Source organism: Acinetobacter thutiue (genome assembly GCF_030385805.1).
Lineage (GTDB): Bacteria > Pseudomonadota > Gammaproteobacteria > Pseudomonadales > Moraxellaceae > Acinetobacter > Acinetobacter corruptisaponis.
The window spans coordinates 238,256-295,926 of sequence record NZ_JAUDZE010000001.1 but is presented as its reverse complement, the minus strand read 5'-3'; the positions used below and the strand labels follow the sequence as shown (position 1 = coordinate 295,926).

The following is a 57,671-nucleotide window of genomic DNA, read 5'->3' as shown; positions in this document are numbered from 1 at the left end:
GTTTTTGCGGCTGATGATTGGCCAAAGGTTTTAAACAACGTGCCGATAAACTCGGGGTTAAAACAAGAGAGACAAATACAGAGAACACAATCACAAAGACCAAGGTCAGCGAAAACTCTCTAAACAGACGTTCAATCACGCCACCCATAAACAAAACAGAAAGGAAAATCACCATCAACGCCAAGTTCATGGCGATCAAGGTAAAGCCAACTTCCTGAATACCTTTTACAGCCGCTTGGAGTGGAGCACATCCCTGTTCGATATATCGCTCAATATTTTCTAACACCACAATGGCATCATCCACGACCAAGCCAATGGCGACAATCATCGCCATAATCGAAAGATTATTGAGAGAAAAACCAGCCAGATAAATCAGACTACAAACACCAACCAAGGTGACCAGCAATGCCATCGCTGGAATCACGGCACTTTGCAATCGCCCCAGCATCAATACCACCACGATCACAACCAACAGCATGGAGAAAATCAAGGTATCCCGTGCTTCACTCAAACTGGCACGTACAATATTCGAGCCATCCATCACCACAGTTAATTTTGCATCACTTGGGATTAATCGACTTAGAGCAGGCAATCTGGCCTGAATCTGATCAATCGTGGCAATGGTATTGGCATTTGGCTGACGGCTGATTTTTAAAATAACCGCAGGCTGACCATTATGAAAACCACTGACATAACGGTTTTCAACTGAGTCCGTCACCTCCGCAATATCTTTTAAACGTACCATGCCAGCATCAGTTTGCTTAATCACCAGATTGGCAAAATCCTGCGCTGTTTTTAACTGGGTTGAGAGCGCCACTTGCCAACGCAATTGTTGTTGCTCAACCACACCCAATGCTTGCACCACATTACTGTTCGCAACTGCCTGTCGCACCTGTTCTAATGAAACGCCCATAGAAATCAGTGCATTTGGATTAATGGTTATGCGCACGGCGGGCATGGATGCACCATCAATCTCCACTTCACCAACACCACTGATTTGTGCCAGATTGGGCTGTAATTGATTGGATGCAATCTCATACAGCTTGCCTGCTGAAAGCTGTGGTGAACTCAGCGCCAAATAGAAAATGGGGCTTTGGCTGGGATTAATCTTGAAATATTCGGGTGGGCTTGGCATACCTGAGGGTAACTGTGACATTGCCACATTAATCGCAGCCTGAACCTCACGTGCCGCTTCATTGATATCGGTATTTAAATCAAAATGCAAAACCACCTGTGTCGAACTTTGATTACTGGATGAATTAATCGCCTTTACCCCAGACACGCCCATCATGGCGCGTTCCAAGGGGGTCGCCACCGTTGCGGACATACTTTCAGGGCTGGCACCAGGTAAATTAGCACGTACCACAATGGTTGGAATATCTGCCTGTGGCAGTGCCGCCACAGGCAAACGCCAGTAAGCCAATACCCCAAGCAGGACAATGGCAGTTGCAAGCAAAATACTGGCTACAGGACGATGAATAAAAATAGACAGCAGGTTCATTCGCATGTCCCTGCCTGATTTGATACGACAGATTTATCTTGATCCTGCTTTAGTCCATCAAAGAACAGGTACACCACAGGCGTGGTAAATAAGGTTAGAACCTGACTCACCAATAAACCGCCTACCATCACAATCCCTAAAGGCTGGCGTAACTCAGCGCCTGAACCTGAAGCGAGCATCAGTGGAATTGCACCAACCAATGCGGCTAGTGTAGTCATCAAGATGGGGCGAAAGCGTAATAATGCAGCCTGATAAATGGCCTGTTCAGCAGATAAACCCTGATTGCGCTGGGCAGCCAAGGCAAAATCAACCATCATAATGCCGTTCTTCTTGACCAGACCAATCAATAAAATAATCCCAATCAGGGCGATCATATCCAGTGGTTGATTGACCATAAACAGTGCCAACAAGGCACCAATCGCAGCGGAGGGCAAAGTAGAAAGAATGGTAATCGGATGAATAAAACTCTCGTAAAGCATCCCCAAAACAATGTACATAGTCACAATGGCGGCAATCACTAACCACAAGGTATGTTGCTGAGAATTTTTAAACGCTGCTGCCGCGCCTTGTAATTGCAAATCTAGCTCAGGAGGCAAATCAAGACTTTGCTGAACCTGATCAATCGCTTCAATTGCCTCGCCTAAGGAGACATCCTTGGCCAAATTAAACGAAATTCCAACCGTAGGAAATTGAGACTGGTGCTGTAAAATAATCGGTGCATGTTGTTGCGCAATCGTTGCAACAGAGCTTAATAAAATCGCTTGCCCACTGCTGTTATGAATATAGGTTTGATTAAGCGCTTCGATGCCTTGAGTTAATTTAGGGTCGAGTTCCAATACAATTCGATATTGATTTGACTGAGTATATAAAGTCGCTATTTGGCGTTGCGCAAATAAATTTTGCAAAGCCAAACTAATATCTTCAACGCTTAGACCTAGACGTGCTGCTGCATCACGATTGACCTCAATATAGGCTTGTAAACCTTGACCTGAATCCTCACTGGTGACCTCTACAAATGCAGCATGTTGTGCCAATGCCTGTACCAATTTAGGTGTCCACTGCTCTAATAGCTGGGCTTTCGGTGCAGTCAAACTCAGTTGATATTGGGTACGGCTAATTTTGTCTTCAATACTTAACTCTTGTACAGGTTGCATCCAACCTTTGATTCCCTGAACTTGGGCAAAGTCTTCACGTAACCGAGCAATCACTTCAGCAGCTTGATCACGTTCAGCATGCGGTTTTAAATTGATCAGAATACGTCCATTACTTAACTTTGGATTATTGGCATCTATACCAATAAAGGAGGACAAACTGGCCACCGCAGGATCTTTTAGAATGACGTTTGCCAACGCATGTTGACGTTCACTCATCGCCTGAAAAGAAATCTGATCTGGTGCTTCAGTTACGACTTGAATCACACCATTGTCCTGAACAGGGAAAAAGCCTTTAGGGATAAACCAATATAGAAGTCCTGCCAAAACCACCGTTGCAAACATCACCATTAGGGTCAAGGTTTGATGTCGCAGCACCCATTGTAGTAATTTGGCATAGTGCCCAATCACACAATCAAGATTCCATCGACTCGTTTTCTCTGTATGCTTTGCCGAGTCTTTGAGTAGATAGGCACACATCATTGGAGTTAGTGTCAGCGATACTAGCAGTGAAATTGCAATCGCAGCAGCCAATGTCACCGCAAATTCATGGAATAAACGTCCAACCACATCCCCCATAAACAGCAAAGGAATCAAAACTGCGATCAGGGAAACCGTGAGTGAAATCAGGGTAAAACCAATTTCCTTGGAGCCTTTTAAAGCCGCCTGTAACATACTTTCCCCAGACTCCCGATGCCGTGCAATGTTCTCTAGCATCACAATGGCATCATCCACCACAAAACCCGTGGCAATGGTCAGCGCCATTAAAGTCAAATTATTGACCGAGAAACCAAGGAAATACATCAATACAAAGGTACCAATAATCGACAGTGGCACAGCAACACTTGGAATCAGGGTTGCGGCAAAATTGCGCAAGAATAAGAATGTAACCAGCACTACCAAACAAACGGCGAAAACCAATTCTTTTTGTACATCTTTAATTGAGCTACGAATGCTTTCAGTGCGGTCAGTCAGCACACGGATATGCACGTTATCTGGGAGGTTTTGTTGCAGCTCTGGTAGTATTTTTTTAATTTGATCTGCCACTTCGATCACATTGGCATTCGGCTGGCGCTGTATATTGACTAAAATCGCAGATTGGCTATCTGCCCATGCTGCCATATAACGATCTTCACTGCCCTCAATAACTTGCGCAACATCTTTTAAGCGAATTGGTGCGCCATTATTCCAACGTAAAATTAAATTCTCATAGTCTGCAACGGAACGCATCTGATCATTGGCATCAAGCATGGTAGAACGATACGGCCCATCAAAACTACCTTTGGGTTGATTGGCATTGGCTGCCGAAATCGCAGTGCGGACATCTTCTGTACTCAACTTAAACGCGGCCAATGCACTCGGATTCATCTGTACCCGAATCGCTGGACGCTGCCCGCCAGCCAAACTGACCATGCCCACACCTGAAAGTTGTGACAGCTTTTGCGCCACTCGGGTATCAACCATGTCGTAGACTGTGGTTAATGGCAATGTATCTGAACTAATCGCCAATGTAATGACAGGCACATCGGCAGGATTGACCTTACGATAAATCGGCGGTGTCGGTAAATCATTTGGCAATTTGCTGCTGGCGGTACTTAAAGCCGACTGCACTTCTTGCTCAACGATCCCCAGTTCAGCACTCAGTTCAAATTGTAGGGTAATCACCGATGCACCGACTGAACTACTGGATGACATTTGTTTTAAGCCAGCAATCTTGCCCATTTCCCGTTCTAAAGGCGAAGTGATGGTGCGCTGGACAGTGTCTGGATTTGCCCCAGGTTGAAAGGTATAAATCTGAATAATGGGATAATCGACCTGCGGCAAGGCAGACACAGGTAATAAACGCCAGACCAGTAAGCCACTGAAAAACAGTGCCAACATCAATAATGTGGTTGCTACGGGTCGCAGGATAAAGAATCTTGAGATATTCATTTCATTATCCAGCCACAGTTTTTGCTTGCGCTGGATTTGCATGATCATCCTGAACCACCTGAACTTCCTGCCCCTCTGAAAGACGGTCAATGCCTTCTAAAACGACACGCTCATTGCCTTGTAAACCTTCAACAATTTCCGTTTGCCCTTGTGAAACCATACCCAGTTTAAGCATCCGAACTTCGGCTTTATTTTCTTTATTGATAATATAGACATAGGTTCCTTTTGCCCCATGCTGAATAGCATCACTTGGCAAATGCACAGCATTATGCAGTGTCTTGGCATTTAAACGGACATTGACGAATTGATTAGGAAATAAAGCATCATCAGTATTGGCAAAGGCAGCTTTAACTTTAAGCGTCCCTGTATTGAGATCAATTTGATTATCCAGTGCTTGTACCGAACCTGTCGCCAGTTGTTTTTGTTCGGTACGATCCCAAGCACTCACACGGATACTTTGTTTATTTTTAGACGCTTCACGAACAATATCCAGATAGTTTTCAGCCACTGAGAACTGGACATAGATGGGATGAACCTGAGTAATACTCAACAGACCTGTTGCTTCATTGGCCTGTATCAAATTGCCAGCATCTTTCAGGCGAAACCCGACCCGACCATCAATCGGCGCATAAATTTTGGTATAAGACAGTTGCAGTTTGGCTGCATCAACTTGTGCCTGATTGGCCTGTATTTGTCCCTTAAGCTGATTCACCAATGCTTGTTGTTGATCAACCTGTTGCTTGGCAATCGAGTCCTGTCTATACAGCAATTGATAACGTACCAATTCGCTCTGTGCATTGTGTAACTGAGCCAAGTTTTGTTGCTGTGTACCTTGAGCCTGGGCCAATGTGACCTGAAATGGCGTAGGGTCAATCTGTGCCAGTAACTGCCCTTTCTGAATGTATTGTCCCTCTTGAAAATAGATTTTTTGCAATACACCTGAAACCTGACTTTGTACATTGACCAAATTAGCAGGAACGACTGTACCAATCGCTTTAATCTCAAGTTGCAAGTCGCCTCGCTGCGCCCCCACCACACGCACAGAAACGGGTTTGCTCCATTGGCTAAACGAGTCCTGTTTTTCAGCCTGAGATTTTTTCCAGTAATTCCAGCCCCATAATATTAGGAACATTAAAAGGATAATTCCTATCAGCCATTTGATTTTATTCTGCTGAGAATGTGGGTGTGTTGTTAAATCAAGAGGTTGCTTACTCATTACATTCTCTACTTGGTCAAACTAAAAAGCATTCATCAGGTGGAAGATCAGGGAAACAAAAAGTCCCTCTATTGGATTAGTCGAATAACACGCCAAACCAGATCATTTCTTTATGTAAAATTTTGTATACAATTCTATTGATATTAAGAACAATTATCATTATTATTTAAAAACATTTTTAAATTCTCCTTTAATTGCACATCTTCCAGCCAATTTGTGGACTCCCTGCTATGAACCTGAATGTAGAAAAACAGTTATGGTTTAGTGAAATTTATCGGTCTCAACAAACCACCTTGCTGTCATGGTTTAAACATAAGCTCCAGCATCACCATCAATCAGAAGACCTGAGTCAGGAAGTTTTTTATCGTGCCTTAAAAAGTGAATATTGCTTTGAAAAAATTAAGGAACCTCAGGCATGGCTGATGGGGATCGCCAAGCATGTGATTATTGATCATTGGCGACGCCAGCATGTGGAATATCTTTATCTGGATGCCCTGGCACAACTGCCCGAAGAATACTCTCCATCGGCTGAACATGAGGTGTGTATCAGGGAAACCTTGTATCAGGTTCATTTAATGCTGGAAAAACTTCCAACCCGTACAGCCCAGGTTTTTTTAATGTCGCAACTGGATGGAATGACCTATCGAGCCATTAGCGAAAAAATGAATATTTCCGAAGCAACTGTAAAAAGAGATATGAAACAGGCTTTTCTGGCCTGCATAAGCCTTTATAATCAGGCAAGTTAAACGCATAAATTATTGACGCTATGTCTCATTTCTCTAAAATTCCACCTCATGTCTTGGACGCAGCCGCAGACTGGCTGGTGCTATTACATTCTGGGGAAATGACAGAAATCCAGCAGCAACAATTTGAACAATGGAAAGCAGAAAAAAAACAACATGCTTTAGCAATTCAACAGATTGAAAAATTCACGCAAGGCTTAACAGGACTTGCAAATAACTTTCCCTCTGAATCTTTAGTGCAGTCCAATCAAAAATTTAACCAGACGACAAAACGGAATATGCTGTTCAGCCTTTCAGGACTATTTGTACTGGGTTTAGCGATGTATTTGATGCCTTGGGCAAAATGGCAATCTGATTATCATACTGAAATTGGTGAAATTAAAACCATTCCCTTAAAAGATGGTTCACAGTTAATTTTGGCAAGTGATAGTTATATTCAGGTGAATTTTTCCCAGCAGATTCGGCAGATTAAACTGATTGAAGGTGAAATTTATATTCAGACTGCGAAAGACCCTCAACATCGTCCATTTATGGTTGAAACCCAGAATGGCTCTGTCGAAGCACTGGGTACCCAGTTTACAGTTCGTCAGGAACATCGCGAACAAACAAAAGTGAAAGTGTATCAACATGCCGTTGCCATCCAGCCGCAGGCCTCTTCCCAACGTCAGATTCTGCAACAGGGTCAGCGCGCTTTTTTCGATAGCAGTCATATTTCAAAACCAATTGCCCTTGAAAATGACAAACCCTATTGGACACAGCATCTTTTAGTGGTAGAACAATGGCCATTGCAAAAAGTTCTTGATGAACTTTATCGTTATAAGAAAGGTACTTACTTCATTGATCCTGAGCTAAAAGATATCCATATTTCTGGAGTATTTTCACTGCAAAACACCCAGCAAAGCCTGGAAACACTGGCATATACCCATCAGCTTGAGCTGAGCTACTATAGCCCTTATCTATTAAAAATAAAAAAAAGATAAAAATTTGATCCTTTTTCTGGGCTGATCCGACTTATAGAGAAATATACTCCCAGTCGAGAAAACCACATGAAAGATGATCAGGCAAAAAGTAGATTGGCTTTGGCAATACGTGCAGTATTATGGGGTATACCCGTTATTGTCACCAGTATCAGCGCCAGTTCTGTGTATGCCGCAAATGTTTATAGTATTTCCATTGCCCAAACCACACTGGATCAGGCACTCAAGCAGTTGGCCATTCAGACAGGTACGACGATTAGTTACGACACCACTGCCCTTGCAAAGATCAAGAGTGTTTCACTGAAAGGAAATTACGCTGTAGATGAAGCTCTAGAACAATTGCTTAAATCATCTACATTTGAAGCAGTCAAACTAAATAATGGTGGATACACCATTCGTTCCATTGACATTAAACCTGAAAATTCGCCTAAAGTGGTTGTTTTGGAACCTATCCATACTCAGGCACAGCAAAGCAGAAATACAAGCACTATACACGAAAGTAATTCGACACAACTTCCAACGATTTCAATAAAAGCAGCTAATCAACAAAATGTAGCAAATATTGGAAAATCTGCTCAGGATATTAAAGAAATCCCACAGTCAGTGACGGTCATGTCTCGACAGCGTATTGATGAACAAGGTTTAAAAACACTTGATGATGTGCTACTACAAACAACAGGTGTAACACGTGAGCAGCTATGGCTAAATAATAATTATAGTGCGCGTGGCTTAAAGATCGAAAATATTCGTTATGACGGCGGCAGTACGGCAAGTTTACAGGATCGTAGTAACAGTGCAGATTTAGCCCAGTATGATTCTGTTGAAGTGCTACGGGGTGCAGATGGTTTATTCGGTGCAGGTGAAGCGGGTGGCGTTATTAATCTGACCTCAAAACGTCCAAAAGCAGAAACGGAGATTAATGGAACAGTTTCTGCGGGTAGCTGGAATAATTATCGTGGAGAATTGGATGCAACAGGTTCTTTGACACAGGACCAAAGCATTAAAGGCCGTTTAGTTACAGTTTTCCATGATCAAGACTTTTTCTACAAACCTGCCCATAACCGCCGTGAAATGGTTTATGGTGCTTTAAGCTTTGACCTATTGCCAGAAACAACATTATTTACAGGCGCAAGCTATCAGAAAGATAAGACAGATGCTTTTAACGCCAGTTTACCTCGCTGGGAAGATGGCGCAGATATGCATCTACCCCGCAGCACGACCATGGGAGCTCCGTGGGGATGGATCGAACGGGAAAACATTTCTGTATTTGCCAACCTACAACATCAAATTAATGACAACTGGAAAACACAACTGAATCTTCGCCACAATATTGGAAATGACAATATCAATGGCGCAGAGATGGAAGGAGCTGTAAGTTATTCCACACATGAAAATCAATGGTGGCGTTATCAGGATGATACTAACTTTAAAGAAACCACACTGGATTTAAACCTACAAGGTAGCTTTAATCTATTTGAACAAAAACATGACGTTATTTTAGGTATTGACCATACCAATAATCAAAAAGATTATAAACAGAACTGGACCTACTATGCTGATGGTAATGCAATTAATCGTGTTGCCCCACCAGAATGGGATTATCCACCTGCTGCATGGGAAACAGACAATACCAATGAAAGTCGCCAATCTGCACTTTATGGTTCTTTTAAATTACGTCCTATTGATGATTTAGCCCTTATTGTTGGTGGTCGATATACATTTAAAAATGAATTAGCCATAGAAAACCATAATACAAATATTCGTAATACCTATACAGAAGACAAAAAATTTGTTCCTTATTACGGTATTACTTATGATATTTTGCCCTCAACAACAGCCTACGCAAGTTTTGCAGAAATCTATAAAAACCAGCGTAATTATTTAGTCTCTGTCGATGGTCCTGGACTTGATCCATTAACAGGGAAAAATATTGAGTTTGGTTTTAAACATCAAATTAACTCCAGTCTACTTGCATCAATAGCCTACTTTAATATTAAAAAAGAAAAGGAAGCAGTCTATAACACACGGGCGAGTATTCCGAACAGTAATTCCTCATGCTGTTATATTGGTACTGGTACGATGGAGAGTAAAGGTGTTGATATTGAGTTAAATGGAAATATTACTCCAGACTGGAACTTTTCTATGGGATATACCTATAATAAAAATGAGAAGAAAGATAATACCAATAATCCATATAATACTTATACCCCTAAACATCTGTTAAAACTATGGACAACCTACCAACTTGATCAGATCATTGATGGTCTGGAAGTGGGTGGAGGCGTAACTGCACAAAGTAAAAACTATGCCAAGGGATCAGTGAGAGCTTTTAATCCAGTAACTCAGAAATTTGATGGTGCATGGAACGCTATTGAAATTGTCCAGCCCCAATATGCTATTTGGTCTGCTCGTATCGCTTATGATATTAATCCCAAATGGAATGTTGCACTTAATCTCAATAATATCTTTGATAAAACTTATTACAGCACAATTGGCTATCCTGGTTATGGTAATTTCTACGGTGAGCCACGTAGTTTTCTTTTAACATTAAAAGCCAATTATTAAGAACAAATGATTCAGTAGGAGTTTATCAATAATAAATACCTATTAACTTGAAAATATTATAGTCATCAATGCAATAAAAAATCCCTTGTAAAAACAAGGGGTTTTATTTTTAACAAAACTAGTGGCTGTCAAATTAATTCATGAATATTTTTAACCTAACTCTCTACTCTATAAAAATAAGCTTTCAATTTTAAAACTAAATCGTAAGTTGTTCCCGCTCCTGTTGCGGTGTTTTACCTGACCATTCCTTATAGGCTCGGGTAAAGGCGCTATGTTCTGAATACCCCAGTAACAATGCAATTTCCACAATCTGTAACCTCTGGTCTTTCAGGTAGGACTTTGCCAGTTCATAACGCACAAAATTCAGTTCCTTACGGAAGCTGGTGCCCGCTTCTGTCAAACGTCGCTGCAAGGTACGGCGGGAATAATGCAAATGATCCAAAAGTTGATCAATATCAGGTTCACCCTGATGCAGCAAATGGGCAATATGTTTGCGCACCTGCTCAATCATCTCATCCACATAAGGCAAGCTTGCAATCAACTGGTCAGCATGTTTATCCAATATGGCCACCAGTGTTGCATCAGGTGTTTTTAATGGCAGACTTAGCATTTCCAGACCAAAACGAATCAGTGGAACGGGCTGCTCAAAAAGCACGGGACAACCAAAATAATCTTCATAAGGTTTGATATCTTCTGGCTGTTCATGGATAAAATGCACCGCTCGTAAGCTATCTTTACCCCGAATCAGACTACGGCCAAACTGGACCATCACAGTACGCCCCGTTTCATCAACCAAACCACCCGCCTGATACTCTTCAATATCCCAAGTGAGTTCCACATAGTCATCAAGAATCTTGATATTTGCTGGCACCACATCAAAGATCAGCCGCTGATAACGTTCAAAACGCTGCATTGCTGTGAAAAAATTATCACATGCTGAAAGTACTGCTCCCAAAACCCCGAGATGACGGGCCGTAATGGTTTGGCCCACATGCAGACCAATCAGGGGATCATTTAAATAGCTTCTGACTGTTTCCAAAAGGCTTTGCCAATGCTCAACCGCAACGCCACCAAGGCCATTCAAATTTGGCGTGGGCCAGGCTTCACCCAGTACGCTTTCAGGGTCATGCCCCTGTGTTTCCAGATATTCAAACAGAAGCTGTACGTAGGTTTCTGGAATTATTCTCTGATGTAGAGGCTTGACCAATCCATTTATCTCTTTTGATTTTCTAATGGCGTAAAGTATCAAATACAAAATTTAAAACTGTCAAGTGAATAAAAAAGTATCAACTAAAAGTTTGATACCTTTAAACGAACAAAGCGTGCACTGCCTGATGAACGTTATACCAACCATTCATATCATTGATTTTTTCATCTATTTTTCAATGGTTGATATACCCTAAAACACCTACTCAGCTTTTCAAATGCTATATCCATTGATTCCATCCTTGAAAAAAAATCATTAGAGATTGAGAATAAATCGATTGAGCCAACTTGCACTCTTTTTTATCTTTTAGGCCTATCTATAAAATAATGAATGGAATTTAAAAATGATCAGTTGGAATTATTCTAATGCCAGGGCTCAGCTTTCAATGCTGATGGATCAAGAATCACGCGTAAAGGTAAAGAGACTATCTGCCATTAAAACCGCATGTGTGATTGCAGTCTTCCCCATCTCAATTTTGTTGATAGTGATGTGCGCCTCACTTATTAAAAGTTTACGCCAAGATCCTCAGCATGGGTAATGATGCCTGAGCATTTACGCCCTGATAAGTTCAAGACTGTAAAGGAATCAGTAGATAGCACCAAGCCACCTTGGTTGCCATGTTGTTATTTTAGGCTGAACGAATTCTGTTTTAGTGAAGCCTTTGCTGTATCGTTATTGCAGCTTTCCTGAGTGTGGAGATGTCCACGTTCATATAAGTGGATTGCCCAATAATTTGATAGCCCAAGCATTCATAAAAATGTTTAGGCCTTATCCTCATTTAATGACTTGTTGAAAATTCATTATTTATATAGGTTATTGATCTGTTCCAGACACCTACGATTGTCATGATCCCAAGGATGAAAATTAGGGCGAAAATAATCAATATAATTTATGAGCTGAATCCGTAACGCACCAATATCACCAAAGGTATAGCGGTAAAATTTACGCCAGCCTTTTAAATCAGTGAGTTTTCTTTCATCCTTGAGCATGATCAAAAAAGTGGGAATCACCAATCCCCAAAATAACACTGTTGCAATCACCAAGCCTAGACTACGCTCACCATATGCCACTAACCCCCGTCCTTTCACTGTATCCCAGACATCAAACGCAACCGCCTTGTGTTCGGTTTCCTCCAGGGCATGCCAACGCCAGATTGCCTCAAAATCAGGATCAGCCCCTTCAAAAAGACGTGGTTCTGTTAATAAACTATCCGCCAGTAAGGCAGTAAAATGCTCAAGGGCTATCGTGCCACTCAGCCACATATGGGGTGGCAGGTATTTTTTTAGCAGCACAAAAATATCACTGACCAGTTGTTCAAACTTGGGCGCAATCGGACTACAGGCAAACAATGCCGCATTGTAGGCTTCATGTTCGCGTCCATGCATGGCCTCCTGACCAATAAATGCGGTCACGGCCTTTTTTAGGTCAGGGTCGGTAATCATGTCGCGATGGGCCCGTACTGCATCAATAAAGAAACGTTCGCCAACGGGCAGTACAATCGAAAAGGTATTGAGCAAGGCTGTGAAGATATTCCCAGCATCCGTATGCCAATTCATGATTTTATCGGCTGGCAAGTTAAATTGAATGTCCCGCCGTGTCGGCAACAACACGGGATAGGCGTTTTTTTTCAACCATTTTTTATGCAATATTCCCATGACAATATCCTTATCTACAATGCGCAGCGTTTTATATCCCTTTCGATCCGAGATATAAAACGCCCTTACAACCTGTTAATCCCGACGATACATCGTCACCACACATGCTCCGCCCAAGCCCAGATTATGCTGCAAGGCAATTCGGGCATTCTCAACCTGACGTTTTTCGGCTGTACCACGCAATTGCCACACCAGTTCCGTACACTGTGCCAAACCCGTTGCACCAAGCGGATGTCCCTTGGACAGCAAACCACCTGATGGGTTGGTGACATATTTGCCACCATAGGTATTGTCACCATCCCAAATAAACTGTTCTGCCGTACCCTCGACACATAGGCCCAAACCCTCATAGGTCAACAATTCATTGGCAGTGAAACAGTCATGTAGCTCAATCACATCGACATCTTCTGCCCCAATCCCTGCCATTTCATAGACCTGCTGGGCGGCTTTTTTGGTCATGTCATAACCGACCATTTTAATCATGCTCTTTTCATCAAAACTGCTGGCATAATCGGTAGTCATGGCTTGGGCAGCAATATATACAGGATTGCTGATGCCATGTTTTCTGGCAAATTCATCTGAACAGAGAATCGCAGCGCCTGCGCCACAGGTCGGTGGACAACACTGAAAACGGGTGAGTGGGTCAAACACTTCGTCAGAAGCCATAATTTCTTCCAGTGACAACACCTGACCAAACAAGGCATAAGGATTATTACTGGCATGTTTACGGGCTTTTTCAGCGATTTTGCCGAAAGTTTCCTTTTTGGTGCCATGCAACCAGCGATATTCACGTCCTGCACCGCCAAACATTTGGGCGGCAGGCGGTGCGGAATTAAAGCCCTGTACATCAACCATCACTTGAGCATGTTGTGCCATCGGGGTTTCACGGTCGTTAAACTTTGCCCCTAATGCCCCTTTTTCCATTTTTTCAAAGCCAATGGCAATCACGCACTCTGCCAAACCACCCTCAATCGCCTGACGCGCCAGAAACAAGGCACTTGAACCAGTTGAACAGTTGTTATTGACATTAACCACAGGAATCCCTGTCAATCCCAATTCATACACGGCACGTTGCCCACAGGTTGAGTCACCATAGACATAGCCCGCAAAGGCCTGTTCGACTTCGTTATAGCTAATGCCTGCATCCTTTAGGGCAAGCTGTCCCGCTTCGCGCGCCATTTCATAATATTCTGGGTTTGAACCTGGCTTGGCGAATTTGGTCATCCCGACCCCGATTACATTTACACGGCGTTTCATGCGGTTATCCTCTTAAATTAAGCCAATCAGGTTTTGTAATTGCTGGGTGAGTGTAATGTCGCCATCGACACGTAGTTCGCCACGTTGATATAGGTCACGGCTGTTACGTTTGCCCTGTACAATTTCCAGTAAACTGCTATCACTCAGACTAAAAGTGACATCAGCCTGCTCAGCCTCACCTTGCGTTACAGCGGCCTGTGCAAAATCGACTGTCCATTGTGCTGCGGGTTCAGTGATATTAAATTGAATACGTCCTGTCTTGGCTGGAATCTGTTCAATTTGCTTTTGCAGGGCAGCAAAAATCAGTACAGCATTTGCATCCATCGATTTTTTAGGTTCTGGGCTATTCGCTGTTATTGCCTGAGAACCTGCGCCTGAAGCAATACGCTTATCCCGTGCTGCCTCAATACGCTGCTGTCCCATGTCCTGTAGCACGGTTAATTTATTTGATGCCATGACATTGCCTGCAATCTTGAGCTGACCGCCAAAGAACAGTTTTTGCACATCAGCCAGTGAGCCACCAAACACGGTTGGAATATGTTGCTCATCCATATCCAAAGTCACGTCAGGCTTGTCTATATCGCCTGCCCCTGCACTACCTTTGCCATTTTTCAGGTCAATAAACCAGTTTGAATCTGGGTTATGGATACGGAACTGGAATGTGGTTTTAGTTTTTTCTGCCAAATCACCTTTTCCATTCAGATAGTCATTCACGGCGCTAAAGATGTCCACCAATGTAATTTCAGTGTTTTGGGCAGTTTCAGCTTGTTCATTCGATGTTGTAGTACCTACACTGGCAAGTCGTTGCTGTTTCACTTCCTGATAACATGCTGTGTTGATGTCCTGTAGCACAGTCAGTTTATTGGAAGCCATGACATTACCGCCAATTTTTAACTGACCACCAAAAAACAGTTTTTGCACATCAGCCAATGAACTGGTGACCACAGTTTCCAGATGCTCCTCGTTCATTTCCAGTATCACGTCAGCTTTTTCGCTTTCACCTTTTTGGCATGCACCTTTTCCATTTTTCAGGTCCAGCGTCCACACGGATTCAGGGTTTTTCAGCTTAAACAGAAATACTGTTTTGGTTTTATCCACCAGTTCAGGATGTTGCGCCACATAATCTGCAACCACTTTAAACACATCACTGGCAATTAAACGGTCTGGTTCAGTGCTTTGGCTAACCACTTCGGTCTGTTGATTCACCACTTTTGGCTTCGCTGCCGCTTTTGGAATCTCTGAATATAGTTCAACCACAGCGTTTTTAATGACAACTTCATTACGCTCTTTGACACTGGTTTCAAAGATGATACGGTTGTCCGACTCTTTCCACATTTTGGTGACCAGCGTATCACCAGGAAATACACTCTTGGCAAAACGTACCTTGATGCTCTTGAAATAACGCTCATCGTTATTACAAAATGCCTTGATCACATGACGGCCACAATAGCCGAAAGTACACATGCCATGCAGGATCGGTTTTTCAAAACCAAAAGCCTTGGCAAAGTCAGGATCGGCATGCAACGGATTCCAGTCCCCTGACAGGCGATACAACAAGGTCTGGTTGGCATCGGTTTTTTCTTCAATGATCGCATCTGGTTCACGGTCTGGTGGCGTATTCACCTCACCTGATGGACCACGGTCACCGCCCCAGCCACCTGCACCTCGTACAAAGGATGTCATTTCGTTGTAGGCAATTTCCTCGCCAGATTCATCCTGAGTAGAAATCGCAAAAGTGACTACAGCATTTGGTGCTTTATCGAATGCTTCCTTAAACCTGAATACGTGGCGCAATTTGGCATGTGGAGGTAATGGACGCTTGATCTCCATATACTGCTCACCATGCAGCAGGCGATCAAAACCAAAGTTCATGCCAGGTAAACTAAAGGTTCCTGTTTTGGCAGCAGCCAGCATGGCATTCAGTTGCGGCATCGCACCATAGGTTGGAATGGCCGCAAACTCACCCAGTTCATACACATATTTCAACTCGGACTTGTCCAGTGGATCACGTGCTGCACCAATTCCCAGTGCATACAGGGACAGGTCCCTTTCATCGTAAGATGACTCCAGCACCAGTTCCGCCTTAGCTGCCTCATCCAAATCAATAAATTCATTACCGCCCAAACTTGGGTGGTTGATCCCATCTAAAATTGGGGTAAAAGATTCAGTGGTGCTGTCTGGATGGGTTGATTCATTAAAGTCAGTGATTTTATTCCAGCGTGCTGCAACGTCATCCACATTAAATTCACGATTATTGGGAAACGAATGACCAACCGTACGTTCCCAGCGTAACTTGGCGATAAAGCCTGCACCGACTTCAAACAATCCCTTGGTCTCTTTACAGTTTTCATGGCATAACCATGCCACCAGAGGACTGACCGCTTCGGGTTTCAGCAATGCCAGTAACTCAGGAGGCATCACCGTTTCAGTCAAACGTGATGCTGCCAAAGGCGCAATGGTATTGACGAAAATATTTTTACTGCGACCCTCTTCTGCCAGACAGTTGGCAAGGCCTAAAATTCCCAGTTTAGCTGCACAATAATTGGCTTGCCCAAAATTGCCGTAGATACCTGCCGCAGAGGTGGTCATGATAATTCGACCATAACCTTTTTCACGCATGATAGGCCAAGCGGCATGGGAAACACTTTTACTGCCGTTGAGATGTACCCGCATGACTAAATCCCAGTCCTGCTCAGTCATTTTGGCAAAACTGACATCACGCAGAATCCCCGCATTATTGATGACAATATCCACTGTACCAAAATGGTCGAGAGCGGTTTGTACGATTGCCTCACCATTTTCCACTGAATCGTAATTGGCAACCGCTTCACCGCCCATCGCACGGATTTCCTCCACCACCTTATCCGCAGCCGATGAGGAATGACCAGCTCCATGAGCGCTACCGCCCAAATCATTGACCACCACCTTACAGCCTCGTGCCGCCAGTGTCAGTGCATGTTGTCGCCCTAAACCACCACCCGCACCTGTGACAATTGCCACTCGTCCATCAAAACGTAATTCCGACATTGTTATTTTTCTTCCTATCTTTTTAAATTAATTCATGTTTTAAATGGTGCGTGAAATCAGCTCTTTCATGATTTCATTGGTGCCACCATAAATTCGGTTCGGACGAATATCCAGATAGGCACGGGCAATTGGATATTCCAGCATATAGCCGTAACCGCCATGCAACTGCACGCACTCATCCACAACCTTGCTGGCTAAATCAGATACCCAATACTTGGCCGCACAGGCAGCTTCTACCGATAATTCATTTTTTAAAATCTGTTCCATACAGCGATCTACAAATACACGGGCAATCTGTGTTTCTGAACGGAGTTCCGCTAGTTTGAAACGGGTGTTCTGGAAAGTCGCAACAGGTTTACCAAAGGCTTTACGAGATTTCACATATTCAACAGTCGTTGCCAGCGCACTCTCTGCACTTGCCGCACAGATAATGCCAATCATCATGCGTTCCCATGCCAACTCTTTCATCAGCATAAAGAAGCCCATGCCCTCCACACCTAGCAAATTGGACTTTGGTACACGCACATCATTAAAGAACAGTTCACAAGTATCCTGACCGTGCATACCCACCTTTTTAAGTGGCTTACCTTTACTAAATCCCTCACGGTCTGCCTCAATAATCATGAGAGAGACATTTTGCGCACCACTTTCGCTGGTTCCTGTTTTAACCGCGACTACAGCCATATCACACAGATAGCCATTGGTAATAAAGATTTTGGAACCATTGATAATATAATCATCACCGTCTTCGATTGCAGTCGTACGAATAGCCTGTAAATCTGATCCAGTTCCTGGTTCAGTCATGGCAATTGCTGTAACAACCTCTCCTGTTGCCATCTTCGGCAGCCAAGCCTGTTTTTGTTCTTCATTGCCAAAATTATTGATGTAGTTCGCAACAATGTCAGAATGTAGTGCAAAACCAGATGCAGAATCACCCACCCGTGCCTGTTCTTCAATCAAAATCATCGAATAAAGACGGTCAACCCCTGACCCACCATATTGTTCTGGCATGGTGCAGCACAATAAACCCAGTTCACCCGCCCGATTCCAGAGTTGTCGATCAATATGTTGCTGCTCTGCCCATTTTTCATGGAATGGCGCAATTTCGGTTTCAAAGAAACGGCGGGCTGTAGTGCGGAAAGCCTCATGCTCCGCACTAAATAAGGTACGGGGAATCATTGGGCTAAGCGGTTCAGGTACATGCACGGCATTCAACATGGTATTCATTTTTGTTCAGTTCCATAGATCATTTAAAAGAATAATGGTACGCCTTTCTTTTTATTTACAATACGGACGTACGGTATGTTTTTATCATGCTATATTAAAGTCGTCAAGCCAATATTGTCAGGCCATTTATTCATTTGTTATAGTCGAAAAAACCAATTGAAAATGTGTAACCCAGTGAAATCAGCCGCTCCCAGACTTACCCAGCATGAACGTAGTGAAGCCATGCGAGAACGCTTAATTGAGGCAACGCTAGAATGTTTGGTCAATGATGGCTATGCGGGCACCACAATTAGTAAAATCATTAGTACCGCTCAAGTTTCAAGAGGCGCACCTATTCACCATTTTCCCTCCAAAGCGGCATTGATGGAGGCAACTGCGGAACAGTTGATCAAAAAAATCTATATTTCTTTGGGTAAAATCATCAAAAAAATGGAGAACTCGGAAGACCGCCTTGAAAGTCTGATTATGGCTGGAGCAAGTTTGTTAAAAACTCCTGAAGCTTCTGCATTACTGGAATTATTGGTTGCCAGCAGACATGAACCTGAACTTGCTGCAAAACTACAGAATTTATGGATTATTTCCTACAAAACCACCAGAGATGCGGCAGAACATTACCTGGCCTCAAAATCTGACATAGATAATGTCGGAGACCTTATTATTTTAACGCAATGGGTTTTACGCGGCATGGTTGAAGATATGCACATTACCGCCCATACAGCCAAAACAACTGAGTTCTTTAACCGCTATATTAAGCTATGGAGCTCATTGTTATCCCATCATCTTTATACCAAATCTGATGTGACCACACCTCCGCCAAAACCTAAATACTGGGATTGAATAGGAAATATAAATATTATATTACCCCCTCAACCCAAATATCCTTACAAAATACTCTTGATCTTTATCTAATTTTAGCTATGATTGAGCAATCACTCATTTATGTTTTTATATTATGGCTCGCCCTCGCAGTAATGATAAACGTGATGCTATCTTAAATGCGGCTGTCGAAGTACTCGCTGAGATGGGCGAACGCGCTCCCACATCAAAGATCGCCAAGCTTGCAGGTGTTGCAGAGGGAACCTTATTTACCTATTTTAACAGTAAGGAAGAACTGCTGAATCAGCTCTATCTTTCTTTAAAAGCTGAGCTACGCCACGTCATGATGTTGGGTTACCCTACAGACACCAATCTTAAAGCACAAATGCATCATGTCTGGCAAAGCTATTTGAACTGGGGAATCAGTGCTCCCCAGAAACGTAAGGTTATGGCACAACTGTCAACATCTGAACAAATTACTGAACAAAGCAAACAAATTGGGATGCAATCGTTTTGTGACTTAACCCAATCAATCCAGAATCAAGTTGATAAGGGATGTTTACGTGACTATCCCCCGCTTTTTATCGGTTCAATATTCGGCGCAATGGCTGAAGTGAGTATAAATTTTATGGTGCAAGACCCAATGTCTGCTGAAAGCTATCGTGAGTCAGGTTTTGAAGCATTTTGGCATGCCGTAGCAGTAATGTAGTTATCTTTTTAAATAAAGACATATGTCTTTATTTTTAAAACCCAATTAATGAGTGATTAATTACTCATTTAATTAATACCTGATTTATCTCATCCTGTTTACTCTTTTGCCTACTGTGATGAGTTTTATAAATCAACCACCCCAATCCCGTTAAAGGTAAAATATGATGAATATGATCTATAAAAACATAGAGGGTATTAATAAACCTCCACTATCCTCTCAAAAACGTAATGGACGCTTCTGGAATCTAAGCCCCAACCTACATAAAACAACTTTGTGGAAGACCTTGCAGCTTATGTGGCGCTTTGCATTTAATAAACCTGCTGGCACTGTACCCAACAAGCCCATTCCTATAATAATCCTCACACAGCAGCAATTACTTGCCGCACCTGATCGCTCCCTGTTTCGGCTTGGACATTCAACTGTGTTATTAAAGTTGCGTGGTGAATTTTGGCTGACAGATCCCGTATTTTCCAAACGTGTCTCACCCTTTCAATGGATCGGGCCAAAACGCTTTCACCTACCACCAATCAGCATTGCCGAGCTACCACCCATCAAAGGGGTAATCTTGTCGCATAACCATTATGATCATCTTGACCATGATGCAATCATGCAACTGATGGATAAGGTGGAACACTTCATCACCCCGCTTGGTGTTGGAGATACCTTGATCAAATGGGGCGTACCTGCGGACAAAGTCCAGCAACTGGACTGGTGGCAAGACACCCATATTCACGGTCTACATTTGGTGGCGACACCTGCACACCATTTCTCAGGTCGTGGCATATCTGATAGCAATGCCACCTTGTGGGCATCATGGGTCATTATTGATAATGACCTGCGTATATTCTTTAGTGGAGACACAGGCTATTTTAATGGCTTTAAAGAAATTGGGGAACACTATGGTCCTTTTGATATGACGTTGATCGAAACAGGGGCTTACGGTCAGGATTGGCCTGATGTCCACATGCATCCTGAACAAACCCTACAAGCCCATCTGGACTTAAAAGGCAAAAATCTTTTGCCTATACATAATGGAACTTTTGATCTGGCACTGCATGTCTGGGATGATCCATTTGAACGCATTGTGGCATTGGCTGAGCATCAAGATGTGGTCGTGTGTACACCACAAATGGGCGAAATGCTAAATCTTGAAGCCCCACAGGCAAACACACGCTGGTGGCGGGAATAAATACGACGGTGAGTTTATTCATCGAACCTATCAAAAGTTATGAGAATATTTAGCCATAGCAAAGCACCCTTTAAATTAGATTTAAAGGGTGCAGATTACTGAGTGGACTTTTCATCAGCGGGAATCAAATAAATCTATCTCAATGTAATCCCTTAAAAATGAAGAAACACCCCACGATACATAACATGACGGCAAAACATTTTTTCAGCACTGCTGGTGATAAGGCATGTGCCGCTTTTGCACCCAGCTTTGCGGTAAAAAAACTCATGACACTAATGCCTAGAAAGGCATAAATATGGACATAACCAATACTATTCGGAACATGAATATGGTCTTTCATTCCAAAAAACATGAATCCCAAAGCGCCAGCGATGGCAATCGGTAAACCACATGCGGCTGATGTCCCCACTGCTTTCTGCATTACCACACCATAATGGTTGAGATAAGGTACAGTCAGGCTGCCTCCACCAATCCCAAAAATTGCAGAGGCAACACCAATTCCTGTCCCTGCAACAACTTGTTTAGGAGTGGATGGAAGCTGTTTAGTCTGATCTATGAGTTTTTTTGCCCCCATAAACATGGTATAGGCGACCCAGATCACAAAAACACCAATGATCAGTTGCAAATGTGCGCCAGACAATAATCCTGCAATCCCCGCTCCAAAAAATGAACCAACCGCCATGCCAGGCGTTAGATTTTTAAAGACTGACCAGATAACTGCTCCATTTTTATTGTGCGCCATCAATGAACTGATCGAGGTGACGATAATGGTCGCCAACGAGGTTCCCAAAGCCATATGCATGATCACTTCAGGGCCATAACCCATTTGGGTAAAGACCACATAAAGAATGGGGACAATGATGGTTCCACCGCCCACACCAAACAGCCCAGCGGCAAATCCAGCTAATGCGCCGATTGCAAAAAAAATGATTAATTCCACGATGATGATAAATTCCGAAATAAACTTGCTTAAAAATTGGAGGTTAAATACAGCGTTAGATTGAACGAGTTTTGCCTGACACATGATGCCCGACATGATAATAAGCACGATTAAAATGAACCAAGCCTTGTTCTTGCTGACTTTGTTGAATTGCAACAATACGGCAGATAAAAATACTATGTGTGCCCACTTCCTGAATTTGCTCAATCTCACAATCAAAGCTAACTAAAGCATCTGTTAAAATCGGTGAACCTGTTTCCAGTTCTGTCCAAATGGCTTGTTTAAAGCGCTCTTCTGGACTAATTTTAGAGGAAAATGCATTAGAAAGATGTTGCTGATGTTCAGCCAACACATTGACACTTAGGATTTTATTCTCAATAAAATGGATATGTGAACTCGCAGCTCTATTCATACAGACCAATAAAGTCGCAGGACTATCCGACACACCACACACCGCAGATGCAGTAAAACCATAACGACCTGATGTCCCTGCTGTGGTCACGACATTGACCGCACTGCTTAACAACGACATTGCATTTCTAAAGTCTATTGCTTCAATCATCATTTTATTCCCAATAAAAATGACCTGTTTAATCCTAAACACCCATTAAACAGGTCACTTTTACATCATGCTTTCAATTCTAAATTATTTGCCCAAGATTTCTTTTCGAACAATTTCCGCACCTGCACTCAACGCATGCAACTTGCCTCTGGCAACGTCACGAGATAATGGTGTCATACCACAGTTGGTTGATGGATAAAGGTTATCCGCATCCACAAATTGCAATGCCTTGCGTAGGGTATCTGCCACTTCTTCAGGCGTTTCAATACTGTTAGTTGCCACATCAATCGCACCGACCATGACTTTTTTACCACGAATCAGTTCAATCAAATCCATTGGCACACGAGAGTTATGACATTCCAGTGAAACAATGTCGATTTTAGACTGTTGTAGTTTTGGAAAAGCTTCTTCATATTGACGCCATTCTGAACCCAGCGTCTTTTTCCAGTCGGTATTGGCTTTGATGCCATAGCCGTAGCAAATGTGCACAGCCGTTTCGCATTTCAGCCCTTCAATGGCTCGTTCCAAAGTGGCTACGCCCCAGTCATTCACCTCATCAAAGAATACATTAAATGCAGGTTCATCAAACTGGATAATATCCACACCTGCCGCTTCCAGCTCTTTGGCTTCTTCATTGAGGATTTTAGCAAATTCCCACGCCAGTTTTTCACGGCTTTTATAATGCGCATCATACAGCGTATCAATCATGGTCATTGGACCTGGCAATGCCCATTTAATTGGTTGTGTGGTGTGCTGACGTAAAAACTTGGCATCTTCCACGAAAACTGGCTTTTGACGAGAAACCGCATCAAATACAGTCGGGACACTGGCATCATAACGATTGCGGATTCTGACCGTTTCACGTTTTTCAAAATCAACGCCATGCAGATGTTCAATAAAGGTGGTGACAAAGTGTTGGCGGGTCTGCTCACCATCACTGACAATATCAATGCCTGCATGGAGTTGTTCCTGCAAGGATACCAGCAACGCATCACGTTTGCCTTGAATCAGGTCATCGCCCTCTAATTTCCAAGGCGACCAAAGTTTCTCAGGTTCTGCAATCCAAGATGGTTTCGGCAAGCTACCCGCAGTTGAAGTCGGTAATAATATTTTCGTCATGATCAATCATCTTTTCTATAATTGGTGAATTTAAGCGGCTTCGGTTTTATCGGTGTAGCTCGCAGCCCATTGCTCAAGGATATTTTGGTATGGCTTGATAAAATGTTCTTCAGTCCATTTGCCTTGCTCAATCGCCAGTCGGCTACGTTCTTCACGGTCATAGACGATTTGAGTCAGTGAAAAATCCTGATAATTCAAACTTGGTTGATAGCTTTGTGCTGCCACCGAATTGGCATTGTAAATTTCAGGGCGATAAATCTTCTGGAAAGTTTCCATGGTACTAATCGTGCCAATCAATTCAAGGTCAGTGTAATCACTCAACAAATCACCATGATGATAAAATGCCAAAGGTGCAACACTATTTGGTGGCATGAAATAGCGAACCTTTAAGCCCATTTTTGCGAAATATTCATCAGTTAAGGAATAATCGTCCTGCTGATATTCCACACCAAGTACAGGATGTTGATTGCTTGTGCGCTGATAGGTCTTGGTGGTTGAAACACTGAGGCAAATCACAGGAGATTTGGCAAAATTAGACTTATAAACTTCTGAGTTTAAAAAAGACTTAAAGATTTTACCATGAAGCTCGCCATAGTTTTCTGGCAGGCTAAACTTGGCTTGATTCTTGTTATGCTCTGGCAGTAAGACACTAAAGTCATAATCGCGCACATAAGAGGAAAAATTGTTGCCAACAATGCCTTCAATACGTTTATTGGTTTTATGATCAACAATATTGGTTTTTAAGATTTCAATCGTAGGAAACGTCTCGCCCTTGCCTTCCACATCAATATCAACAGAAATGATGTCAAGTTCGACAGAATAACGATCTGCTTTAGGGTTATCCCAATGTGCCAAAGCATTAAAACGATTGTCAATCATCTTTAATGTATTGCGTAAGTTCTCTTGACGACGCTCACCTCTCGCCAAATTGGCAAAGTTGGTGGTGATACGTGTATTGTCTGATGGGCGATAATTTTCATCGAAACGAATACGCTTAATCGAAAATACAAACTCATTACTCATTATGATCCACCACTCTAATTTTTACGATAAAACTTGAATGATGTGATTTATACCGAAATCATGACATGAATAAAAACAAGTTAATTTCATAAAAAGATGAATTTAATTCATGTTTACGTATTCTGTAGCTTTCAGCCTTAGAGCATGAGCATTTTTCATCTTAACCTGAAAAAATATCAGGATATTCCTCCCTCTTTAACTCATCCAGATCTCTAAAATAGAATACAGAGATTAGATTGAAGCCTTATTCATATGTCAAACAAACTTGAACGCCAAAAATTGACGCTTCCCAAAGGGCATGACAAATTGCTGCTGCATTCCTGCTGTGCCCCTTGCTCAGGTGAAGTGATGGAGACTTTAATCGAATCTGGCATCGACTTTTCGATCTTTTTTTATAATCCCAACATTCATCCCGTAAAAGAATATCTAATCCGCAAAGAAGAAAATATTCGCTTTGCAGAAAAGCACAATATCCCATTTATTGACTGCGACTATGACACTGACAACTGGTTTGAACGTGCCAAAGGCATGGAAAATGAACCTGAAAAAGGTATTCGCTGTACCATGTGCTTTGATATGCGTTTTGAACGCACCGCATTGTATGCCGCAGAAAATGGCTTTAGCCTGATCAGTAGTTCTTTGGGCATTTCCCGTTGGAAGAATATGCAGCAGATTAATGACTGTGGTCATCGCTCTGCTTCGCATTATGAGGGAATTAGCTATTGGGACTATAACTGGCGCAAGCATGGTGGTGCTGTTCGTATGCTAGAAATCAGCAAAAAAGAAGAGTTCTATCAGCAAGAATATTGCGGTTGTGTCTACTCACTTAGAGATACAAATCGTTGGCGTATGAGCAATGGTCGTGACCGTATTCAGATTGGTGTGAAGTTCTATTCAAATGCAATGGATGATGAAGCTTAAGCCTCTGTCGCCAAATACCAGTTTTTCCATGAACTGCTTTGCCGAGTTGTAATCGCAACTGTTGGAATCAACTCGGTTTTGAGCAATTCTGTTTGCTGAACTGCTTTGGCAAGTCTGGCTTTGATCGAATGAATACATTCACGATCACCAAATTCACAACGGTCTAAACTTGTCCCACCACATGGTCCATTTGCTAGACCTTTGGGACAAGTCTCTGGACAGATATACAGGGTTTCACTCAAACGACACTGCCCACAGCTTTCACATCCGACAATACTCCGCTTACTCAGATGCTCAACCTTGAGTAAAAGATGACTGGCTTTCGGTTTGTTCCAGAATGATGCCTTAAATACAAATCGCCCCACACCCATTGCAGGGCGTGAATCAAAAAGAATATTGTGCATCCAGTGCATGGTTTTATATTTTAGTAATTGTTTGGTGCTGACTTTTTTGGCAAAGATTTTAACCTCTGGCTGAAATACTTTCTCTGTTTCAGCCTGCCATAATGCGTTCCACTCCATCTCACATTCTTTTAAAGAAAGTCCCTGATAATGTTGTAATGCCTGTTCCAATTGCTGCTGTTCATCCTGTTTATGACAGGCAGATAAATGCACACCTACATAACCTAAATGCTGACAAATTAAAATTTGTAAGGCACAACGGGCATAGACATTCTTTTCAGCCTGAATCGGGTCAGCTTGATATTCCTGTTCAAGAACATGGAGCAGATGTTTGGGAATAACAATTCCAGCCACCTGATGCCTAAGCATAAATTTTGCTCGCCTTAATGTGAGTGGCATGACACAAGCAATCAAGGGAAAGTGTGGATAATCTTCTATCAGACATTTTTTGGTTTGCTTGATTTTGTCCAAATCAAAACCCAGTTGAGTGATTAGAAAGTCCGCACCAGCCTTAATTTTTTTATGTAATTTTAAATACTGTGCATCGCGCTCAGCTTCAGTATATTTAAACGGATTAAAGGCAACACCAATATTAAATCCATTCCTTTTTTTCGCTGTCATGACTGCATTAACAGACTCTAAATAGCGTGTACGCTCATTGGTATTCTCTTTGCCAAACTGATGCTTTTTTAGCTTATCGCCTGTGAGTAGTAAAAGGTTACGTTCACCTAACTGTTCAGCCTGATCAAGAAATTCCTCAAACTCATTAATATCCCTGCCCTTGCCTGAAAAATGTATTAACTTTTCAATGGATTGAGGATAATGCTTAGCAACATCGATAGGCTCTGGATCTTCATCACTATGTACCCGATCTGCCAAAGTCATCATTGCTGGAAAGCCAGCAATGCTTTGTGTTACAGCTAAGGTATTTCCAGTTGAACATATATATTCGACTAGAATACAGAACTGCTTCTGATCTAAACACTGAGAAAATAAGGGCATAATAACAAAAAGAAAAAGAGATGAGGTTTGAGAAATATCTCTGATATTCATTATAGGTTATAAGCTTTGAAAGTGGAACTCAGAATAATTTTCTCTTTTATTCACCCTTTTTGGCTGGTCCAAATTGCTAAGATATAGAGATTAAATTTAAGCTTTATCGCCATATCAGATAAACTTAAGTGCCCAAAGCAGGTCTTTCCTAAAATAAAGTGTTTCTAATAGAAAAAGCTTGTCTGTACACTTGGTCGCTTTGAAAAGAAATCACTGCCCATAAGCATCGATGGCGTTGAATATCCTGATTTATTTGGGTTTTCCATACAATGTTGTGCAATTGCCAAACTCGTATCTACAGTCAATCTATACACATTCGGCCCTGACATCTGACATGTGACTTTCTCCCCTTTCGCATTTCTTGCTTCAGCCCAAAATTCTGTACATTCAGTCTCTAATGCCTCAGTCTGTGGACCATTTGCAAAGAATCTTTCAGCTAACTTGTTGAGCATATTAGATACAGCTTTATTGGCGAAGATCGGTTTTAAGAAACTGGTTAAGAAAAACAGCTAAATACAGTGGCATTGCTGCATAAACAATTCCATTTGGCGTATTGGTAGAAATTTCTGCGGTAAAAACATCTCCCCAAGGAAATGAAACACTCCATCGACTTCCATTTGGAAAGGATAATTTACGGATACGATACCCCTGTGGAACAGAGAGAAGTTGATTGTCTCTACGGATCAAACCACCTGTTGCAGCTCCCTCAATTGCCGTTTTAATCGTACCGATACTTGGTCGAGTACCAAAGTTAAATCCAATATCAATATGAGTTGCATCTGGCAATCGTTCTTTCAGACTAGCAGCTAGGCAGTCTGTTGGCACAATGTCAAATCCCGCGCCTGGGCATAAAACAATTCCAGCAACTTTGGCGCGTTGGTCTTGCTCATGACAATATTGAAAGACAGGAATTTCCCCTGTGATGTCAATATAATCAATCTTTTTTTGCAAACAAGCTTCAACAAAAGCAGGTGCTGTAGACACAAAAGGCCCTGCACAGTTTAAAACCACAGTAATATCATCAAGATACTCAACAATATTACTGGTATAAAAAGCTCTGCTTTCTAATTTGTATTGCTCTTCCAAAGATCTTAATTTCTCTTTTGAGCGACCTGCAATCACAGGTTTAATTCCTCGACGGATTGCCTCATGTACCATCAACTCACCAGTGTAGCCATAAGCACCATAGATCATTAGTTTGGTCATTGTTCATTATCCTTATTTCTAAAATGTACCCAGTACAGGTTGTTGATTAATCAATTACTGGCAGAGACAGAAAACGGGTAAAGTAATACCCGTTATTTCACTATGGTTTGATAAAAACTATCAATCGTCTCAACCATTTGAGATAACCCTGGTTGTTCTAGCGGATAATGCCCCGCATTTTCCAACATCACTGTTTTTACAGGAACTTTCTTGATACGGCTCAGGAATGGTGTACTTAAATCTAATGGTGTCCAGCGGTCTTTTGCAGGTTGGGTCAACAATACTGGGCAGACTTCAAAGTCTTCTGCTGTAACTTCTGGCCTATAATGAATATATGAGTCTAAAAAAGTCAGTGAGACTGAATTTCCTGCTGAGGTTTTATCTTTCATAAAAACTTTCAAAGCATCTTTATTGTTTACCAAGGTACTCATTTTACTTGCCCAGCTCATTGGAACACGCATGGATGCTAACGGTGTTTTAGCCGTCCAGTGTGTAATTGGCGTACCAACACGACTCATAAATAGGTTATTGGCAACCGTATCTTTAACCACCTGACTGCTGGTATCAAGAAATGTCATACCGACTATGGCCTTAACTTTTTTATTTTTTGCCGCTACGTGATAGGTCAGCATCCCACCTGCACTTAAACCATATAAAACAACTGGACAATTATCTTTTGCCAGTTCGACATCAATTAAGTCGCTTCCAGCCTGAACCCAATCGTCATAACGAATCACCTTGCCTTTGCCTACTTGGGTTACACCATAACCAGGCATGTCCACTGCAATGGTTTCATAACCACAATCAGCCAAAGGCTTGCCTAAAATCATCGACATCTGTCGACCATTGGTTCCAACACCATGAAATAGGATCACCTTAATCTTCGCCTTTGGATTTCGGTAAGTATCTAAATGTATGTTGTTACCATTCCAAGCCCACCATTCTTCTGTTGGTAATTGATCTTTAGGAATATGGAATTCTGATGGAAGAAATTGTTCGATTTGCTGCCATGCAACCTGATTTTGATAACCCATAGCCGAGTCTCCTATTTTTATTTCTTTAGCTGAAGAGGTAGTCATTACACATGCCATCAAGCTGGTTATACCTAATTTATGGATAAAATTACGTATAATACTTGTCGACTTAATTGGTTGAACTGAATTCATATCTAGTCCTACTCATTCATATCGGATAATTGAATGTTAGGCTTCCGCGTTAAAATCAGCCATGCTAGATTAGGACATAGGTTTTAGTATTTAGGCCAATCAATGTTAGAGTTTCAAGACTATCTCCGAGTCCCATCAAGTGTGCAATTATTATTAGAACTGGGTGAACAACTCAAAATACAAAAAGCTCAATTATTAACGGGTACTGGGCTAACGCTTACTAGATTAAGCGACGTAAACTGCGTTGTAACACCTAATGAAGAAGTGAGTGTCATTGATAATTTAATTGATCTTTTATCCACAAATACGGCTGGATTGGGTTTAATTGCAGGGTTCAGGCATCAACTAACAACTTATGGCATTCTAGGTTATGCACTCATGAGCAGTGCAACAGGTTTAGATGCAATGAATCTTGTACAACGTTATCTCGCATTAACCTATACCTTTGTGAAAATTAGTTTTTATCAAGACAATGGACAATGCCTAATTCATTTTATTGAACCTGTAGATTTCACACCAGAGCTACAGCAATTTGTTCTTGAACGAGCGAGGCAGCCACTTCAAGAGTCATCAATGACATTTATGAGAGTTCTTTTCAATTAGATGCATTTCATCTTAAATATCCAGAACCATCACATCCTCTAATTGATGTTCCTAAAACATATTTAGGAACAGGCATTCAATTCGGTCAAGAAAATAATGTTTTAAGATTCAATATTGCACAGTTGCAACATCCACTACCGCATACAAATTCGAACACTGCTGCAATGTGTGAAAGGCTGTGTATGGAACTTATCACTCAACGCCATACCACATTAACAACGACCATGATTGTCCGTGACTTTTTAATGAATGCTCCATCTGGTGTATTACTCAGTCTAGGTCATATTGCAAATAGATTGAATACAAGTGAGCGTACCCTTAAAAGGCGGTTACAGGAAGAAAATACCTCATTTAGACTCATTCAAAATGAAATACTGCATCATCGTGCTGATGTACTTTTATCTAAAGGTTTAAGCTTAACCCAAGTCGCAGAAATTTTAGGTTTTTCTGATTTATCAACGTTTTCCCAAGCCTATAAACGCTGGACTGGCATGGCTCCTAGTCATTATAAAAACAATGAAATCAAATAGAAAAACTCCGACAGACTACAATTCCCTAAAAAATTAAAGGGTGCTAACATCATCAATCTGACAATCATCCATGTCAATTTATTCAGAGGGAATGCTCAATGTTAAAAACACAACATGTCAAGATCATACAAGAATTTAATGCACCTGTAGAAAAGGTCTTTGCCATCTTGAGTGAACACGAAAACCTAAGCAAAATCTTTGCGCCAGCTAAAGTTACCCGTATAGCTAATGGCGAGGATGCACGTAATGGTGTCGGCTCTGCCCGTAAAATGTCAATTCCACTGTCACCATCATTTGTTGAGACCAATCTGGTCTATCAAGAAAATGAACTGATTGAGTACGCCATTACCAGCGGTATTACACCGATAAAAAACCACCGAGGTGTGATGAAGTTTACTGATCTGGGAAATAATCGTACCCGTTTAGACTACACCATTACTTTCAAGGGTAGACTTCCTTTTATTGGGCCAATCGTTAAAGCAGCCCTGCAAAATGGTGTAAGTCGTGGGTTAAAAAAACTCAAGATTTAAATGATCTTAATTAAACAGGGGTTAATAAACTTAGTCCCTGTTTCTTTTAAAGAATATTTTTTAATTCAATGCCTAGGCTGACTATTGCAACATTTACTGAATAGCTAAACCCCTTTCCTCTCACACCTTAAAACTGATCCTGCATTGCTGTGCGAAATAATAATCCAAAGCCTCCTGATGAAAGCCCTATTACCTTGTTCTTTGATTGATTTACTTGGCTAAAGTAATCAGATCTTATAATTTGAACTGTCATAATTAAAACCATTTTAGATCGAAACACAATATTTCTATAAAGCCAAGTATATAATGAGGGTGCGATCTATAGTTTAACCCTGATATGAAGAATAAATTTTCCAATAGCAATCAAATTGGCGTGGTTTCTACTTTTTCTGAACTTATAAACAGAAATTTTCAAGGAGATATGAATGCCATTTGCTGGTATAGAAATTTGGTTGGCGACTTTAAAGAGATTGTGGCCAAACTTGAGTTAAAAGAAAGCATCACAGAAGTCTCCATTAAAGATCTTTTAGCACTGCAACTTTCAGAAAAAGGCGATTTGGCAAGAAAAATTATCTTGGAGGATATCCAGCTATTAGCTGATTTTGGAGCATCCCCATCTCTTAACTTAATTAAAAGTTATGAACGCGACGAAGAACTCGATTTCATTTCAACAGATGTCTATTCCTATCATGTTGATCGCTCACCTATCGAAACGGATACTTTTCTATGTACCTATCATGGCCCTGCAAGTGAAATCCTGCCCAATGATCAGGTTGAACAGAAAATTTTGATTCCAGAAATCAGGGAAAAACTCAAAAAATTACATGATGGTTCAGAGGCTGAATTTGAAAATTTTCTGGAAGACTATTTTTTTGATCTGCATTATCAACCTAAACCCAATGCACACCCCATAAATTTAGGCTCAGGGCATCTTTGGCGTTTAGCAGTAGATCATCCAACACAAAAAGTCTTGCCCTGTGTTCATAAAGCTCCTACTGAAAAGGAGGATGAACTAAGGCTATTATTAATTTGTTAAATATTTGGTCGATATATAGAAGTTAAACTGGTTGACTCAATGATTATAATAATCTTATTGCCTACCCTATAAACTAAAAATGGCAATATGAGTGGTCAGTATTTAATAGCTTAAACCACGAAATAACAATCAAGTTTTCATACACATTACCCCTACTGACCTTTAAAATAGATACCATTATTTACATATAGCATCCTACCACCATCATTAAACCACTCCTAGAATAAAAACAATAGCCTACTCTAACTCGCTTCAGGTAAAACATTATTAGATTGATCCATTATTACCAGTCTTTCTATATAACTCCATGACTGTTCTATTTGTAGATAGTCCTGACTCATTTTAGCGTAAACCGTCATTCCATCTAAAATATTAATAAACATTGAAGCTAAAACATGGGGTTCGGTCACCTTAACCTTAGTAAATAAATCTTCTGAAAGCTGGCTCAGCCATTGGCGATATTCTTCTATAGGACGGGCCACAGAGGGATATTGCTTTAAGATTTCAACCGTTGCTTTTTGGAACATGCAGCCATTAAAGTCATCCGACTTAAACCAGTCCAGATACCATAAATAAATGGCCTTGATTCTGCCTAAGTAGTCATCCTCTCTTTTTTGGTCTAAAGTCGCTAGGATCTCAGCCTGGATATTCTCATTTCTTCTTTCTAAACAAACCTCTATCAGTTTTTCCTTGGACGGAAAATATTTATAGAAAGTCATTTTTGCCACACCAGACTCAAGAATGATTCGATCCACCCCAACGGAACCATAACTATGAAGATTGAATAGATTTAAAGCCGTTTTAATAATATCTTCTTTTTTTGACATCTTTATTTTCCTTTAAAATTTCTAATATATTTTAATGGCAGAGCTGGAACGAGTCTGGCAGCCATATTTTTTATGTTTCCATATTCACTCCATGCTAATTCAACTCATGCAACAAAACAACTACTATAAAATATCTTGATACTTAAGTAGAAAACATAACTATTAAAATTAATTTAACAAAAATTTAAATTAAATTAATTATTAAATTAAACTACACATAAATATTAACCACATTTAAATTAAAATTAAATTTATTTAGTACTATTAAAAAATTGATTTAAGCAAAAAAAGATTTTATATTCTATCAATCCAAAAAAATTAGCTTCTGGTTATAGCAAGTAGCAAGATGCAAATAAAAGCCAATCTAGAAGCAATCAGGATATAGCAATAATATAAATTAAAAGGATATATATATCATGGCAATAAAATTCGAAAACTTTAATGACCCAAGAAAAAATGCTTTAGACGGAATGAAAAGAAGTATTTCGACTGAAGTCTGGGAAAAAAACATCGCCTTTTTAAATAAGCTAAGAGCTGATATTTCCAGTCATCCCGTGTCTAGGCATCCTGCGATTCAAATGCTTAATGATGGAGTGATTGATAAGGAATCATTACAGAAGATTCATTTGGAATATCGCCATGCCATCGTGCAGGTGTTTACTGATGCCCTACTCATGGCACAATTCCAGACCAGACAGCTTGAACCCCGTCTTAAATCTGGTTCCAAAATGTTTCCCCGTTTCCTGTTGACGTTAAACATTCTGGATGAGTTTGGTTTCCGCCCTGGTTTGGATCAGGATGGTTATTATTCAGGCAACCCTGAATACGCTCACTATCCTTTGTTTGAAGATGTGTTAAATGACTTTGGAATTAGTGAAACTGAGCGTAATGCCTACCAGCCATCCTTAATTGCAGAGAAAGTACGAACATATCTAGAAAATTCATTTAATGACTACAAGGCTGTTGCAGCACTTTTAGCCGTGGCAGAGGAAGAGGTTATTTTGTTTAGTCCAGCTTTACGTCAGGCAACACATGCTGTTGGCTTTGATGTGGATAGTGGCTATTACTATGTTCATGGGGTTTCTCATGATGAAACTGCTGAAGCAGCAGATGATGATCATGAAGATGACTTGTGGTTCGTTCTGGCTCAGGCATGTACTGAAAATGACTATGAACTGATTGCTAAAATAAGTTTTGAATATTGTGATTTATGGCAACAATTCTGGGATAAGCAAATTGCGGATCTTCAATATGAACCATATCAAAAATTAGCCTAACTTAATACGTCCCACTGTGTTTAAGACATAATGGGACATTTTTCAATTCAAAGCCTGAACTGACTGCTGCAAACCTTTCTGAATATCTTTCAATATATTAGTTTAAATAAATAGAAATTTTTTCAGATAAAAAAGCCTGAAATAAAATTTCAGGCTTTTTTAGATATTCTTTATAACTCTAATAAAGGTGGTAATTCTCTTCTTGCAATCCCGTAGGCTTCATCACGATCTACGCCCATTGCATATAGCAATAACTCAGCAATTTCAGTACCTGCATCTCTCCAAGTTTTATGCCCCTCTAATACAAGAAAAATAGATGTCAAAACAGAGCCCGCAATCAAAGACATGATGGAAAGCAGTTGATCCTCACGGAATATATATCGCTTGCTGTCTAAACCAGCCATTACATCTGGCAGTGGTGAATCATGACTTGACCATAAGGCCATTAATGATTTTGAACTGAAAGCAAAACGGCATATAAATCGTCCCCAATCCGACTCTTCATGGGCTCTACGAATATACATACGAACGCCAGTGGCAAGGCGAATCGCCGAATCTGGTTCATCCCCGAGTGTTTTAATAACACGTGCATTCATTTCTTCCGCGAGCTGAGATGCGATGTCTTCAAATAAGGTATCAGGATCTAGCTGATTATTATAAATTGTGCCACGAGCCACACCAGAAGCTGAAGCCAATTCACTGATACTAATATTAGTCGAACCTTTTTCAGCAAAAAGTTTTAAAGCTGTCTTATGAATTCTTTGCTGTGATGAAGATAAACGCACGTTAAGACCCTTTAAACCAAATCATGATATTTGAACAGATGTAGGAATGATTATACAGTTTTTTCTAATCATTAAAACTTCTGGTCAATTTCTTTCGTAACCAACCCCAGTTTTGTTGTTTGTCAGATTCTCGATACTGTTTCAGGTCTAGAATCTGTTTTTCAATCGACTGTGCCACCTGCTCCCGTATATTCCAGATCTCTTGTTCGTTATTTTCCACATGAGCAGTTGGGATTCTTTCCCCAAAACTAAAATAAAAACGTTGTGGCTTAGGAATCGGTAAATAACCTAAACCTGTAGGAATCGGTGGCAATATATCTCCACCTCTTAATTTTTCATTGAGTTTCAATGTATTTAGGAGTTTTTGTGCAGTATTATTTTGCTGAATATCATTGGCATCAATCACAATATCAAAACAGTCATCAGCCCCAACCGAAGCAAAAGGAATAATGTCATAGCCATGTTCTATTGCAAGGCGGGCAAAACCAGTACGCTTTTTCCAGATGAGTTGATATTTTTCACCTTTACGGCGCATGACTTCTCTTGCACCACCAGGAAACACCATGATGGACTGACCACTCGACATCAGTGCATGACAGTTTTCTGGCGTTCCCAGTACCATACCGCCTTTAGTGAGGATGTCTTTCCAGATCGGCACATGAAAGTGCATACGATCACCCAATGAACGCAAATGAACACCATGTTGCTCTCGTAGATGTTCCAGAATAAGAGGAACATCCAACAGACCATACAGTGTATGATTGCCAACAAATAAAGCGGGTTTGGACATATTGAGTTGATCCGAGTTTAAAAACACGGGATTAAAATACCAACGTTCTAAATCACGTCCCCACTTACCGTAGTTTTCTTCTGGGGGTACAAAGTTATCCATCTTATTCTCCTCTTTAAATTAAGATACGTCCTTGTATCTTAAATTTTAGATTTATGTTGTTTTAGCCTGTAACGCAAGGCATGGATAAAATATCAACAGGCCCTACTGTTTGACCCAAGTAAGGCTTTTTTCCCATAGCGCATTGGCTAAATTTATATTTTGAGCAGCATGGGAAGATACTTTCACTTTACAGTCTTCATAATAGAAACCTGTATCGCCAGCAAGCTGTGGCTGGGTGGCACAATGCAGTGTAGTTTTTGCGCCCGCTTCTGGGCTAATCATAAAACGTCCCATAAGCTTGACCAAAGGTTTTGGCAAACTCCGCCATACATTGGTAGACACCACCCCAGGATGTACTGCATAAGTGGTCACGCCTGTGCCATACAAACGGCGACCCAATTCTTTTGCAAACAGAATATTGGCGAGTTTGGCGACCGCATACTCTTTTAAACCACCGAAACTATTGGTGAACTGCAATACAGCATTAAAATCAATTCCCTGAGCATGTCGATGGGCTTTACTTGACACCACCACCACTCGTGCAGGTTTGGACTCAATTAATTTTTCAGTCAATAACTGTGTTAAAAGGAAATGTCCAACATGACAAACTCCAAATGTCAGTTCAAATCCTGAAGTGGTCATGCCTTTCTGACCAGCTAAACCTGCATTGGCAATTAGTAAATGCAATGGTAGATTTCGAGAAAGAAACTGGGCTGCACACTGACGTACAGAATCTAAATCAGCTAAATCCAACTGAATAAATTCTGCTTTTGCTCGTCCAAAACTGAGGCTTTGGATTTCCTGAAGTACAGGTTGAGCTTTTTGTTGAGAGCGACAAGCCAAAAATACGTGGTAACCTTGTAATGCCAATTCTCTTGCAGTGACTGCACCGATTCCTGAGTTTGCACCCGTGATAAATGCCACTTTGCCATTTAATTTAAATTGAGACATGCTGTTATCCTGCCTGTTGCTGTTTTAATAAGTCTAAAGCGACATCAACAATCATATCTTCCTGCCCACCCACCATACGGCGGCGACCCAATTCCACTAAAATATCAACAGTATTTAAGCCATAACGTTTAGAGGCGATTTCGGCGTGACGCAAGAAACTTGAATAGACTCCCGCATAACCGAGTGCCAATGTTTCACGATCCACACGCACAGGTCGATCCTGTAAAGGTCTCACCAGTTCATCAGCAGCATTCATTAAAGTAAATAAATCTGTTCCATGATGCCAACCCAAACGTTCAGCCGCAGCAATAAACACTTCCAATGGTGCATTACCTGCACCTGCGCCCATGCCTGCCAGACTGGCATCAATACGATCACAACCTTCCTCTACTGCCACAATCGAATTGGCAACACCCAAGCTTAAGTTATGGTGGGCATGAATCCCTGTCTGTGTTTCGGGTTTAAGAACATCTTTCATGGCACGGAAGCGGTCACGAATATCCTGCATGGTCATTGCACCGCCTGAATCCACCACATAAATGCATTCTGCACCGTAGGATTCCATTAACTTACCCTGTTGTGCCAATGCCTCAGGTGTGGTCATGTGGCTCATCATCAGGAAGCCCACGGTATCCATGCCCAATTCTCTGGCATATTCGATATGCTGCTTGGAAATGTCAGCTTCGGTACAATGTGTTGCCACACGAACAACTCGAGCACCCGCATTATAAGCTGCCTTGAGGTCGTGAATAGTACCAATCCCTGGCAACAACAAAGTCGCAATTTGGGAATGTGTCAGCACATCAGCGGCGGCTTCAATCCATTCCAGATCAGTATGCGCACCAAAGCCATAGTTAAAGCTTGAGCCTTGCAATCCGTCACCGTGTGCAATTTCGATACTGTCTACTTTTGCTTCATCTAAGGCTTTGGCAATATCCTGTACATTTTGGATGGAGTACTGATGACGTACTGCATGACTGCCATCACGTAAAGTCACATCGGAAATATATAATTTTTTGATCTTATCCATCGCTTAGCCCTCAACCGATGCACGTTGTGATTGGAGTGATGCCGCCATTTTTTCACCTGTTGCCAATGCTGCTGAAGTCATAATATCCAGATTGCCAGCATAGGCAGGTAAATAATGCGCTGCACCCTCAACTTCTAAAAACACACTGGTTTTTAGCCCAGAAAATTTACCTAAGCCTGCAATATTAAGTGGTGCAGATTCAGGAATCACCTCAAACTGGACTTTTTGTTTTAGGCGATAGCCAGCAACATATTTTTGCACCTCAGCCACCATCTGCTCAATCGAGGCTTCAACCGCAGCCTGATCCGCAGCTTCAGACAGCACATACACCGTATCACGCATCAATAATGGTGGTTCGGCTGGATTGAGAACAATAATCGCCTTGCCTTTTGCTGCGCCACCGACTGTTTCCAGTGCCTTTGATGTGGTTTCGGTAAATTCATCAATATTTGCTCGCGTTCCCGGACCTGCCGATTTACTGGAAATAGATGCCACAATTTCAGCATAATGAACTTTGGCAACTTTCGAGACTGCTGCAACCATTGGAATAGTCGCCTGTCCACCACAGGTCACCATATTGACATTGAGCTGGTCAATGTGTTGTTCCAGATTCACCACAGGAACGCAATAAGGACCAATTGCCGCAGGGGTTAAATCCACCATACGGATATTCGGCTTATGTTGTCTTAATAAAGCATCATTTTTAATATGTGCCCCAGCAGAGGTTGCATCAAAAACAATATCAATGTCTTTAAATTCAGGTAAATCAATCAGCCCCTGCACGCCCCGATGGGTAGTGACAACGTCCATTCGTTGAGCACGGGCTAAACCGTCTGATTCAGGGTCGATACCGACCATTGCCGCAATTTCCAGATGTTGCCCGTAACGCAACATTTTGATCATTAAATCACTGCCAATATTGCCACTACCGATAATGGCTGCTTTTATTTTTGGAGTACTCATCACTGCTTCCTATACCAACTGGCAACTGATCGTGCCCAAACTGCCAATACGTGCGCTCACAAGATCACCCGCTTTCACATTCACCATAGGCCCTAATGCACCCGATAAAATGACCTCACCCGCTTTTAAGGAGATACCCCGTTCCGCCATTGTTTTGGCTAACCACCATGCTGCCTTGAGCGGATGCCCTAAACAGGCTGCTCCAGAACCGACGGAACGTATTTCACCATTGACATCAAGCTGCATACCTGTTTCAGCAAAACTCACTGAACCAATCGCTACAGGTTGGCTTCCCAACAGATACAGACCACAAGAAGCATTATCTGCAACGGTATCCTCTAGGGTAATTTTCCAGTCCTGAATGGCACTATCTACAATTTCCAAAGCAGGTACGGCATAGGCTAAGGCAGCCAAAAACTCTCCCCAAGATGGGGCTTGACCTGATAAATCTTTACCGAGAATAAAGGCAATTTCCGCTTCGATTTTAGGCTGCATGAGTTGGCTAACGGGAACGGCATCACCGTCCAGATATTCCATATCATCGAACAAAATCCCAAAATCTGGCTGATCCACACCAAGCTGCTGTTGCACTGCTTTTGAGGTCAGACCGACTTTCTTACCAATAATTCTTGCACCTTGACTGACTTTATATTCAGTGTTGATTTGTGCTACAGCATAGGCTTCGTCCAACCCTGATACTTGATAAGTCTTGGTGATCGGGGCAATCGTTTGTCTAGATTCACGCGCCTCTCTCAGTGCTTCGGCTGCGGCATGTAAATGCGATTGTGTATTTAAGCTCATGCGCTCACCCCACCGATTTCCAATTGCTGCTGTAATTGCTGAATCACCGCATTGATTTCTGCCTGCTTAGCGACAGCAAAGGTAAATCGGTCTGGGCGTAATAATGCGACGGGTTGATTGTGACCTGTTTTACGTAACCAGTTCACCATATTGCCCTCGATATCTTCCACTTCCAGCACATCAGGGTTTAGGTTGGTTGGCGTATGGTTTTGTGGACGTTCCGCATAGGGGTATAGCGTAATCAATTGACAACCCAACTGTTTGAGCAATTGTTTAGAGGTCTGCGACAAGGCTTGACTTGGGTCTACGCCCAGACCAATGAGGGCATAGCCATCCCCTAATAAAGCATCCAGTAAGATTTGTTTGCCATCAAAACCTATGACCTTTGGCTGTGGGGATAGTGTTCCCTCTGGACTAGAGCGATGCTGACGTGGTAAACCAAAATACTGCCCTTTAGTATAAATAGGTTTTGGCTTAAAGCCGCCCTCCTGCCCCCATTCTTTGAGTTTAGGCGTTGCAAGCACACCTTTAATCACGCCATCACGGATTTTTCCGACCACTGGATTGGTCATTGAAACAAGGTCTTTTAATAGCACTGAACCCTGAATCATAGCTTTGGCATGGTCACGGCGTTCACTTTCATAACTATCTAACAGTTTTTCGCCTGCCTGACCATTGAGTACCGCACTAAGTTTCCAACCCAAATTACCTGCATCACGAATACCAGAACTTGCACCTTGTCCCATAAATTGTGGAGTCATATGCGCAGCATCACCTGCCAAAAGTACACGTTTATCTCGCCATTGATTGGCAACCAAAGCATTAAAGGTATAAACCAGTTTACGCTTTACTTCGAAATCATCAGGATTTACGAATTTGGATAACAACATGCGTACCGTTTCAGGCTGCTCCATATATTCTTTGGTTTGACCTTTTTTCAGCATAAACTCAAAGCGATGGAATCCATCAGGTTGTACACAACTCACAACTGGCAAATCGGGGTCTACCACAAAATTAAAATAAGGTAAGTGACGTAAGCCTTTATTGCGGTCTTTTTGCTTTAAATCCACCACGAGCCACGGCTCTGGGAAGTTTTTTCCTGACATTTCAATGCCAAGTTTGGCACGCACTGTACTGCGTCCACCATCTGAACCGACCAAGTAACGAGCAGTGACTTGCTGAATATCGCTATCACCCTGTGCTTCGGTTTTGACATCAGACTCATCACTAAAACGATAAATTTGTGTGGCTTGATGAATCACAGTGACACTATTTTCATCCTGATTAAAATTAATCAGTTCACGTCCACGCAAAATTTTAACGTTTGGATATTTGCTTAAAGCATTGGTTAAAGACGTTTCTAAATACGGCTGATAATAGAAATTCACCACCGACCAACCGAATGGACGTTTTAGCGGCTTGTATTGTGCAATCACAGTGCCATCTGGACGTACCAGTTGCACAGGCGTATCCAGTAGCATATCTTTTTGCAGCTCTTCCGCCATATCAATCGACTGGAAAATACGCATACACTCATCATCGGTATAGACCGCACGAGCATTACCATAAAATACAGGTTCACGTTCCAACACCAACACCTGATGTCCACGTTTGCCTAAAATATGTGCCAATACCAATCCAGTTGGTCCTAGTCCTGCAATCACTACATCTACATTTTCTGATGTTGATTTTTTTAATTTCTGACCTGTCATGTTTAGAACCCCTAAAACTAGATGGGAGAATATTCAGGATGAATCACGGTAGAGATTCCCTGCTTTAAATTACCTAAATTGGTAGAGAGCATATAAATTTTGCTCGGATTCTCAGGTTTATGTCCCCATGAACTGATTGCAAAATATTTCGTGGTTTGCCATGTTTTTTCATCGACAACCAACGGTGCCCAACCCAACTCAATCTCAAAACCTGATGGGCTAATCACATAAAAAGACAATTCCTTGTCATTTGGATGCTGCCCAATCTCATGCGCCATTTCATAGCCAAGCTGTTTACAACGCTGAAAGGCATTGGATAAATCATCTAAAGACGCACCCTGTAAATTCATGTGCTGTACTTTGCTGCGAATCGGGTCAAGATTAACTTCTCGTGTGGTGGCAATTGCAACGGAATGATGACGCTCATTCAAACGCAGGAAAGTAATATCCAGCGTCACGCCACTGATGACTTGCTCAATATAATCACTGACACGGGCATCAAAAATTTCCTGCCAGAAACGCTGCATTTTTACAGGCTTGCGAGAGGTAATCGCCACATGCCCCATACCCCCAGCACCTGTGACAAAACCACTCGACAACATATTCAGGGGTTCATCACTCAGCTTGGCTTCAACAAACAGCTCGATATTCTGTCTTTTCGGCCCAACAATGCGCCAAAACTGTTTAACACCTCGCTGCTCTGCCTCAGCCTGCGTACTTTTTTCAACGGCAATATCACGTTCAGCCAAGCGTCCAAGAATAATATCTAGGGTGTTTTGATCTTTAACCTGCCAACCCAATGCGACAAAATCTTCTGATTTTCCTTTTTGCACCATCAAGCGTTTGGCATGATTGTCCATACGAAAGCTGAGTTCATTAATTAACTTTTCATCTGCATTAAAATGCAGTCCCAGCCCTTGTTGCAGAAAAGTTTTCCATTCTTGTAATTTATTGGATTCAATCACCGCATAACCCATGCGTACTGAACCAAAAATATCCTGATCTACTGTGGTGCTATTCATATGCTCACCTTTTCAAACATTGCTCTGTCTGGCAAAGAAATTTAGACTCAACTGGTTAAATTCGTCCGCTCTTTCCCACTGCACCCAGTGGCCTGTATTGGCAAATAAATACACATCACAATTCGGCATGATTTTCTGTAAAGTCAGTGCGCCACTTGGACGATTAACCAAATCATTCGCTCCCCAAACCACCAAAGTCGGGACTTTGCATTTTTTCAGTCGGGAATCACGAGTGAAGTCCATGCGAATCGCCCCTTTTAATCCCGTAGGTCGTCTTAATGGCGGTGCTGCAACAACCTCTGGATCAAGACTGGCTTGGAAACGTTCACGAATCACGCTTTCTGGAACCTGACTGCCATCGAATACGAGGTATTCACGGATAAAGGTTCTCAGCTTGTCCATACTTGGACCTTTGCCACCGTAGTAATTTAATAGGCAGTTCAGACCTTTAGTTGGTAAGCCTTTGGTGGTATTGATACCGCCAGGTCCCATAAGCACCAGACTGGCAACTCGGTGTGGTTGTTCTAACGCCATGCGTAAACCACATGCGCCACCAAGCGAATTGCCAATGATGTGGACTTGCTTAATTTTTAGCGCATCCAGTAAACCCAGCATGGCATCCGCCAAATCACCAAATGGATCATCACGGTTTACGCCTTTTGAAGACTGACCATAACCCTGCATATCAGGAATCAGCACACGATATTTTTTTGCCAATGCGTCAATATTTTTAGAGTAATTCGATAAGCCAGAAGCACCTGGCCCACCGCCATGCAACATCAGGATCGGAAAGCCCTCACCTTGTTCACTTAAGAAAATCTGTCTTTGACCAAATTTAACCACTTGGGATGTCAATGTATGAGCGTTTGTCATGTTGTCTTTCTCAAATACTTGTTACAGTTAATTTGAACATTATTGTTCAAATTAGTCAATATTTGTTCATATTATTAAAAACTATAGATTTCAAAGGGATATATTTTTTATAAAAAAATATTCAAATAGAGCATGGCAAAATATAAATTTTACAAATAAATTGCATTTTGAACAGTTTTGTTTAATATTTTATATTCATGTAAATTTCAAGGATGTTATCGTGACTGGATCACTTAAATCAAAATTAATATATATTGCACTGCTCAGCCCTGCTTCTTTAAGCCATGCATCTGGTATTTTTATCGATACACAGACTGCGGCTGGAGTTGGCTATGCTTTCGCAGGCTCATCAGCACTTGCCCAAAATGCCAGTGTGGTTGCCTATAACCCTGCCGCCATGATGGGCTTAAGTTCAGGCCATTATGTATCAGGCTCAGTTTCCTATGTGGAAGCCAAGACTGAGTTTAAGGGAGAAAATAATTCATCCATTTCACCCATCGTTCCAATAGGTCGTGTAGAAGCCAGTATTGATCGAAAATTTGCTATTCCAAGTGCTCAATATGTGTATCGCAGTGAGCAACCATTTGCTGTGGGGATGAGTGTGTCTCCACTTTATGGCAATAAAGGCGAATGGGATGAGGATTTTGTTGGGCGTTATAAAGGATTAAAAACCGACGTCACTGGGGTGAATGTAAATACCTCATTGGCTTATGAGATTAATCCTCAAGTCATGATTGGGTTGGGACTTAATTATCTCGATTTTGATGCCACCCTCACCAGAAAAGCAGCTCCCCTGATCAATACCAATCCACCCGCTTATCTGGGCGATGCTCAAGGTGAATTGAAAGGTGATGGACATGGCTGGGCAGGAAATATTGGGTTATTTTTAAGACCTACAGACAATCTGGATTTAGGTTTGACCTATCGTTCTGAAACAAGCCTAAAACTGTATGGCGCACTGACCGTCACCACACCAGTTGCAACGATCAACAATCCTGCAACAGTAGAAATTAAGATGCCGCAGAGTGCGAGTGTGGCAGGCGCCTATCGTTTGACCCCAAAATTGACAGGTCTTGCAGAATTCACTTGGTATGATTGGTCAGTCTTGCCAGAATTCAGTGCCATCAATCCTGAGACTAATGCGGTTGTCTATGAGGAAAAACTCAATTTTAAAGATGGTTTAAGATCGAGTATTGGTGCGCTCTATCAAATCACCCCTGCGACACAGCTTCGCTTCGGTATGGCTTATGATAAATCCGTAGTTGAGTCATCCTCTGATCGAACAGTTCGTTTTCCAGATACCGACCGAATCTGGCTTTCTTTGGGTGCAGGCTTTCAAGTGACGCAAAACCTAAGTATGGATGTGGGTTATTCACATATCTTTGCCAATGAGGCAAGCATAGAAAGTCCAACAGTGGTGGCAGGTAAGCCAACGATGCAAATCCTAAAAGGGTCTTTTGACACAAAAGGCGATATCGTTTCACTGCAATTAAATTATAAATTTTAATAACATAAACCCGCATAAAATGATGCGGGTTTTCTCTTTATCAATTCAATCCTAGTCCATTCTCATCCAGACCTGCGTTCGGCCTAATGCGGACGTGCCGATATAGCCACGTAAATTAATTCTTGTGACACTGGCATTGGTTTTAATTCTGCCCTTATACACATTGCCACTCATCGGATCAATGATATGACCATCATTATATTCATCAGCTTTGTTCATATTTTTCTTAAAACCATACAGGATTTTCATCCCTTTCAATGGCGTGTCTTTTAATTCACCTTTACATCGAAAACACTTATCTGTAAAAGCTGTAGCGTGACCAGGCAAAGGATAGACCTCCTCAATTTTGCCCTCATAACTCCCATCATTATTTTGGTAAATGTTGACCTTAGCCCTTGCGTAGCCACTCTTGTCATCAATTGCTTTCCACATGCCCGTAATATCTTGCGCCCATGTCGATGCTATAAAAAAATTGCATAGAAAAACCTGCATAAAAATGATACCAATTGATTTCATAAACTTTTTCCTTGTCATTAGAATTGCCTTTAAAAAAATTATGTTATTTAGCAATTAAAATAATACAAAATTATTAAACACAATTGTTCAATTTTAATCACTATTGATCTAATATAAGCATATTGAAATTTGTTGTCTAGAAATACTAGCGACCAAGCAAAAAATTTAAGGCTCTTTTTGAGGATCAATTATGACCAACACAATATTTCAGCAAGGAAGAATTGACGTACATCATCACATTGTTCCTCCAGTTTTTAGAGAAGCCATGCTCAACAAAGGCATTGATAAAGTTGCTGGTGCACCATTGCCTGTCTGGACACCCGCTCAATCCATTGACATTATGGATCAGATCGGTACAGAAACCGCGATTGTCTCCTTATCCGCACCAGGTGTTTATTTTGGAGATGTACAGGAAGCATGTAGCTTGGCACGTCAATGCAATGAATATACAGCGGAAATGCGACAAGACTATCCAAACAGATTTGGTTTCTTTGCTGTGCTGCCGATGCCATTAACGGCTGAAGCCTGCAAAGAGGCCATCTATGCTTTAGAAGTGCTTAAAGCGGATGGGATTGTGTTATTGGGAAGTACCAATGGTATTTTTCTTGGAGACAGTCGTTTTGAAGAACTCATGTTTGAGCTTAACAAACGTAAAGCCATTGTGTTTATTCATCCAAATTTGCATCAGACCAGTGAAAATTTAGGTCTCAGCACACCTGGATTTATTCTTGAATTTTTACCCGATACCACACGTGCAGCGGTCAATCTAATTACCTCTGGCGTGATGGAGCGCTATCCAGATATCCAGTTTATTCTCGCGCATGCAGGAGGTTTCCTACCTTATGTTGCATGGCGAGTCTCACTAGGTAACCTAATGACTGAAATGAATAAAAATGCACCTCAAGGCATCATGGCCTATATCAAGCGTTTTTATTTTGATACCGCTTTATCGCCATCACCTTACGCCATGTCAGCATTAAAAGAACTGGTGGGCACAGACAGAATTTTATTTGGTAGCGATTTTCCATTTGCACCTGCGCCTGTATCGCATATGCAAGTTAAGACACTTGGAGAACTGAGTATTTTTAATGAAGCTGATCATTATAAAATTCAGAGAGCGAATGCGCTCAGCCTGTTCCCTCAATACCAAAAAGCCAATGAAGAAGCCAGTCCACGCCCAATTTATCAACAGGAATCTTTTGGCAATAAATTTAAACGCTGGATGACCCAGCCAATTATTGCCATCGCGGAAAAGAAACGTTCAAAATAAGATTGGGGCATTTATTATGGCTTTACATATTGTTCATTTTATTGATTCTCAACACAAAAAACGTTGGGGGCTCATTCAGAATGATGAAATTATGTGCTTTCAGCATGACTTTGCAAGCACTCAGGCAATCATTGAATATGGCATTCCACAACTGGCAAAATTGGCAACTGAAAGTAAGGAAAAATACTCACTTAATGAGATTGAATTACTGAGTCCAATTACCCATCCATCGCAAATACTCTGTCAGGGTGCCAATTACCGCCAGCATATGCTTGATTCAGGCATCAATCCTGATACCCAGTCATTTAATATGTTTTTTACCAAATCATTGGCATCACTTCATGGACCAACAGGATGGATTGAAAAACCAAGTCATGTTGAGTTATTGGATTATGAAATTGAATTGACACTGGTATTAGGCAAAAAAACGCAAGGCTGTGTCAGCGTTACCACAGCAAACCTACATGAATATATTGCAGGGATCTGTATTGGCAATGATGTTTCAGCCCGTGACATCCAGATTCCGCAAATGCAGTTTTATAAAGGCAAAAGCTACCGTACTTTCTGCCCGCTTGGTCCTGTTTTGTGTTTAATGAATAAGGAGGAAATGCATTATCTAAATAAGTTACAACTGCGTCTAAAAGTCAATGGTGAACTCCGTCAGCAAGATTCGACCGAGAATCTGGTGTTTAAGCCTGCTGAAACATTGACTGAATTCTCCCAGATTACCAATTTTGAAGTGGGTGATGTGCTCATGACAGGCACACCATCAGGCTGTGCATTGGGATTACCCTCTGCCACGCTGATTAAAATGACGGGTCTTTTACCTGAAAAATTGAAATGGCAATTGTTTAAGAAAAGCCAATCTAGACGCTCCCAATATCTCAAAATTGGCGACCAAGTCGAATCTCATATTTTTAGTGCTGATGGCAAAATCAATTTAGGCTATCAAAAACACACCGTTTGTTAAGTAGAGAATTCATTGTTATGAAAAAATATTTGTTTTTATGTTTACTGGTATCTTACTCCATTAATTCCTTTGCTTCAGATCAACTCAATGGGACTGTATGGCAAACCATGGATGATGAAACCAATCAACCTCGAGCTTTGGTAAGATTTAGTGAAGATAAAAATGGTGCACTCTCAGCGACCATCGAAAAAATTCTGGTTGCAAGTGAAGCCAATCAATGTAGCAAGTGTGAGGGTCCTTACAAGAACAAGTCATTGAACGGACTGGCGATTGTTAAAAATTTAAAAAGCTCAGGTCAGAACAAATATGGTAATGGATCAATTTTAGATCCTAAAACAGGTAAAACTTATAGCTTTAATGCGACATTATCACCTGATGGTAAAAAGCTTAGTGGACGTGGTTATATCGGTATTTCTGCGCTTGGCAGAAGTCAGACTTGGTATCGGATTAAATAAGATAAAAATGAATGGGGCTTAGGAAGTTAAGCATATTAAAAAATAAGGCAACTTCCTTATATAAAAGATAAAAGCAAAAAATAGACACTATTTCCGTTCCAGAATCACAGAGGCAAAACTCAGGCAGATCATTCGCTTTTTTGCCATAGATTTTAGTCAACTGGTAGAATTTTATACTTGGGAATATCAAATTCCCAAGAGTTCTCTAGAGTTTTTCCACATCGTATAAATCCAAAGTTTGATGAGGGATAGGTTGAGAGGTAAGCATATAGATAAAAAATAAGCCCTTGCAATAACAAGGGCTTATTTAGATATTTGGCGGAAGCGGTGTCAGTCACATTAAGAAATCAAATTATTGATTAATAAATATAAAAATATTTAAATTTAGTTTTTTACTACTATTTTTACTACAAAAAATTCCACCAACTCGTTTGTTCAATACTTGTTCATTATAAACTAAATTGCTGTGAATAGCCTGATAACTACCCATTAATCATCACCCTCAGCTTGCTCATCATCAATCAACTCAAATTTTCTTAATTCATTGGATACTAAAGTTTGCAGTTGATCTTTAGGTAATAGTAGTTGGTACTCAGCCACCCCGATAGGCTTACCTACATCTTGCAAAGCAATTTCCACATCTAAATGATCTTTATCGGCACAAAGAATAATACCGATAGACTGATTCTCGTTTTCAGATTTTTCTAACCGATCAAGCAGTGATAGATATAGGTTCATTTTACCAACATATTCTGCTTTAAAACTTCCTATCTTGAGTTCAATCGCAACAAGGCTTCGTAAGCCACGATGAAAGAACAGCATATCGACAAAATATTCTTTACCGTTATATTCCAGTCGGTGCTGATTACCAATAAAGGTAAATCCCTTACCAAGTTCCAGTATGAAATATTTAATTTTTTCAATCAAACGTCTCTCTAATTCCAGCTCTTTGATAGGCTCAGTAATTCCTAGAAATCCAAGATTATACTGGTCTTGGAATATCTCATTGGCATAGCCTGCATGAGTTGCGGGAAGCGTGTTATTAAAATTGTTCGATTTTAACTGGGTCTGTGTTTGACCATACATATCCATTTTTATAGCATTAAGCAATAAATCCCTTGACCAACTTTTTTCAATGGTTTGTTGCATATACCAATGGCGGACTTCTTTATCCTTAATTTTTTCCATCAATAAGATATTGTGTCCCCACGGCAATTTTGCAACAGCCTGTTGCAAAATTGAAGTTTCTGGATACTCCAAAGCAAAACGTAACATATAACCTAAATTTCGTTCTGAAAAACCTTTTAGGCTTGTAAATTCATGTTGTAAATCTGCCGCTAGTCGTGGAATAACCTTTGCCGACCAACCCTCCTGCTGTTGGCGTTCAGCAATCATTTTTCCTGTTTGCCAGTAAAGCAATATCATTTCAGCATTTACAGCAAGAGCTGCTCGTAACCGTGTTTGTTGTATTACATTTTTTATATCAGCGAATAATGACTGGTATTTTTCGATTGCTATTTCATTGCTCATAAAAGAACCTAATCAGATCAGCATCTATCTTGGTAAATTTGGCATAACAACTTGATTCATTGCTTTATCCATGACGACATGAAAGCATAGCATAAGTTGAACCAAAGGCTTTTTACTGCTGCTTAATTTACAACCAAAGCAACATTTTCAAAAACTATCTGTAAGACTTGGTATAAATATTCCACAGCAATCACTTTTATAGAGTCCAAAGAGTGTTTTGGCTGATTCACTTTGGGGACAACGATAATCTTGAATCCATTCTTTTGTGCTTCCTTTATACGTTCCTGTGCATTGGGTACAGACCGAATCTCACCAGACAAGCCTACTTCACCAAACACTGCCATATCATGAGGCAAGGGTTGGTTTTTCAAGCTGGATACACAAGCCAGCAAAACTGCTAAATCTGACGCTGTTTCTGTAATTTTCAATCCGCCCACAATATTGACATAGACATTATGTTTAAGAATATCTACTTTGGCTTGTTCTTTCATAATGGTCAGCAGCAGCGACAGGCGATTATGCTCCAGACCTAAAATAAGCTGTCTAGGTGCAGTTTCTGTTTCACTCACCAAAGCCTGTACTTCAACTAAAAATGGTCGTACACCATTTCGACTGACCATGACAACAGAACCAGCAACTGCCTCACCATAGCGATCCAAGAAAATTGTTGCTGGGTTGATGACTTCCTTTAGCCCCTGATCTGTCATGTCAAATACACTTAGCTCATTCACCGCACCAAAACGGTTTTTAACCACCCTGAGCATTCGATACTGTAAGTCGCTTTGTCCCTCAAAATGCAAGACACAATCAACCATATGTTCAAGTACTTTTGGCCCTGCCAATTCTTTCTCTTTGGTGACATGCCCAACAATCAGTAAAGATATTCCTGTATGCTTGGCAAATCGGGTTAAAATTGAAGCTGATTCTTTAATTTGCGACACATTTCCTGAAGCCGCAGGAATAGACTCTGTATATAAGGTTTGAATAGAGTCCAAAATCACCATAGAGGTTTTTTGTTCCGTTAATATTTCGCAAATACGCTCTACCTTTGTTTCTGCCATGACATCAAGTTTGTCCAGTGGCAGACCCAATCGTTTAGCTCGCATGGCAACTTGTGACAGTGACTCCTCCCCAGTGATATATAAAACGGATTGATTTTCTGCAATATGGGTTGCTGTTTGTAAAAGTAAAGTTGATTTGCCAATGCCAGGGTCACCACCAATTAACACCACTGATCCAGTGACCAGCCCACCGCCTAATACACGATCAAACTCATCAATACCTGTTGAACACCTAAGTTCCTGATTCATCTTCACCATATTTAATTTGGTAATATGATGTTGTTGTCCTGCATAGCCAGAATGACTTAAACCTGCTGTAGCTCGATGTTGAGCCTTTCGTTCAACTATTGTTTTACTGATACTATTGAATGCTCCACATTGAAGACACTCTCCAATCCAAATATCCTCCTCCTTGCCACATTCACGGCATACATAAACTGTAATTTTAGCCATAGTAAAACCTCTATTTTTCAATCGCCAAAAGCACCCTATCAAGTTGAATTTCCAATCTCAAGTAAGGCAGTGAAATAAGGGGAATTGGTTGAGAATAGAGGGAAAAAATATTTTTATTTAAGCTTTATAGAATAGTTTTTAAGCTGAATTTTCAGATAAAATTACATTAAAAATGATCTAATCTTTTAATGATTAAAATTAATAGAACAAGTAAATCTTAGCCCAATGCCTGTAATCGTTTGAATGTATTTAGGCTCAGTTGCAACATCACCAATTTTATCTCTTAACTTTTTAACTAAAATCCGTAAGTAATGAGTATCTTCAACATGGGTATTGCCCCATAGCTCTACAATAAGCTGTTTTTGTGTGATAATTTTCCCCTGATAACGTATCAATAAAGCAAGAAGCTGAAATTCTTTTTTGCTTAAGGACAACTCTATACCATTTAATTTGACTAAATGTTCAGCTACATCAATGTATAAATAACCATCATCAAAAATAATATGCTGTTCAACCTTAACAGGTTTATCCCGAAACAATACCCGAATCCGTGCAGCCAACTCCTGAATACTAAAAGGTTTGGTGACATAGTCATTTGCACCTGCGTCAAGTAGCATCACTTTCTGCTGTTCATCAGGTCGGGCAGACAAGACGATAACAGGTGCATCCGACCACTGTCGCAATTCAAGTAATACTTCTTTGCCATCCATATCAGGTAAGCCTAAGTCCAAGATCACCAAATCTGCCCCTTGTGTTGCTAGCACTTCCAATCCTTTGAGACCATTTTCAGCAAGCAAAAGATGATAACCTTGTGTACGTAAGGCAATATCCAGAAATTTACGAATCTGGGGTTCATCATCAATAATCAGAATCGAACCTTGTACAACATGATGCAACATGAACTATTCCGATAGATTCAATGGTAAACGTATTCTAATTAAAGTACCGTAATTTTGAAATGCAGGTAAGGCCTGTATCTCCCCCATATGTGCCCCAATAATTGCCTTAACAATTGATAGCCCCAAGCCTGTGCCTGTTTTACCCCGATCACCACGCTGCATGGTATAGAACATATTAAAAATCTGCTCCCGTTCCTGTTCAGGAATCCCGATGCCCTCATCAATAATATCAATTTGGATAAAGTTTCCATCCTGCACTGCCGTAATCTGCACGGGCGTATTGTCAGGTGAAAATTTAGCAGCATTTTCTAGTACATTAAAGATTGCCTGTTCAACCAATGCAGGATGCACATAGAGTTGTGGCAAGTTTGCAGCAATATGTTTTTGAATTTTGACATCGGGTTGATAGCGAATCAAACGCTCTGTGGCAGATTGAATCAGGGTATCTACCTCAATCCAGTCTCGTGCTAAAGTGAGTCCCTGATGCCCTAATCGGGTCATATCCAATAAGTTCTGGATATAGCGATCAAGGCGTTCACCCTCAATGTGAATGGTGTCCAATAACTCATTCTGGTCATGTTTAGACATATGTTCAGCATAATACTTTAAGCTGTCTGCCGAACCAATAATGGCAGCCAAAGGTGAACGTAAATCATGCGAAACCGAAGATAATAAGGCGGAACGTAACTTTTCAGTTTCTCCCACTACCCTGGCATCTTCCAGTTCCGTTGCCAGTTGGATACGGGAAGCTGTCTGGGCAATATCTTCAATCATTAATTCAATTAAACGTTGTTGTTCAAATGAAATTATGTTTTGGCTGGCTGGAAATTTGATGCCAATCACGCCATGTTGCTTGGCTAAAATTAACGGATTAAACCACCAGTCTGACTGAGTTAAGGTATTGGTAAAGCGTCCACAAGGTTGTAAATTTTTCTGTGTCCAGTCTGCCGCAATCTGCTCTTTTTCATTCAATGCAACATTTAAGGTTGTGTATCTTTCCCCTATCTTTAACCAGACTTGAGCATTGAGTACAGTTTCCAGATGTTGTTTTGCCACATGCACCACTTGGGACAAATCAACACAGGGCGATAATTTACGTTCCAGTTCCAGAAGTTGAATGGATACGGAGTTTGCAGATTTTAGACTGACCACCTGAGCTTTTAACAGGCTTGCCAAACGCCCAACCAATAATGCAGATACCAAAAATATCACAATGGTAATCACACCATTTTTTGCATTAATTTCAAAACTAAAACGTGGGCTAATAAAGAAGTAGTTATACAGGACAAAACACACCAATACACTGATAAATGTCATCAGCATTTGTGTTCTAATTGCAACCAGCATGACAGTAATAATAAAAATAAGTGCCAAATCATTATAGCCAATGAACTGGTCGCTTACTGTGGCAATGATCAATCCTAAACAGACAATCATGCTGCTTTCCAACCATTGCCGTAACTGGGAATTAAACCCAAGTTTATTGTGATGGGATGGCGAGGCAATATCCTTATTTTTCAGACTGGAGGGCTGAACCAGTGTAATTTCAAAGGGATGAGGTTGTGCCAGCAACTTATCAGTAATGGATTGATTTAATAAATTTTTCCACCTTGTTTTTTGGGGCTGATAGCAAATCAGGATATTGGATGCCCCATAATCATAAGCTGCCTGAATAATGCTTTCTGCCACATGGTCATTGTAGAATAGATAAGTTTCTGCACCCAGTTTACGGGCAAGTTGAAAGGCTTTATTGACCGTTAAAATTCGTTGCTGTTTCTGCCGACTTTTTTGAACTGAAATCACACTCCACAGTGCGTTACGCCGTTCTGCAATACGATGGGCTCGGCGTACCAAATCCTCTGAAAATTCTGAACCATCAATCACCAGCATTAAATGGTTTTGTACAGGAATGACCTGTCCCTGTGCGATAAACTTTTCCCGATAATTTAAATCGACTTGCCCTGCAACGGTTTGAATGGCAAGGTCACGCAAGGCAATCAAATTGACAGGTTTAAAAAATCCATCCAGTGCATGAACGGTTTGTTCAGGCATATAGATTTTGCCCTGTTTCATCCGTTCCAGTAATTCAGGCACTGGTAAATCAACCAGACGCACATCTTTCAGGCGTTTAAAAATCAGGTCAGGGACGGTTTCACTGACCCGAACGCCTGTAATCTGATACACCACATCATTCAGGCTTTCCAGATGTTGAATGTTCAGGGTGCTATAGACATCAATCCCTGCATCCAAGATTTCATTTACATCCTGCCAGCGATATTCATGCCGACTGTTGGGTACATTACGGTGAGCGAGTTCATCGACCAGCACAATTTCAGGTTTGAGGCTGAGAATCTGGTCTAGATCCATTTCCTCAAGGTTACGATTTTGATACTGGATGTGTTTACGGGACAGTACCTGTAAACCTTCAACCAGTTGTTCTGTTTCGATACGCCCATGCGTTTCCACAATCCCAACCACGACATGATGACCTTGCCTGACCAGTTCATGCGCTCGGCTTAACATGGCATAGGTTTTACCTACACCTGGCGCTGCGCCCAAAAACAGGGTTAAACGCCCTGATTGTTCTCGCTGGCTATGAGCCAGCCACGCATCTGCTTTGCTATTACGGTCAATGGTTATCAATCGGGTTCTCTCATGTTCAGCATTAAAGCGGGCGTTGTAATTGGTCTAAAGCCAGATTCAGTTGCAGTACATTGACTCTCTCTTGTCCAAACAAGCCAAATTGTTTAGGTTGAATGTGCTGTTTGACGACATTCTCGACCTGCTGTTCAGTAAGCTGACGGTGTTGTGCCACCCGCTTTAGCTGTAATAATGCACTTTGTGGGGAAATGTCGGGGTCAATTCCACTACCAGAAGCCGTCAGCATCTCGTTGGGTACATCCTGTGGATTAATACCATTTTCATGAGCAAACTCTGTCCTACGTTCAGTGATCTGTTGTTGCAAATCGGGATTGCTCACCGCCAGATTACTACCACCAACACTTTGTGGGTTATAACTCACCGCACTAGGTCTGGGATGAAAATATTGCTGACCTGTAAATGGTTGAGCCACCAAAGCTGAACCCACCATTTTGCCTTGATGTTCAATCAGGCTGCCATTGGCTTGCTCTGGGAAAATAATTTGGGCAATTGACACATTCACCGCACAATATAAAACACCACCCAGCATAAATCCAACCATCACCAACCCGATGCTTTGACGTAAAACAGGCTGTTTCTCATTCGATATTGCTGCAAGTTGTTGTTGCATATTCATGGCATTTACCTCTTATTCTAGAAAAAACGGGATATCAAGACATCAATCAACTTGATGACAATGAATGGAAACACCACACCACCCACACCATAAACCAGCATATTGCGTCTCAGTAGTTGTAATGCACTGGCAGGCTTAAACTGAACACCACGTAATGCCAATGGAATTAACATTGGAATAATCAAGGCATTAAAGATTAAGGCTGAAACAATGGCACTGCTTGGATTATCCAGATGCAGAATGTTTAAGATATTGAGTTGAGGAATAGCGACTGCGAATAAGGCAGGTAAAATCACAAAATATTTTGAGACATCATTTGCCAGTGAGAATGTGGTTAATGCACCTCGTGTAATCAATTGCTGTTTGCCGATTTCAACCACATCCAGCAGTTTGGTTGGGTCAGAATCCAAGTCCACCATATTGCCTGCTTCTTTAGCTGCCTGTGTTCCAGAGTTCATTGCCAAGCCAATATCCGCCTGAGCCAATGCAGGAGCATCATTGGTTCCATCGCCAACCATTGCCACCAGTCGTCCCATTGCCTGTTCATTACGAATACAGGCGAGTTTATCTTCTGGTCTGGCTTCTGCAATATAATCGTCCACGCCTGCTTCAGCAGCAATCGCAGCAGCCGTCAAAGGATTATCTCCTGTGACCATAATGGTTTTAATGCCCATTTGCCGTAATAAGGCAAAGCGTTCTTTAATGCCTTGTTTAATCACATCCGAAAGTTCAATCACACCTAAAATATTGTGATTGGATGCTACCACTAAAGGTGTTGCCCCTTTGGAAGCAACCTGTTCCACTCTGATTTTTAGTTCGATATTGTCCTGAATATTCTGCTGGGTGAATTTAAGGATGGCATCAACAGCTCCTTTACGAATTTTTTGTCCCGTTGCTAAATCTACACCTGATAAACGTGTGGCTGCACTAAACTGGATAAATTCTGCATCTTGAGGCTCACTGATACTTTCTCCAAGTTCCTTGCCTAGACTGACCACCGATTTACCTTCGGGGGTTGGATCAGCAAAAGAAGTTAGCATGGCAGCTTGACGTAATTCGCTTGGGGTAATACCTACCAATGGATAAAATGCAGTTGCCTGACGGTCTCCATAGGTAATCGTGCCTGTTTTATCCAGTAACAGCACATCTATATCCCCTGCAACCTCAACCGCTTTACCTGATTTTGCTAAGACATTGGATTTTAAGGCACGGTTCATTCCTGCAATCCCAATCGCAGGCAAAAGACCACCAATCGTAGTTGGAATCAGGCACACCAGTAAAGCAAGCTGTAACACGATACTGATTTTGACACCGACAATTCCCCCAATGAATGGCAGTGTAATCACCACCACAATAAAGGTCATCGTCATCACATTCAGTAAAATTCCCAAAGCAATTTCATTTGGCGTTTTCTGACGATTTGCACCCTCAACCAAAGCAATCATGCGGTCTAAAAAGCTATGACCAGCTTCATTACTGACCTCAATAATGATGCTATCCGATAAGACTTTTGTACCCCCAATTACACCTGAACGGTCAGTATTGGCTTCACGTAATACAGGGGCAGATTCTCCTGTCACTGCCGATTCATTGATGGTGGCAAAACCCTGAATGATTTCACCATCCGCAGGAATTAACTCACCTGCATGAACAATGACTAAATCACCTTTCTTTAACTCATTGGCTGAAACACGTACCGCTTGGGCATTTAAATCAGCAAGGCGATTAGCAAACAGATTCTCTCTTGCCTGACGCAAGGATGAGGCTTGTCCTCGACCTTTGGCTTCTGCCACAGCTTCGGCATAATTGGCAAATAACACGGTAATCAACAAAATAAGGCTTAATGTCAGTCCCAACCCTAAACTGGCTTGTCCCATTAAGGTTGCCACAAAGGTTAAGACTGTACCCACCCAGACACATGCCATGACAGGATTCTTAAACGCATGTTGTGGTAGCAGTTTATAAAACGTCTGTTGCACTATTTCCTGATTAAGGATGTCCATCTTACTTGCATTTAATGTTTTCATTTGACTGCTCCACCGTTAAAACTGTACTGATACATAATCAGCAATTGGTCCAAGAACCAACACAGGCATAAATTGCAACAAGGTCAGAATCAGTACGATACCCACCAAAGTTAAGGCAAATGTCAGTGATTCAATCTGTAAAGAGCCTTTATTTTCAGAACCTTGTACCTTGCTGGCTAAACTGACAGCAATCAGCACAGGAATAATCAGGATGCTGTAACGACCCGCAAGCAAGGCAATACTTGTGCTTAGATTCCACCAAACGGTGTTATCTGCAAGTCCCTCAAAACCTGAACCATTGTTGGCAA

At 41.4% G+C, this 57,671-nt stretch carries 50 protein-coding genes and 2 pseudogenes (2 of these 52 running past the window's edge); 18 read left to right on the top strand and 34 right to left on the bottom strand.

Annotated elements, in window-relative coordinates:
* The 3 genes in view from QTA56_RS01440 to QTA56_RS01430 are tightly spaced (at most 4 nt apart) and all read right to left on the bottom strand, a layout consistent with a single transcriptional unit that may run on beyond the window.
* Positions 1–1,501, bottom strand: the beginning of a protein-coding gene (locus QTA56_RS01440) for an efflux RND transporter permease subunit (RefSeq protein WP_267979173.1). It extends 1,607 nt beyond the left edge of the window; 1,501 of the gene's 3,108 nt are visible here — the first part of the coding sequence; it begins with the start codon at positions 1,499–1,501; its stop codon lies beyond the left edge, outside the window.
* Entirely contained in the window at positions 1,498–4,584 is a 3,087-nt protein-coding gene (locus QTA56_RS01435; RefSeq protein ID WP_267980010.1) for a multidrug efflux RND transporter permease subunit, read from the bottom strand. Before QTA56_RS01435 ends, QTA56_RS01440 begins: the two co-directional genes overlap by 4 nt.
* Before the next feature lie 4 nt (positions 4,585–4,588).
* The gene (locus QTA56_RS01430; RefSeq protein WP_267979172.1) at positions 4,589–5,800 is read right to left on the bottom strand and encodes an efflux RND transporter periplasmic adaptor subunit; all 1,212 of its coding nucleotides are present in this window, start codon (positions 5,798–5,800) and stop codon (positions 4,589–4,591) included.
* Positions 5,801–6,030: 230 nt separating this feature from the next.
* Here QTA56_RS01430 and QTA56_RS01425 point away from each other — a divergent pair, with 230 nt between their 5' ends.
* The 3 genes from QTA56_RS01425 to QTA56_RS01415 all read left to right on the top strand — a co-directional run bounded on the left by QTA56_RS01425 (position 6,031) and on the right by QTA56_RS01415 (position 10,085).
* Positions 6,031–6,546, top strand: coding sequence for a sigma-70 family RNA polymerase sigma factor (locus QTA56_RS01425; protein ID WP_267979171.1), 516 nt, complete (start codon positions 6,031–6,033; stop codon positions 6,544–6,546).
* Positions 6,547–6,566: 20 nt separating this feature from the next.
* On the top strand, positions 6,567–7,523 hold the full coding sequence (locus tag QTA56_RS01420; protein ID WP_267979170.1) for a FecR family protein: 957 nt from the start codon (positions 6,567–6,569) through the stop codon (positions 7,521–7,523).
* 66 nt (positions 7,524–7,589) lie between these two features.
* Entirely contained in the window at positions 7,590–10,085 is a 2,496-nt protein-coding gene (locus tag QTA56_RS01415) for a TonB-dependent siderophore receptor (RefSeq protein ID WP_267979169.1), read from the top strand.
* Between the two features lie 196 nt (positions 10,086–10,281).
* Here the strand turns inward: QTA56_RS01415 and QTA56_RS01410 are convergent, their stop codons facing one another.
* Positions 10,282–11,292 (bottom strand): AraC family transcriptional regulator, encoded by a 1,011-nt coding sequence (locus QTA56_RS01410; protein ID WP_267979168.1) that lies wholly within the window; start codon positions 11,290–11,292, stop codon positions 10,282–10,284.
* Positions 11,293–11,716: 424 nt separating this feature from the next.
* Here QTA56_RS01410 and QTA56_RS01405 point away from each other — a divergent pair.
* Positions 11,717–11,982, top strand: a pseudogene (locus QTA56_RS01405) (hypothetical protein); the annotation flags it as partial.
* A gap of 110 nt (positions 11,983–12,092) precedes the next feature.
* Here the strand turns inward: QTA56_RS01405 and QTA56_RS01400 are convergent.
* The 4 genes from QTA56_RS01400 to QTA56_RS01385 all read right to left on the bottom strand — a co-directional run bounded on the left by QTA56_RS01400 (position 12,093) and on the right by QTA56_RS01385 (position 18,449).
* Positions 12,093–12,947 (bottom strand): metal-dependent hydrolase, encoded by an 855-nt coding sequence (locus tag QTA56_RS01400; protein WP_267979167.1) that lies wholly within the window; start codon positions 12,945–12,947, stop codon positions 12,093–12,095.
* A gap of 75 nt (positions 12,948–13,022) precedes the next feature.
* Complete coding sequence (locus QTA56_RS01395; protein ID WP_267979166.1) at positions 13,023–14,204, bottom strand: lipid-transfer protein; 1,182 nt, start codon at positions 14,202–14,204, stop codon at positions 13,023–13,025.
* A 12-nt stretch (positions 14,205–14,216) separates the two neighbouring features.
* Positions 14,217–17,231, bottom strand: a complete 3,015-nt coding sequence (locus tag QTA56_RS01390; protein WP_267979165.1) for a peroxisomal multifunctional enzyme type 2 — start codon at positions 17,229–17,231, stop codon at positions 14,217–14,219.
* 39 nt (positions 17,232–17,270) lie between these two features.
* Positions 17,271–18,449, bottom strand: coding sequence for an acyl-CoA dehydrogenase family protein (locus QTA56_RS01385; protein ID WP_267980009.1), 1,179 nt, complete (start codon positions 18,447–18,449; stop codon positions 17,271–17,273).
* 183 nt (positions 18,450–18,632) lie between these two features.
* Here QTA56_RS01385 and QTA56_RS01380 point away from each other — a divergent pair, with 183 nt between their 5' ends.
* The 3 genes from QTA56_RS01380 (at position 18,633) to QTA56_RS01370 (ending at position 21,175) form a co-directional block, all read left to right on the top strand.
* On the top strand, positions 18,633–19,295 hold the full coding sequence (locus tag QTA56_RS01380; RefSeq protein ID WP_267979164.1) for a TetR/AcrR family transcriptional regulator: 663 nt from the start codon (positions 18,633–18,635) through the stop codon (positions 19,293–19,295).
* 115 nt (positions 19,296–19,410) lie between these two features.
* Positions 19,411–19,983, top strand: coding sequence for a TetR/AcrR family transcriptional regulator (locus QTA56_RS01375; RefSeq protein WP_267979163.1), 573 nt, complete (start codon positions 19,411–19,413; stop codon positions 19,981–19,983).
* Between the two features lie 172 nt (positions 19,984–20,155).
* The gene (locus QTA56_RS01370; RefSeq protein ID WP_267980008.1) at positions 20,156–21,175 is read left to right on the top strand and encodes an MBL fold metallo-hydrolase; all 1,020 of its coding nucleotides are present in this window, start codon (positions 20,156–20,158) and stop codon (positions 21,173–21,175) included.
* Between the two features lie 139 nt (positions 21,176–21,314).
* Here QTA56_RS01370 and QTA56_RS01365 read toward each other — a convergent pair whose 3' ends face one another.
* The 4 genes from QTA56_RS01365 to QTA56_RS01350 form a co-directional block, all read right to left on the bottom strand.
* On the bottom strand, positions 21,315–22,115 hold the full coding sequence (locus QTA56_RS01365) for a sulfite exporter TauE/SafE family protein (protein WP_267979162.1): 801 nt from the start codon (positions 22,113–22,115) through the stop codon (positions 21,315–21,317).
* Positions 22,116–22,170: 55 nt separating this feature from the next.
* Complete coding sequence (locus QTA56_RS01360) at positions 22,171–22,677, bottom strand: flavin reductase family protein (RefSeq protein WP_267979161.1); 507 nt, start codon at positions 22,675–22,677, stop codon at positions 22,171–22,173.
* Positions 22,678–22,761: 84 nt separating this feature from the next.
* On the bottom strand, positions 22,762–23,796 hold the full coding sequence (locus tag QTA56_RS01355) for a methionine synthase (RefSeq protein WP_267979160.1): 1,035 nt from the start codon (positions 23,794–23,796) through the stop codon (positions 22,762–22,764).
* A gap of 30 nt (positions 23,797–23,826) precedes the next feature.
* Complete coding sequence (locus QTA56_RS01350; RefSeq protein WP_267979159.1) at positions 23,827–24,819, bottom strand: DUF1852 domain-containing protein; 993 nt, start codon at positions 24,817–24,819, stop codon at positions 23,827–23,829.
* 252 nt (positions 24,820–25,071) lie between these two features.
* Between QTA56_RS01350 and QTA56_RS01345 the strand changes: the two genes are divergently transcribed.
* On the top strand, positions 25,072–25,740 hold the full coding sequence (locus QTA56_RS01345; RefSeq protein WP_267979158.1) for an epoxyqueuosine reductase QueH: 669 nt from the start codon (positions 25,072–25,074) through the stop codon (positions 25,738–25,740).
* On the opposite strand, the gene QTA56_RS01340 is transcribed toward QTA56_RS01345, so the two are convergent.
* The 4 genes from QTA56_RS01340 to QTA56_RS01325 all read right to left on the bottom strand — a co-directional run bounded on the left by QTA56_RS01340 (position 25,737) and on the right by QTA56_RS01325 (position 29,566).
* A complete protein-coding gene (locus QTA56_RS01340; RefSeq protein ID WP_267979157.1) occupies positions 25,737–27,143 on the bottom strand; it encodes a methylenetetrahydrofolate reductase C-terminal domain-containing protein in 1,407 nt (468 codons plus the stop codon). The two genes, QTA56_RS01345 and QTA56_RS01340, sit on opposite strands and share 4 nt — an antisense overlap.
* Positions 27,144–27,358: 215 nt before the next feature.
* Entirely contained in the window at positions 27,359–27,646 is a 288-nt protein-coding gene (locus QTA56_RS01335) for a hypothetical protein (RefSeq protein ID WP_267979156.1), read from the bottom strand.
* 13 nt (positions 27,647–27,659) lie between these two features.
* Positions 27,660–28,400 carry a saccharopine dehydrogenase family protein gene (locus tag QTA56_RS01330; protein WP_267979155.1) on the bottom strand — a complete coding sequence of 247 codons (741 nt, stop codon included), beginning with the start codon at positions 28,398–28,400 and terminating at the stop codon, positions 27,660–27,662.
* A gap of 92 nt (positions 28,401–28,492) precedes the next feature.
* Complete coding sequence (locus QTA56_RS01325) at positions 28,493–29,566, bottom strand: alpha/beta hydrolase (protein WP_267979154.1); 1,074 nt, start codon at positions 29,564–29,566, stop codon at positions 28,493–28,495.
* Positions 29,567–29,668: 102 nt separating this feature from the next.
* Here QTA56_RS01325 and QTA56_RS01320 point away from each other — a divergent pair, with 102 nt between their 5' ends.
* The 4 genes from QTA56_RS01320 (at position 29,669) to QTA56_RS01305 (ending at position 32,265) form a co-directional block, all read left to right on the top strand.
* Positions 29,669–30,169: an AraC family transcriptional regulator ligand-binding domain-containing protein gene (locus QTA56_RS01320; protein WP_267979153.1), complete on the top strand. Its 501-nt coding sequence runs from the start codon at positions 29,669–29,671 to the stop codon at positions 30,167–30,169.
* 182 nt (positions 30,170–30,351) lie between these two features.
* On the top strand, positions 30,352–30,699 hold the full coding sequence (locus QTA56_RS01315) for a helix-turn-helix transcriptional regulator (RefSeq protein ID WP_267979152.1): 348 nt from the start codon (positions 30,352–30,354) through the stop codon (positions 30,697–30,699).
* Between the two features lie 98 nt (positions 30,700–30,797).
* Positions 30,798–31,229, top strand: coding sequence for an SRPBCC family protein (locus QTA56_RS01310; RefSeq protein ID WP_267979151.1), 432 nt, complete (start codon positions 30,798–30,800; stop codon positions 31,227–31,229).
* Between the two features lie 337 nt (positions 31,230–31,566).
* Entirely contained in the window at positions 31,567–32,265 is a 699-nt protein-coding gene (locus tag QTA56_RS01305; protein WP_267979150.1) for a DUF1826 domain-containing protein, read from the top strand.
* A 242-nt stretch (positions 32,266–32,507) separates the two neighbouring features.
* Here the strand turns inward: QTA56_RS01305 and QTA56_RS01300 are convergent, their stop codons facing one another.
* Positions 32,508–33,092 (bottom strand): TetR/AcrR family transcriptional regulator, encoded by a 585-nt coding sequence (locus tag QTA56_RS01300; protein WP_267979149.1) that lies wholly within the window; start codon positions 33,090–33,092, stop codon positions 32,508–32,510.
* A 416-nt stretch (positions 33,093–33,508) separates the two neighbouring features.
* Here QTA56_RS01300 and QTA56_RS01295 point away from each other — a divergent pair, with 416 nt between their 5' ends.
* A complete protein-coding gene (locus QTA56_RS01295) occupies positions 33,509–34,369 on the top strand; it encodes an iron-containing redox enzyme family protein (RefSeq protein ID WP_267979148.1) in 861 nt (286 codons plus the stop codon).
* Positions 34,370–34,539: 170 nt separating this feature from the next.
* Here the strand turns inward: QTA56_RS01295 and QTA56_RS01290 are convergent, their stop codons facing one another.
* From QTA56_RS01290 to QTA56_RS01250, 9 genes are all read right to left on the bottom strand, one after another.
* Positions 34,540–35,154: a TetR/AcrR family transcriptional regulator gene (locus tag QTA56_RS01290; RefSeq protein WP_267979147.1), complete on the bottom strand. Its 615-nt coding sequence runs from the start codon at positions 35,152–35,154 to the stop codon at positions 34,540–34,542.
* 64 nt (positions 35,155–35,218) lie between these two features.
* The gene (locus QTA56_RS01285) at positions 35,219–36,046 is read right to left on the bottom strand and encodes a lysophospholipid acyltransferase family protein (RefSeq protein WP_267979146.1); all 828 of its coding nucleotides are present in this window, start codon (positions 36,044–36,046) and stop codon (positions 35,219–35,221) included.
* A 102-nt stretch (positions 36,047–36,148) separates the two neighbouring features.
* A complete protein-coding gene (locus QTA56_RS01280) occupies positions 36,149–36,997 on the bottom strand; it encodes an SDR family oxidoreductase (RefSeq protein ID WP_267979145.1) in 849 nt (282 codons plus the stop codon).
* 4 nt (positions 36,998–37,001) lie between these two features.
* The gene (dmpG, locus tag QTA56_RS01275; RefSeq protein ID WP_267979144.1) at positions 37,002–38,027 is read right to left on the bottom strand and encodes a 4-hydroxy-2-oxovalerate aldolase; all 1,026 of its coding nucleotides are present in this window, start codon (positions 38,025–38,027) and stop codon (positions 37,002–37,004) included.
* Between the two features lie 3 nt (positions 38,028–38,030).
* The gene (locus QTA56_RS01270; protein ID WP_267979143.1) at positions 38,031–38,990 is read right to left on the bottom strand and encodes an acetaldehyde dehydrogenase (acetylating); all 960 of its coding nucleotides are present in this window, start codon (positions 38,988–38,990) and stop codon (positions 38,031–38,033) included.
* 9 nt (positions 38,991–38,999) lie between these two features.
* Complete coding sequence (locus QTA56_RS01265) at positions 39,000–39,791, bottom strand: 2-keto-4-pentenoate hydratase (protein ID WP_267979142.1); 792 nt, start codon at positions 39,789–39,791, stop codon at positions 39,000–39,002.
* Positions 39,788–41,503: a bifunctional 3-(3-hydroxy-phenyl)propionate/3-hydroxycinnamic acid hydroxylase MhpA gene (gene mhpA, locus QTA56_RS01260; RefSeq protein WP_267979141.1), complete on the bottom strand. Its 1,716-nt coding sequence runs from the start codon at positions 41,501–41,503 to the stop codon at positions 39,788–39,790. The genes QTA56_RS01265 and mhpA overlap by 4 nt, the downstream gene beginning before the upstream one ends.
* 17 nt (positions 41,504–41,520) lie before the next feature.
* Complete coding sequence (locus QTA56_RS01255; protein ID WP_267979140.1) at positions 41,521–42,525, bottom strand: VOC family protein; 1,005 nt, start codon at positions 42,523–42,525, stop codon at positions 41,521–41,523.
* A 12-nt stretch (positions 42,526–42,537) separates the two neighbouring features.
* Positions 42,538–43,398 (bottom strand): alpha/beta fold hydrolase, encoded by an 861-nt coding sequence (locus QTA56_RS01250; protein WP_267979139.1) that lies wholly within the window; start codon positions 43,396–43,398, stop codon positions 42,538–42,540.
* A 220-nt stretch (positions 43,399–43,618) separates the two neighbouring features.
* Here QTA56_RS01250 and QTA56_RS01245 point away from each other — a divergent pair, with 220 nt between their 5' ends.
* Positions 43,619–44,905, top strand: a complete 1,287-nt coding sequence (locus QTA56_RS01245; RefSeq protein ID WP_267979138.1) for an OmpP1/FadL family transporter — start codon at positions 43,619–43,621, stop codon at positions 44,903–44,905.
* A 51-nt stretch (positions 44,906–44,956) separates the two neighbouring features.
* On the opposite strand, the gene QTA56_RS01240 is transcribed toward QTA56_RS01245, so the two are convergent.
* A complete protein-coding gene (locus tag QTA56_RS01240) occupies positions 44,957–45,421 on the bottom strand; it encodes a DUF2147 domain-containing protein (protein ID WP_267979137.1) in 465 nt (154 codons plus the stop codon).
* Between the two features lie 190 nt (positions 45,422–45,611).
* On the opposite strand from QTA56_RS01240, the gene QTA56_RS01235 reads away from it, so the two are divergent.
* From QTA56_RS01235 to QTA56_RS01220, 4 genes and pseudogenes are all read left to right on the top strand, one after another.
* A complete protein-coding gene (locus QTA56_RS01235; RefSeq protein ID WP_267979136.1) occupies positions 45,612–46,691 on the top strand; it encodes an amidohydrolase family protein in 1,080 nt (359 codons plus the stop codon).
* Between the two features lie 16 nt (positions 46,692–46,707).
* The gene (locus QTA56_RS01230) at positions 46,708–47,661 is read left to right on the top strand and encodes a fumarylacetoacetate hydrolase family protein (RefSeq protein ID WP_267979135.1); all 954 of its coding nucleotides are present in this window, start codon (positions 46,708–46,710) and stop codon (positions 47,659–47,661) included.
* Between the two features lie 17 nt (positions 47,662–47,678).
* Entirely contained in the window at positions 47,679–48,116 is a 438-nt protein-coding gene (locus QTA56_RS01225; protein ID WP_267979134.1) for a DUF2147 domain-containing protein, read from the top strand.
* Positions 48,117–48,183: 67 nt separating this feature from the next.
* Positions 48,184–48,273: pseudogene (locus QTA56_RS01220) on the top strand (IS1595 family transposase); the annotation flags it as partial.
* A gap of 332 nt (positions 48,274–48,605) precedes the next feature.
* On the opposite strand, the gene QTA56_RS01215 reads toward QTA56_RS01220, so the two are convergent.
* The 7 genes from QTA56_RS01215 to kdpA form a co-directional block, all read right to left on the bottom strand.
* A complete protein-coding gene (locus tag QTA56_RS01215; RefSeq protein WP_267979133.1) occupies positions 48,606–49,646 on the bottom strand; it encodes a PDDEXK nuclease domain-containing protein in 1,041 nt (346 codons plus the stop codon).
* 122 nt (positions 49,647–49,768) lie between these two features.
* Entirely contained in the window at positions 49,769–51,160 is a 1,392-nt protein-coding gene (gene radA / locus QTA56_RS01210; protein ID WP_267979132.1) for a DNA repair protein RadA, read from the bottom strand.
* A 185-nt stretch (positions 51,161–51,345) separates the two neighbouring features.
* Positions 51,346–52,059: a response regulator gene (locus tag QTA56_RS01205; protein WP_267979131.1), complete on the bottom strand. Its 714-nt coding sequence runs from the start codon at positions 52,057–52,059 to the stop codon at positions 51,346–51,348.
* Between the two features lie 3 nt (positions 52,060–52,062).
* Positions 52,063–54,699, bottom strand: a complete 2,637-nt coding sequence (locus tag QTA56_RS01200; protein WP_267980007.1) for an ATP-binding protein — start codon at positions 54,697–54,699, stop codon at positions 52,063–52,065.
* Between the two features lie 25 nt (positions 54,700–54,724).
* Positions 54,725–55,336 (bottom strand): potassium-transporting ATPase subunit KdpC, encoded by a 612-nt coding sequence (kdpC, locus tag QTA56_RS01195; RefSeq protein ID WP_267979130.1) that lies wholly within the window; start codon positions 55,334–55,336, stop codon positions 54,725–54,727.
* A gap of 17 nt (positions 55,337–55,353) precedes the next feature.
* Positions 55,354–57,363 carry a potassium-transporting ATPase subunit KdpB gene (kdpB, locus tag QTA56_RS01190; protein WP_267979129.1) on the bottom strand — a complete coding sequence of 670 codons (2,010 nt, stop codon included), beginning with the start codon at positions 57,361–57,363 and terminating at the stop codon, positions 55,354–55,356.
* 15 nt (positions 57,364–57,378) lie between these two features.
* Positions 57,379–57,671, bottom strand: partial view of a potassium-transporting ATPase subunit KdpA gene (gene kdpA, locus QTA56_RS01185; protein WP_267979128.1) — the 3' portion only. The gene runs 1,402 nt beyond the window's last position; only the last 293 of its 1,695 coding nucleotides appear in the window; the start codon falls outside the window, past its right edge — the gene reads right to left on this strand; the stop codon is at positions 57,379–57,381.

Coding starts and splice junctions, on each gene's coding strand:
- QTA56_RS01435 (WP_267980010.1), bottom strand. CDS start 4,584: ATGAATATCTCAAGATTCTTTATCCTGCGACCCGTAGCAACCACATTA.
- QTA56_RS01430 (WP_267979172.1), bottom strand. CDS start 5,800: ATGAGTAAGCAACCTCTTGATTTAACAACACACCCACATTCTCAGCAG.
- QTA56_RS01425 (WP_267979171.1), top strand. CDS start 6,031: ATGAACCTGAATGTAGAAAAACAGTTATGGTTTAGTGAAATTTATCGG.
- QTA56_RS01420 (WP_267979170.1), top strand. CDS start 6,567: ATGTCTCATTTCTCTAAAATTCCACCTCATGTCTTGGACGCAGCCGCA.
- QTA56_RS01415 (WP_267979169.1), top strand. CDS start 7,590: ATGAAAGATGATCAGGCAAAAAGTAGATTGGCTTTGGCAATACGTGCA.
- QTA56_RS01400 (WP_267979167.1), bottom strand. CDS start 12,947: ATGGGAATATTGCATAAAAAATGGTTGAAAAAAAACGCCTATCCCGTG.
- QTA56_RS01395 (WP_267979166.1), bottom strand. CDS start 14,204: ATGAAACGCCGTGTAAATGTAATCGGGGTCGGGATGACCAAATTCGCC.
- QTA56_RS01390 (WP_267979165.1), bottom strand. CDS start 17,231: ATGTCGGAATTACGTTTTGATGGACGAGTGGCAATTGTCACAGGTGCG.
- QTA56_RS01385 (WP_267980009.1), bottom strand. CDS start 18,449: ATGTTGAATGCCGTGCATGTACCTGAACCGCTTAGCCCAATGATTCCC.
- QTA56_RS01375 (WP_267979163.1), top strand. CDS start 19,411: ATGGCTCGCCCTCGCAGTAATGATAAACGTGATGCTATCTTAAATGCG.
- QTA56_RS01370 (WP_267980008.1), top strand. CDS start 20,156: ATGATCTATAAAAACATAGAGGGTATTAATAAACCTCCACTATCCTCT.
- QTA56_RS01360 (WP_267979161.1), bottom strand. CDS start 22,677: ATGATTGAAGCAATAGACTTTAGAAATGCAATGTCGTTGTTAAGCAGT.
- QTA56_RS01355 (WP_267979160.1), bottom strand. CDS start 23,796: ATGACGAAAATATTATTACCGACTTCAACTGCGGGTAGCTTGCCGAAA.
- QTA56_RS01350 (WP_267979159.1), bottom strand. CDS start 24,819: ATGAGTAATGAGTTTGTATTTTCGATTAAGCGTATTCGTTTCGATGAA.
- QTA56_RS01345 (WP_267979158.1), top strand. CDS start 25,072: ATGTCAAACAAACTTGAACGCCAAAAATTGACGCTTCCCAAAGGGCAT.
- QTA56_RS01340 (WP_267979157.1), bottom strand. CDS start 27,143: ATGCCCTTATTTTCTCAGTGTTTAGATCAGAAGCAGTTCTGTATTCTA.
- QTA56_RS01335 (WP_267979156.1), bottom strand. CDS start 27,646: ATGCTCAACAAGTTAGCTGAAAGATTCTTTGCAAATGGTCCACAGACT.
- QTA56_RS01330 (WP_267979155.1), bottom strand. CDS start 28,400: ATGACCAAACTAATGATCTATGGTGCTTATGGCTACACTGGTGAGTTG.
- QTA56_RS01325 (WP_267979154.1), bottom strand. CDS start 29,566: ATGAATTCAGTTCAACCAATTAAGTCGACAAGTATTATACGTAATTTT.
- QTA56_RS01320 (WP_267979153.1), top strand. CDS start 29,669: ATGTTAGAGTTTCAAGACTATCTCCGAGTCCCATCAAGTGTGCAATTA.
- QTA56_RS01315 (WP_267979152.1), top strand. CDS start 30,352: ATGGAACTTATCACTCAACGCCATACCACATTAACAACGACCATGATT.
- QTA56_RS01310 (WP_267979151.1), top strand. CDS start 30,798: ATGTTAAAAACACAACATGTCAAGATCATACAAGAATTTAATGCACCT.
- QTA56_RS01305 (WP_267979150.1), top strand. CDS start 31,567: ATGAAGAATAAATTTTCCAATAGCAATCAAATTGGCGTGGTTTCTACT.
- QTA56_RS01300 (WP_267979149.1), bottom strand. CDS start 33,092: ATGTCAAAAAAAGAAGATATTATTAAAACGGCTTTAAATCTATTCAAT.
- QTA56_RS01295 (WP_267979148.1), top strand. CDS start 33,509: ATGGCAATAAAATTCGAAAACTTTAATGACCCAAGAAAAAATGCTTTA.
- QTA56_RS01285 (WP_267979146.1), bottom strand. CDS start 36,046: ATGGATAACTTTGTACCCCCAGAAGAAAACTACGGTAAGTGGGGACGT.
- QTA56_RS01280 (WP_267979145.1), bottom strand. CDS start 36,997: ATGTCTCAATTTAAATTAAATGGCAAAGTGGCATTTATCACGGGTGCA.
- dmpG (WP_267979144.1), bottom strand. CDS start 38,027: ATGGATAAGATCAAAAAATTATATATTTCCGATGTGACTTTACGTGAT.
- QTA56_RS01270 (WP_267979143.1), bottom strand. CDS start 38,990: ATGAGTACTCCAAAAATAAAAGCAGCCATTATCGGTAGTGGCAATATT.
- QTA56_RS01265 (WP_267979142.1), bottom strand. CDS start 39,791: ATGAGCTTAAATACACAATCGCATTTACATGCCGCAGCCGAAGCACTG.
- mhpA (WP_267979141.1), bottom strand. CDS start 41,503: ATGACAGGTCAGAAATTAAAAAAATCAACATCAGAAAATGTAGATGTA.
- QTA56_RS01255 (WP_267979140.1), bottom strand. CDS start 42,525: ATGAATAGCACCACAGTAGATCAGGATATTTTTGGTTCAGTACGCATG.
- QTA56_RS01250 (WP_267979139.1), bottom strand. CDS start 43,398: ATGACAAACGCTCATACATTGACATCCCAAGTGGTTAAATTTGGTCAA.
- QTA56_RS01240 (WP_267979137.1), bottom strand. CDS start 45,421: ATGAAATCAATTGGTATCATTTTTATGCAGGTTTTTCTATGCAATTTT.
- QTA56_RS01235 (WP_267979136.1), top strand. CDS start 45,612: ATGACCAACACAATATTTCAGCAAGGAAGAATTGACGTACATCATCAC.
- QTA56_RS01230 (WP_267979135.1), top strand. CDS start 46,708: ATGGCTTTACATATTGTTCATTTTATTGATTCTCAACACAAAAAACGT.
- QTA56_RS01225 (WP_267979134.1), top strand. CDS start 47,679: ATGAAAAAATATTTGTTTTTATGTTTACTGGTATCTTACTCCATTAAT.
- QTA56_RS01215 (WP_267979133.1), bottom strand. CDS start 49,646: ATGAGCAATGAAATAGCAATCGAAAAATACCAGTCATTATTCGCTGAT.
- radA (WP_267979132.1), bottom strand. CDS start 51,160: ATGGCTAAAATTACAGTTTATGTATGCCGTGAATGTGGCAAGGAGGAG.
- QTA56_RS01205 (WP_267979131.1), bottom strand. CDS start 52,059: ATGTTGCATCATGTTGTACAAGGTTCGATTCTGATTATTGATGATGAA.
- kdpC (WP_267979130.1), bottom strand. CDS start 55,336: ATGAATATGCAACAACAACTTGCAGCAATATCGAATGAGAAACAGCCT.
- kdpB (WP_267979129.1), bottom strand. CDS start 57,363: ATGAAAACATTAAATGCAAGTAAGATGGACATCCTTAATCAGGAAATA.